Raw genomic sequence first — 48,651 nt, 5'->3', positions numbered from 1 at the left:
GGGGCGCACCGTCTGGGCGTCGGGGACGGCCTTGGGCGGCTGCTGTGCGGCGGCCTCGTCGACGAGGTTCTCGTCCTTCTTCTGGTTCTTGTCGTCCTGACGCGTCGGCGGCGTCAACGCGTCCCAGTTGTCGATCTTCGTCGGCTTGTCCTCGAGGTCCCAGACCCCGCCGTCGTCGAGCTCGTTGAGCACGACGAGGCCGCGGTTGACCCGGAAGGTGACGCCCTCGCGGATGGGGTCCTCGGAGCCGGTCGGGAGCGTCGCGGTCGGCTCGTCGCCGGTGCGCCCGCAGTTGGCGCCGTAGAAGACCTGCGTCTGCTCGGCCCACGCCGCGTGGACGCAGCCGCCGAGGACGACCGGCCGCGTGACGAGGGTCGCGCCCGGCACGCGGTTGACCCGCTCGCCGATGACGACGCCGCCCGGCGAGAGGCCACCGTCGAGCGGCACCTGGACGGCGCGCTGGGCGGACTCGACGACGACCGTGTCGGCGTCCGGCCCGGGCACCTGGAGCGCCGCGAGCCGGGAGCCGTCGGCGGTGACCTGCGCGTCGACGCCGTCGGGCTCGTCGGCGGTGAAGACGCGGTCGGTCTCGGGGTCGTAGGCGACCCAGTCCGCCCCGACGGCGGTGATGTCGGGGTGCGGGCTGCGCAGCGCCGAGCGCGTGGTCGTCGGCTTCGCGAAGCCGGTGGGGGTCGGGGCGATGGTCGTCACCGTGCCGTCGGCGCCGGAGACCGCGTGGACGACGCCGTCGAGGCCGACCGCGACCGCGGCGCTCCTGCCGACCGTGGCGACGGGCTTGGCGCCCACCGCGACCCCGGGCAGGTCGGTCGTGCCGGTGCGGGTGTCGATGCGCTGCGCATAGAGCTTGCCGCTCGCGGGGTCGAGGAGCGCGAGGGTGCCGCCGCGCAGGTCGACCGGCTGCGGCGTGAAGCGACCGGACCGCTCGTCGACGGCGGGTACGGTGGCGGCCGGGTCGCCGGCGGTCGAGGTGCGCGGGTCGAGGGGGAAGAGCTCGCCGCCGGCGGTCGAGATGCCGAAGACCGCGGCCCCATCTTGGAGCATGTCGAGGCCGCCCCCGGTGCCGCTGTCGGTCGCGACCCCGGTCTCCAGCTGGCCGATCGGGATGTTGGCCTTGGCGAACTTGGCCTGCTGCGCGGAGCTGACCCAGACGCCGGCGTCGTTGAGGTCGGCCTCGTGGACGGTGGTGCCGTCGCTGGCGACCGCGGCGTACCCGAGGCCGGCGGCGACGAGCGCGACGACGACGGTGCCGGCCGTGCGCCGGCGCGCGTGGCTGCGCGCACCGCGGACCCGCGCGGCACCCACCCGTGTCACGTGCGGCTCCTCGTCCTGTGCTGGTCTGCTCCCCCGAGCGGCCCCGTCCACCACCCCGGCTCGTCCAGAGTAACCAGAGAACGCGGGGCGTCAGGCCCGGTCCGGAGGGGAGCACTCCCCGAGTGCTGCCGGGGCATCCGGGCCCGTCGGGCGTCGTCGATACCCCCACGGGTGCCGGGGGGTGACGAGTCCGCAGGTCAGCCGCCCGCGCCGGCCCTGTCGCGCGCTACACCGCAATACGTGTTGCGATCACGGCAGTTACTGCGGTGTAGCCCGGTCCGAGGCGCGGCGACGCGGTCGGATGCCCCTCCGCCCTGTGCCCGCACGTGCGGGGTTGTCGCTGTCCACACCCGACCCGGACCACGAAAAGCCCGCACGTGCGGGGTTGTCGCTGTCCGCACTCGACCCGGAGCACGAAAAGCCCGCACGTGCGGGGTTGTCGCTGTCCGCACCCGACGCGGACCACCAAAAGCCCGCACGTGCGGGCTTCTCGGTGACACAGGGGTTCGTCCGCGAAACCCCGGCTCGGAAGTCTTGTCTCGTCGACATTTCGGGGTGACCCCGAAATGTCGAGGCGCGTGGGTCAGGGGGTGGGGGCGGCGCCGGGCTCGGGGAGGAGGCGCAGGTCGACCTCGGTGACCATCCGGGTCGAGAGGGCGTGCTCGACGAGGCGCGACTTGCGGTTGCTCGCGAGCTTGCCGGGGCCACCGTGGAGGCCACGCGTCCCGGCGTCGGCGAGCTTCTGGCAGACGTTGTCGAGCTTGCGGTTGAACTTCGTCGTCGTCCACCCCAGACGCGCAGCGGCGTCGGCGGACGAGGGGATCTGTCCCCCACCGGCGTACGTCGTGCGCAGGAAGCTCTCGCAGAGCGCGACGACGAGCAGCTTCTGGTCCGGGGTCATGGAGATCCGGCCGACGGTCGTCTGCGCACCGGAGCCCTCCGGCTCGGGCTCCGCCGCGGTCTCGACCGACACGAACGGGGTGTCGTCGACGAGCACGTCGAAGTCGTACGTCGTCGGCCCGGCGGTGAACCACACGGTGAACGCCTCGAGCGCGAGCGGGATGCGCGCGCCGGGGCTCAGCCAGGCCTGGAACAGACCCTTCTTGTCGGCGACCGTCGCGGTGAGCGTGGACCCGACGTTGGTCAGCCACCAGAGCCCGTGCTCGTGGTGCACCTGGAGGAAGACGCGGTGCAGGTACGGGTTGTCGTCGACCTCGACGTCGGCCACCCGGCCGATCGTCATCGGGCGGTCCTCCGGCGCCACGTACAGCTCGCCGCAGTAGTCGACGGTCACCCCCATCGGGTCGTCCTCTCTCGCAGGGAAGTCGGCATCGACAGGCTAGGCGTCACGGCGCGGTCTCGCAGCGCACGGGCGAGAGCGGGGACGTCACGCCGGAGCTCCGCGACACCTGCACCTGGGCGCACACCGTCTGGCCGGAGCCCGCCTTCGCGGTGTAGCGGGGACCGTCCTTGACCGTGATGATCTCGGCATCTGCCACCCCACCCTCGGTGTCCGCCAACCGGATCCGGAAGAAGTCACCACTCTCGGCGCCGACGTAGTTCCACGTGAAGGTGACGCCGGCGCCGGAGCCCCGGGCGTCGATGGCGGGCTGCTCGGGGTAGTCGACCGCCCGGCTCGGGGCGGCGGTGCGCGTCAGGGTCCCGGCGGCGCTCGGGGTCGGCGCGGCCTCCTCGTCACCGCGGCCGAGGGCCCACACGACGACACCGACGGTGACGGCGACGAGCGCCGCCAGCACGCCGAGCACGACGCCGCCGCTGACGGTCGTCGGGGCGTCGTCGTCCTCGTCGTCCTCGGGATGCGCGGCCGTGGGAGCAGGGGCCGCCGGCGCCGGGACGGACACGGCGCGGATGCTCGTGCGGTCGTGGTCGTCGGCGCCGCGCGCGACGGGCGACTCGGCGACCGTCGTGTTGCCCTGCTCGTCGAGGACGACGACCGCGGTCGGCGCCAGCCGCTGCTCGCGCTCGACGGCCTGGAGGCCGCGCGCCAGCTCGATCGCGCTCTGCGGGCGGCCGTCCGGGCTCTTGGCCATCGCGTGCGCGAGCAGCCGCTCGAGCGAGACGGGCACGTCGGCCCGGCCGGTGGCGGGCACCGGCGTCGCACGGATGCGGGGCATCAGCGCGTAGGCGGAGTTGTCGCCGCCCGGCTGCTCGAACGGCGAGCGCCCCACGAGCAGGTGCCACAGGGTGGCGGCGAGCGAGTAGACGTCGCTGCGGGCGTCGCCGTTGGACATCCCGTAGAGCACCTCGGGCGCGGACCACGGGACGGAGACGCCCACGTCCTCGTCGACGTCCTCGGCGTGGACCCCGCGCCCCGCGATGCCGAAGTCGGTGAGCCCGGGCTGCCCGTACTGGCTGACGAGGACGTTGGCCGGCTTGATGTCGCGGTGGACGATGCCCGCCCGGTGCGCGGTCTCGACGGCGCTGGCCAGCTGGATGCCGGTGCGCAGCACCTCCTCGACCGTGAGCCGCTCCGCCTTGGCCCGCTGCGCGAGGTTCGGCGGCGGGTAGTACTTCATGACGAGGTAGGCGCCGCCGTCGGCCGTCTGCTCGGACCGGAAGACCTGGACGATGTACGGGTGGTCGGCGAGCTGGGCCATCGTGTTCGCCTCGTCGACGAACTGCCGCCGGATGCTCGCCGTGAGGCCCTGTCGCTTGAGCACCTTGACCGCGACGTTCATCCGCGGTGACTGCTGCTCGTAGAGGTAGACGTCGGCGTAGCCGCCCGAGCCGAGCGGGCGCACGAAGGTCAGGCCCGGGATGACCGGGGCGTCGGCTGGGGTCATCCCTCGACCTCGTAGGTCAGCGAGACCTCGTCGGCGAGGGTGATGACGGCGCCGGGCTCGATGCCCTGGTCCTCGGTCGGGCGCAGGCGCACCGGCTCCTCGCCGGGCAGCGCGACCGTGGTGCCGTTGGTCGACCCGAGGTCACGGACGAGGACGTGCCAGCCCTCGAGGACGACCTCGGCGTGGTTGCGGCTGATGTCGCGGTCGACGCCGCCGACGCGCACGAGGTGGGGACGCTGCGCCGCCGGGAGCTCCTCGTTGACCCGCGGCGAGCGCCCGAGGAGGACGCCGCGGTCCAGCGGCACCGAGCCGCCGGTCGAGATGCGCAGGACGCCGAGGGTCGGGCGCGGGATGGGGGTCGGCTGCTGCGGCGGGATCTCGCGCCGGCAGGTGCGGCACCGGCCGGCGTGCGGCGGCGAGTGGTGCCCGGCGGGGCAGAGGACGGCGAGGACGACCGGGCGGTCGAGGTCCTCGTCGTGCCGGGGCAGCGCGGCGCGCGCGGTCGTCACCTCCGGGGCGGCGTCCGGGACGGGGGTCGCGGCGACCGGGGCCGGGACCGGCTCGGGGTCGGGGGTCGGTTCGGGCTCGGCGTGGTGCTCGGGCTCCGGCTCGGGCACGACCGTGCGCTCGACCGGCGGGGGCGGCGGCCCGGCGGGCGGCGGCGGGGGGACGGGCGCGGCGGCTGCGGCGGCCTCGGACGGCGCTCCGCCGGGGCGGCGCCACGGCACGGAGTCGATGATCGTCCGGTCCGGCGGCGGGGAGGCGGGCACCCGCTCGGCCGGGGTCTGCCCGGCGGAGTCCTCCGGCGGGGGGAGCGTGAGGTCGGCAGGAGGCACGACGGGCTCGGGCTCGGGCTCGGGCTCGGGCTCGGGCTCGGGACCGGAGGCAGCCTGCGCATCGATCGACACATCCGACGATTCCTGCACGCTCTCGAGCTCAGGCCCGACCTCCGGCTCCGGCTCGGCGTGGTCAGGAATCGACACATCCGACGATTCCTGCACGCCCTCGCGCTCGGGCCCGACCTCCGGCTCCGGCTCGGCGTGGTCAGGAATCGACACATTCGACGATTCCTGCACGTCCTCGGCCTCGGGCTCGACCTCCGCCTCCGGCTCGGGCACCGGGAGGACGGCGGCCGCCGCCGCCGCGCCGGCGCGCAGCCGGGCCGGCCGGCGCCACCCACGGGCGACCTCGGGCTCGGGCAGCACCGCCGAGAGCACGACGTCGGACGCCGGCGCCTCGAGCACGACCTCGCGCCAGGGCAGCCGGTCCTCGGCACCGACGACCGAGCCGTCCGGCAGCGCCGCCGTGGCCACGCCACGCAGGAGCACCCGGACCCCGTCACCGTGCGCGGTGGCCAGCGCGAACGCCGGCATGACGAGCAGCCCGCGCGAGCAGAGCAGGTCGAGCAGCTGGAGCATCCCCTCGGAGGCCGCGTTCTCCAGGGCCTCGCGGTGCCGGTCGGCGACCTCGACGACGGCCACGACGTCGGCCCCCCGCACCTCGACGAAGCCGTCCGGCGCCGAGGTTCGCACGTCGGTCACGGTCGGCTCCTGTCAGGGTCGGTGCAGGCCGGCGCGCGGTGCGGTGTCCGCGTCGTCGTCGTCGTCCTCTCCGGGGTCGACGGCCACGACCACGACGGACACGTTGTCGCGTCCCCCGGCCCGCACGGCGGCACCGACGAGCTCGTCGGCTGCTGTCTGGGGGTCAGCGTACTGGCGCGCCAGCACCATGATGTCCCGGTCGTCGAGCTCGTTGCTCAGCCCGTCGCTGCAGATGACGAACCGCTCCCCCGGCGTCGGCGCCAGCACCCACACGTCCACGCGGGGCGCGGGGTCGGTGCCGAGCGAGCGCGTGATGACGTTGCGCAGCGGGTGCGTCGCGACCTCCGACGGGTCGAGCAGCCCGGCGTCCACGAGCTCGCGCACCTCGGAGTGGTCGCGCGTCACCTGGTGCATCCGGTGGTCGGCGAGCCGGTAGACCCGGGAGTCGCCGACGTTGAAGACGACCCACTGCTCGCGCCCGCCGGTGTCGACGACCACGACGCCGGTCGCGGTCGTGCCCATGCCGCGCTTCGCGGGGTCGGCATCGACGGTGTCGAGGATGCGCCGGTTCGCCTCGCGCAGCGCGGCGCTCACGTCGTCGGCGCTGGTCGGCGGGTGCTCCTCGAGCTCGCCGAGCGTCTCGACGACGATGCGGGAGGCGACCTCGCCGGCGGCGTGGCCACCCATCCCGTCGGCCACGGCGAACACCCGGCTGGCCGCGACGAGGCTGTCCTCGTTGTGCTCGCGCACCCGGCCGACGTCGGTGGCCCGCCCGGAGCGCACGAGCATCGAGCTGCCGCGCAGCACCCGCCCGGCCCTCACGCGTCCACCCCGTCGACGACGACGGACTCGAGGACCTGCTGGAGGAGGTCGTAGTCGTCGTCCAGGCCCTCGCCCGACACCCGGCCGCGCACGTGCACCGCCGAGACGGCGTCGTCGTCGGCACCCACCACGGCCACGAGGTGCACCTCGACGACGGGGCCGTCGGCCTCGTCCCGGGAGACGTTGTGCGCGGTCCACTCGCGGTCGGCGATCTCGACGAGGAACACCTCCTCGACCTCCCCCGATGCGCCGGCGGCCGCCGCGGCGACGGAGGACGCGACCGTCCCGGCGACGGCGTCCGGCGCCTCGACCCGGTGCCGGACCTCGACGACGACCTCGTCACCGGCGCTGCCCCGGCCGACGACGCGGACGAGCGCGTCCCCGGGCGGCGGGCACGACCAGCCGTCGGGGACCTCGAGCCGCAGCGCGGGCGGCGCCGGGCGGACCCGGGAGGGATACGCGACCACGGGCATCAGACGGTTCCCCCTCGGACGGCGGCAGGTGACCGACCGAGCCTAGACCGCGCCGCCGACCCCGACGATGGGGAGCGCTCCCCGGCGGTCGGTCGACGACGAGCTCGCGGCACGCCCCTGACCCGGGCGGTCGCAGGCCAAACAACCGCCTATCATGGGCGCGCGCCGTCGGGGTGACGGCGCAGGTCACCACCCGGGGGAGAGGAGCAGTCCGGCATGCGCCTGGCCCGAGCCGTCCCCGTGCCCGCCCGCGAGTGGGTCCGCGCCCACGTCCCCGACCCGGTCTGGCGCCAGATCCGCGACGTCGCCAACGGGCGCACCCTCCCCCAGCGGGCCGTGCGGGACCTGCGCGAGACCTCCGCCAAGGCCCGCGTCGCCCAGCACCGCCGCGGCTGGAGCGCGGTGACCGTCGCCGGGCAGGTCTACGTCGCCAAGCAGGTCGAGTCCTTCCGCGCCGGCGACGTGCTCGACGCCAACCTCGCGGTCGTCGCCGACGCCCTCGAGGCGGCCGACGTCCCCTACTTCGTCCTCGACGCCGAGCCGGGCACCCGCCGCGTCGTCGTCGTCCGGCAGCCGAACCGGGCGCAGGCCCTCAGGGCGCTCGCGGCCGCGTGCCGCGGTGACGTGGTCTACGTGGGCCGGGTCGGGGGCCAGCAGGTGCGCGGCGTCCGGGTGGTGCGTCCGCAGACCCTCCCGCGCCGGGCCAAGGTCGTGCGGGTCTTCCGGGCCTACGCGAGCCCGGACGGCCGCTTCATCGGCGGTCCGGCGCTCGGCTGCGACCTCGAGTTCTGGCCGGTGGCCTCCTCGGACCGGCCCGCGGCCGAGAACGGCGAGCCGATCCCGGCCGGCACGCTCGTCGCGCCCCGCGTCAACCGCTGGATCGACCTCATCACCCCCGACGAGCAGGAGACGACGCCGCGGCGCATCGGCGACACCGAGCGGCCGACCCTCGCCTCGGTCCGGTACCCCCACGTCCAGTCCGTCCAGTTCCCGGTCGACGTCGTCTACACGTGGGTCGACGGCAGCGACCCGGCCTGGCTGGAGCGCAAGGCCCGCACCCTCGAGCAGCGCGGCGGCGACGCCGGGGAGCTGCACGCCCTGGCCACCAACCCCAGCCGCTTCGTCTCCCGCGACGAGCTGCGCTTCTCGATGCGCTCGCTCGACATGTACGCCGACTGGGTGCGCCACGTCTACCTCGTGACCGACGACCAGGTCCCGGAGTGGCTCGACACCGACAACCCGCGCGTCACCGTCGTGTCGCACCGCGAGCTGTTCGGTGACCGCGGCCGGCTGCCGACGTTCAACTCGCACGCCATCGAGACCCAGCTGCACCACATCGAGGGCCTGAGCGAGCAGTACCTCTACCTCAACGACGACGTGTTCTTCGCGCGCCCGGTCAGCCCCACGCACTTCTTCGTGGCCAACGGGCTGAGCACGTTCCACATGTCGAAGGCGAAGATCGGCCTGGGCCACCCCTCGGCCGAGGACGCGCCGGTGATGAGCGCGGCCAAGCGCAACCGCGACCTGCTCGCCGAGGCGTACGGCGTGACCATCGCGAACAAGTTCTGGCACGTCCCGCACGCGCTGCGCCGCTCGACGATGACCGACCTCGAGCAGCGCTTCTCCGACGAGTTCCGCGCCACCTCCCGCGCGCAGTTCCGCAGCCCGATGGACGTCTCGGTCGCCGCCTCGCTCGGGCACTACTACGGCTACCTCACCGGGCGGGCCGTCCCCGGCCGGCTGCGCTACTTCTACGCCGACATCGCCAAGGACGACACGCCCGCGCGCCTCACCGGGCTGCTCGACGAGCGCAACTTCGACGTCTTCTGCCTCAACGACCACGACTCGAGCCGCCTCGACCCCGCCGCGCAGGCGAAGATCGTCCGCGACTTCCTCCAGGCCTACTTCCCCCTCAAGAGCTCCTTCGAGCGCGACTGAGCCGGGCCCTGCCGCCGCCCCCGCAAGGAGCCCCCATGCCGCCCACCTCCCACCCGGCCTCGACGGTCGTCCACCACGAGATGCAGGACTGGACGGCGCTCGTCGCTCCGGGTCTCTCGCCGCTCGGCGCGCGCCGGCGCAACCTCGTGATGGTGTCCGAGGCGCTCACCGCCGCGGGGGTGCGCCACTTCGCCGTGCGTGGGCTGCACGACCTCGCCAGCGCGGTGGGTGTGGACGACGTCGACCGCGAGCGCGCGCTCGACGCGCTGGCCGGCCTCGCCGCGAGCCCGGTCGCCTACGTCCGTCAGGTCGTCCCGCACGACGTGGGCCAGCACCGCCTGATGGACGGGTCGGACCCCGCCACGTGGCGGCGGCTCGCGGACGCCCGGGTCCTGCGCCTGGCGTGGTTCCAGACCGATGCTGCCGGCGCCACGGTCCTCGGCCCGGACCACGGGTGCGACGTCGAGTTCTGGACCCGGGGCGACCACGGCGACCTCGTCGGGCCGCGCCCGAACCGGGTGAGCCTGCGGCTGGCGGACGCCCCCCTGGTCCCGGTCGACGCCGACGCCTACTCGCGCCTGGCACCGGTGCCCGCGACGTCGGGGTCGCAGGTGCCCACGCACCCGGACATGGCGGTCCGGCTCCCGGAGGACGTCACCTTCCCGATCGACCTCGTCTACACCTGGGTCGACGGCACGGACCCCGCATGGGGCCGACGCCGGGCCGAGACGCTCGGCGAGGCCTACCACGCGGAGTCGTCCTCGTCGGCGCGCTACCTGAGCCGGGACGAGCTGCGGTACTCGCTGCGCTCGGTCGACCAGTACGCACCGTGGGTGCGCAAGATCTTCGTCGTCACCGACGACCAGCGGCCGGCGTGGCTCGTCGACCACCCGCGGGTCGAGGTCGTCGACCACCGCGAGGTCTTCGAGCGGGCGTCGTGGCTGCCGACCTACAACTCGCACGCCATCGAGAGCCAGCTGCACCACATCGAGGGCCTGAGCGAGCACTTCCTCTACCTCAACGACGACATGTTCTTCGGGCGGCCGGTGGTGCCCAACGCGTTCTTCCACGCCAACGGCCTGAGCATGCACTTCCCGTCGATGTCGCGGATCCCCCAGGGCCCGATCACCGGGCTCGACACCCCGGTCGACGCCGCGTGCAAGAACAACCGCGCCCTGCTGGAGCGGGACTTCGGCCCGGTCATCGTCCAGTCGATGCAGCACGTCCCCTACGCCCTGCGCCGCAGCGTGCTGGAGGAGATGCAGGAGCGCTACCCGCAGGCCTACGAGGTGACGGCCGCCAGCCGCTTCCGCAGCCCCTCGGACCACTCGTTCACGTCCTCGTTCCACCAGTACTACTCGTTCCTCACCGGCCGGGGCACCCGCGGCTCGGTCCGCTACGGGTACATCCAGCTGGCGGTGCCCGACCTGTCCGCGCGCCTCCAGCGGCTGCTCGCCCGGCGTGACTGGGACACGTTCTGCCTCAACGACGCCTTCTCGGCCGACGAGGAGCTCGAGGCCCAGACCCGACGCCTGCGGGAGTTCTTCGAGGCCTACTACCCGGCGCCCGCACCGTGGGAGGCAGGGGCGGACGCGTCGTGAGGATCGAGTTCCTCATCCAGAACTACTACGGCGTCGGCGGCACGAACACCGCGGTCCACAACCTCGCCCTGGGGCTCGCGGAGCGGCACGAGGTCGAGGTCGTCTCGGTCGTGCGGCGGCAGGACCACTGCCACCAGGACCCGGCCGGGACGTACACGGTCCGCCCGCTGCTCGACCTGCGCCGGGGCCGACCGGACGCCGCTGACCCGCGACGCACCGAGCGCTCACGGCTCGTGCCCCCGGACGAGGAGTACTACGGCCAGTACAACGCGCTCACCGACGAGCGGATCGTCGAGCACCTCGCGGCCGGCCGCAGCGACGTCGTCATCGGGACTCGGCCCTCGCTCAACCTCCTCATCGCTCGCCATGGCCACCCGCGCGCGCTGCGCATCGCGCAGGAGCACATGACGCACGACCTCATGGCGCCGGGCGTCGTCGACGCCCTGCGCGCCGCCTACCCGGGGCTCAGCGCGTCGGTGACGCTCACCGCGAGCGAGGCGACGTGGCTGCGCGGCCTCGTCCCCGGGCACCGCGTCGAGGCCATCGCGAACGCCGTCCCGGGGGCCGTCGTCGCCCCGTCCACGTGCGAGCAGCCCCTCGTGGTCGCCGCGGGGCGCCTCGACGTCGTCAAGCGATACGACGTCCTCGTGCGCGCCTTCGCGCTCGTCGCAGACGAGCTGCCCGAGTGGACCCTGCGCATCTACGGCGACGGCGAGCGCCGCGACGCGCTGCGGGCGCTCGTCGCCCGGCTCGACCTGCACGACCGGGTCCTGCTCATGGGGCGGGTGGCCCCGCTCGAGGTCGAGTGGGTCAAGGGGTCCATCGCGGCGTCGAGCTCGACGCACGAGTCGTTCGGGATGACCATCGTCGAGGCGATGCGGGCGGGCCTGCCCGTCGTCTCCACCGACGCCCCCTGGGGTCCGCGCGAGCTCGTCGCCGACGGCGAGAACGGCTACCTCGTGCCGGTCGGCGACGTCGAGGCCCTCGCGGACCGGCTACGTGTCCTCATGCGCGACACCGCACTCCGGCAGCGGATGGGCGCGGCCGCCGAGGCCTCCTCGCACCGGTTCCTCACCCCCGCCGTCGTCGACCGGTACGAGGCCCTGTTCGACGAGCTGGCGGCCGACCTCCCGCGTCGCCCCTCGATGCGGTCGGTCCGCTCGGTCCTCGGGCGCCTCGCCCGACGACGCGAAGAGCCGGTCGCCGGCCCCGTCGACGCCTCGCCCCCCAAGGCGAGCGTCGTCGCCGAGCACGGCCGCCTGCGTGTGCACCCCCCGGCCGGCTGGACGCCCGGGTCCACGCTCCTGCTGAGGAGCCGCGTCGACCGGTCGAGGCGGACCTACCCGTTCACCGGCCCGCCGGAGGCCCCCGTCTGCGAGGTGGCCGAGGCACTGCCGGACGGGCGGTGGAACGCGTACCTCGTCGAGGGCAGGGAGGCCGTCCGCCTCGACGCGTTCATCGACGCCCGGGCCCTGCTCGCCCCGCCGCAGGAGCGGGGGCCCCTGAGCGTGCTGCTGCCGTACCGCACGGCCGACGGCTTCCTCGCCGTGCGGTCGTGGACCCGCGAGTCGCACGTCGAGTGCACCGGGACGCGGTTCGAGGGCTCCGTCCTCGTCCTCGACCTCGAGCCGCACGGTCGGGCGTGGGACGAGGACCCCGGGGTCACGCTCCGCGCCGTGCGCCGGGGTGCCGTCGAGGTCGCCGTGGAGGTCCCGCTCGAGGCGAGCGGACCCGCCGGCTTCACGGGCCGGCTGCCGCTGCGCGACCTGGTCGACGCCCGCCTCACCCGGCACGACGACTGGGACCTGTGGGTGGTCCGGCGCTCCGGCGCCCAGGTGCGGGTCGCCCGCTTCCTCGACGACGTCGCCGAGCGCAAGGCCGTCTACCGCCACCCCCGGCTCACCTTCCACCCCGACGAGGGCTCGGCCCTGGTCGAGACGCACCCCGCGTCGAGGGTGGCGGTGCAGGTGTACTGGACGGTCGACAGCGAGGTGTCGGTCTTCGTCGCCGAGTAGGCCCCGAGGAACCTGCCGGGCGCCCGGCTCAGACCGCCGCGGACGCGGGCGTCGGCCCCGGGAGCCAGGCGTCGGCCTCCCCGGTGCCCGGGTCCGTGGTCGTCGGCTCCGGCGTGCTCGGCGGCGGGGTGGTCGGGGTCGGGTCCGCGCTCGGCGTCGCCCCGCCGGTGGGGGTCGTGTCGACGTTCGACGGCTCCGGCTGCGGAGCGACCGGCCCGGTCCCACCGCCGGTGCCCGTGCCGCCCGTGGTGCCGCTGCCCGCGGGGGTACCGGCCTGCGTGGTCTGCGAGGGCTGCGGGGCGTCCGGCGTGGCGGCCTTCTTGCCGTGTGGTCGGAGGGTTCGAGCCCAGGCACGACGCCCCGGTGGTCCTGACCGAGCAGGGCGGCCATCACGGCGACCCCTCTCGGCGTCACCGTTGGCCGTCTGGTCCCCCAGCACCGCGACGGGCCCCATCGCACTGAGTGCGGCGGCTCCCGGCCTCCCGGGCGATGTACCCCGAACCTCAGCCGTCACTCGCGGCCCGCGACTCCGGCTGCTCCGCCCACCACGCGAGCAGCCGCTCGCGGGCGACCTCCGGGCCGACCGGCCCCTCGTCGAGCCGCAGCGCGAGGAGGAACTGGTAGGCCCGCCCGAGCACCGGCCCGGGTCGGATGCCGAGGGCCTGCGCGATCTCGTGGCCGTCGAGCTCGGGCCGGACGGCCTTGAGCTCCTCCTCCTCCAGCAGGCGGGCGATGCGCTCCTCGAGCTCGTCGTAGGCCCGCGACAGGCGCCGCGCCTTCTTGACGTTGCGCGTCGTGCAGTCCGCGCGGGTCAGGCGGTGCAGCCGGGGCAGGAGGTCACCGGAGTCGGTGACGTAGCGGCGCACCGCCGAGTCGGTCCAGGCGCCGTCGCCGTAGCCGTGGAAGCGCAGGTGCAGCTCGACCAGCCGGGCCACGGCCTTGGTCGTCTCCTTGTCGAAGCGCAGCGCCCGCATCCGCTTCGCGCTGAGCTTGGCACCGACGACCTCGTGGTGGTGGAAGGACACCCCGCCGCCATCCTCGAAGCGCCGGGTCGCGGGCTTGCCGATGTCGTGCAGGAGCGCGGCCAGGCGCAGGACGAGGTCCGGCCCCGGCACCGACTCCGGCGGCCCGTCGGCCGGCCCCTCGAGGTCGATGGCCTGCTCGAGGACGGTCATCGAGTGCTCGTAGACGTCCTTGTGCCGGTGGTGCTCGTCGACCTCGAGCTGCAGGGCGGGGAGCTCGGGCAGGACGATCGCCGCGATGCCGCTCCGGACGAGGAGCTCGAGGCCCGCGCGGGGGTGGGCCCCCATGAGCAGCTTGACGAGCTCGTCGCGCACCCGCTCCGCCGACACGATGTCGATGGAGGAGGCCATGTCGCGCATGGCCGTCAGCACCTCCGGCGCCGGGACGAAGCCCAGCTGCGACACGAACCGGGCGGCGCGCATCATCCGCAGCGGGTCGTCGCCGAACGAGACCTCCGGGGTGGTCGGGGTGCGCAGCACGCGGGCCTGGAGGTCCTCGAGGCCACCGTGGGGGTCGACGAAGGCGAGGTCCGGGAGCCGCAGCGCCATCGCGTTGCACGCGAAGTCACGGCGCACGAGGTCGTCCTCGAGGGTGTCACCGAAGGCCACGACCGGCTTGCGGGTGACGCCGTCGTAGGCGTCGGCCCGGTAGGTCGTCACCTCGACGACGACGTCGCCGCGGCGGGCGCCGATCGTCCCGAAGGCGCGGCCCATGTCCCACGTCGCGCTGCCCCAGGCCGCGAGGATCGCCTCGGTGTCGTCCGGGCGGGCCGAGGTCGTCAGGTCGAGGTCGTTCGAGGTCCGGCCGAGGAAGGCGTCGCGGACCGGGCCGCCGACGAGCGCGAGGTCGTGCCCGGCCGCGGCGAAGCGCTGCCCGAGGTCGGTGAGCACGGGCAGCGCGGGGGCGAGGTGGGCGACGGCCTCGCGGAGCAGCGCGGCCGGGGGCTGACGGTCGGACACGAGGGTCAAGCCTAGGGGCGCGCCGCCGCCGCCCCGTCCGGAGGACCCTCGGCGGGCACCGCACCGGGGGCCCCGACGACCCGGCCGGGAGGTGCCCCAGTGGTTACAGTGACCAGATGAGCCACGCAGCAGCCGACCCCGCCGGGTCACCGCCGCGCCGGCTCCCGGCGGTCGAGGAGCGCAGCGCGGGCGGCGTCGTCGTCGACGTCCACGAGGGCCGCGCCCGGATCGCCGTCATCGCCCGCCGCAACCGGGCCGGCCGGGTCGAGTGGTGCCTCCCCAAGGGCCACATCGAGGGCCAGGAGACGCTGCCCGAGACCGCCGTGCGCGAGGTCGAGGAGGAGACCGGCATCGAGGGCCGCGTCCTCATCGAGCTCGGCATCATCGACTACTGGTTCGCGGCCGGCGACCGGCGCATCCACAAGTACGTGCACCACTACCTCCTCGAGGCGACCGGCGGCTACCTCACCATCGAGAAGGACCCCGACCACGAGGCCATCGACGTCGCGTGGCTGCCCCTCGAGGACGCCCACCGGCACCTGACCTTCCCCAACGAGCGACGGATCGCCCGGCTCGCGTGGCAGCGCCTCGCCGGGGACGCCGGGTGAGCACGACGAACGCGACGGCCCCCAGCGTGGGCCGCTCCGGAGCCGTCATGGCCGCAGGCACCTTGGCCAGCCGCCTGGCGGGGATGCTCCGCGCTCTCCTGCTCACCTCGGTCATCGGCAGCACCGGGCTCGCGGCCGAGGCCTTCACCGTCGCCAACACGCTGCCCAACAGCCTCTACCTGCTGCTCGCCGGCGGGACGCTCAACGCCGTCCTCGTGCCGCAGATCATCCGGGCGCGCACCCGGCCCGACGCCGGCGAGGACTTCGTCAACCGGCTCATCACGGCCGCCATCGCCCTCTTCGTCGTCGCGACGGTCGTCCTCACGCTCGCCTCGCCGCTGCTCGTGCGCCTGTACTTCAACACCAACGACGCGCAGGCCCTCCAGCTCGGCACCGTCTTCGCCTTCGTCTGCGTGCCGCAGATCCTCTTCTACGGGCTCTACACGATCTTCGGCCAGGTGCTCAACGCCAACGGCCGCTTCGCCGCCTTCACCTGGGCGCCGCTCGTCGCCAACGTCGTCGCCATCGCCGGTCTCGGCTGGTTCGTCGTCGCGGGCCTGCCCGTGCGCGCCGAGCCGGGCGCCTGGACCCCCCAGATGGTCGCGATCCTCGCCGGCACCTCGACCCTGTCGATCGTCCTCCAGGCCGCCGCCCTCGTGCCCCCGCTGCGGCGGATGGGCTTCCGCTACCGCCCGCGCTGGGGGTTCAAGGGGCACGGCTTCGAGGGCGTCTCGGACGTCGCCAAGTGGAGCTTCGGCTCGATCGTCGTCGTCCAGCTCGGGTTCTGGGTCACGACGCAGGTCCTCACCGACGCCGCGAGCAAGGGCAAGGCGCTCGGCCTGCCCGCGGCCGGCATCGCGGCCTTCAGCCCGGCCCAGCTGCTCATGATGCTGCCGCACGGCATCGTCACCGTCAGCCTCGTCACGGCGCTCTACACGCAGCTGTCGGAGGCCGCGAGCCGCGGCGACCACGAGACCGTCATGCGCCACCACGAGCAGGGCCTGCGGATGCCCGCGCCGCTGCTGCTGCCGGTCGTCGCCCTCGTGCTCGCGACCGTGCCCGTCGTCACGGCCACCCTGTTCTTCCGCAACCCGCTCTCCGACACGCAGGCGATCGCCGCGGTGCTCGTCGGCCTCTTCGGCGGCATCCTCCCGCTCGGCTGGGTCTACCTCAACGACCGCGTCTTCTACGCGCAGCAGCAGACCTTCTGGTCCTTCCGCACGCAGTGCGTCGTCACGGGCATCTCGATGGCCGTCGCCTGGTTCGCCTCGACCCTGGCCCCGCAGCGCACCGCCACCGTCCTCGCCTTCGGGCAGACCAGCGCCTACGTCGTCGGCGCCGTCGTCGGATGGCTCGTCCTGCGCCGGCAGCACGGGCGCATCGGGCTGCGCGGCGCCGCCCGCGTCTACGTCCGGGTCGGTGTCCCCGCGGTCGTCACCGCCGCGCTGCTCGGCCTCGCGATCCACGCGCTCTTCCCGGACTTCGGCACCGAGCGCGGTCTGCACACCTTCCTCCTCGGCGCGCTCGTGCTCGGTGTCGCGGGCGTCGTCGAGCTCGCCGTCACGTGGGGGGTCGCGCACGCGCTCGGGGTCGAGGAGGTCGGGCGCCTGCTCGCGCCCGTCGCGCGCCGCCTGCCTGGCCTGCGCCGTCGCTGAGGCGACCCCCTACGATGGACGGACCCCGCCGCACGCCGCGGCGGGCCGCCGTGACCGACGACGGAAGGAGCCCGCGGTGAGGGGTGTGGGACCCGGCACCGTGCTCGGGGGCAGGTACACGGCGCAGCAGAGGGTCGCGCAGGACCGCGGCACCGAGCGCTGGCTCGCCGACGACACCACGCTCGGGCGACGGGTGTCCGTGCTCGTCGTCCCGGCCGACGACCACCGCGCCGCCGCCTTCCTCGACGCCGCGCGCCGCGCCGGCTCCGTCACGCACCCGGTCCTCCTGCGCGTCCTCGACGTCGGTCGCGACGACGAGGTCGCGTGGCTCGTCGAGGAGGAGCTCCCCGAGGCCCGCACCCTCGCCGAGCTCGTCTCCGACGGCGGGGTCCCCGGCGACGAGGTCCGCCGCATCACCGGCGAGGTCGCCGCCGCGCTCGAGTCGGCCCGCGGCCGCGGGATGCACCACCTCGACCTCACCCCGGACGACGTCCTGCGCACCAGCGACGGCGAGGTGCGCCTGCGCGGCCTCGAGGTCGCCGGGGTGCGCGCCGGCGAGGACGGCCTGGAGCCGGACGACGCCGCCCGCCGCGACGCCGTCGGGGTCGTCGCCCTGGCCTACGCCGGGCTGACCGGCCTGTGGCCCCTCGGAGCCGGTGCCTCCGGCCTCGCCGCTGCCCCCCGCGTGCCCGGCGGGGTCGCCTCACCGTCCGAGATCGCGGCCGGTGTGCCGCGCGACCTCGACGCCCTCTGCCGCCTCACCCTCTCCGACGACCAGGGCCCGACCTCCCCCGGCGACTACGCGTCGCAGGTCGCGCCGTGGCCCTCGCGCCAGGTCGTCGGCCGTCCTGTCGTGCCCGTGCCCGCACCGGTGCTGCCGGAGCCGGTCGGCGTCGAGGAGCCGGTCGAGGACGAGCCCGCGTCCACCGAGGCCCCGGAGGCCGACGAGTCCGACCCCGAGACCGCCGACCCGGCGCGGGACGTCGACGACACCGAGGTGACCCGGGTCGTCGAGCGGCCGACGCCCCCCGCGTGGGCCGTCGACGAGACCGCGGACCGCGAGCCGGCCGACGGCTCCCCCGAGGACGCCCGCTCCGACGACGACGCACCGGGCCGCGCGGCCGCGTCCGGCGCCGCCGTGACCGCCGCGATGACCTCGGTCGGGACGAGCGTGAGCTCCTTCGCCCGCCGCGCCGTCGACAAGGTCACCGAGCTCTCGCCGGACACCCGGCGCGACCCCGACGCCGACGACGACCTGCTCTCCCCGCTCGTGCCGGCCGAGCCGCTGACCCGTGACCAGTCGAAGCTGGCCATCGGCATCATCATCACCTTCCTCGTCGTGGCCCTCGTCATCGGCATCGCGGGCATCCGCCGGATCGGCGCCAACACCAACCTCGGCCTCGACGGGCCGATCGCGACGAGCCCGACCGGCGGCGCCTCGCGCAGCCCGTCGGCGAGCGCGTCGAGCGACGAGGGGGACGGCGCGGACAGCGGCGAGCCCGAGCCGCTCGCCATCCTCAAGGTCGAGGCCTACGACCCCGAGGGCGACGGCTCCGAGAACGACAACCTCACCCCGAAGACCTACGACGGCGACACCTCGACCGGGTGGTTCTCCGAGAACTACCGGACCGACGCCTTCGGTGGGCTCAAGAAGGGGCTCGGCCTCGTCGTCGACCTCGGGCCGAACAAGAAGCCGCAGAACGTCGAGCTCGTCGTCCCGCAGGACGTCGACCTCGAGGTGTACGTCGGGCCGGACGCCACCCGCGACGGCGCGACGAAGATCGGTGAGAAGACCGACGCCAAGGGCACCCTGGAGTTCCCCGTCCCCGAGAAGGTCAGCGGGCAGTACATCATCGTCTGGTACACCGGCCTCCACGCGGACCCCGACGGCAAGCGTCGGGCGTGGCTCGACGAGGTCGTCGTCACCGGGTGACGGGTCCGCGCGTGAACGTGCCGGAGCCGGCCGACCCCGACGACGCCACCCTGCTGGCGCGGCACGTCGCGGGGGACGCCGAGGCGTTCGGCGAGCTGTTCCGCCGGCACCGGGACCGGATGTACGCCGTCGCGCTGCGCACCACCGGGCAGCGCGAGCTCGCGGCCGACGCGGTGCAGGAGGCCTTCATCTCGGCCTTCCGCCGCGCCGACGCCTACCGGGGCGACGCCGCCGTCACGACGTGGCTGCACCGCATCGTCGTCAACGCCTGCCTCGACCGGCTCCGCCGCGAGAAGGTGTCCGTCCGGCGCGCCGGTGACCTCGGCGAGCTCGACCTGCCCGACCGGCACGACCACCACGCCTCGACGGAGACCGCGCTCGTCGTCCGGGAGGCCCTCGCGCGCCTGCCCGAGGGGCAGCGCAGCGCCCTCGTCCTCGTCGACATGCACGGGATGCCGGTGGCCGAGGCCGCCGTGGTCCTCGGGGTCGCGGAGGGCACCGTCAAGTCACGGTGCTTCCGGGGGCGCGAGGCCCTCGCCGCGATGCTGCGTCCCTCCGCAGGAAGCTCGGACGCGACGGAACCGCAGGGGGCCACGTGACGTCACAGCCCTGGCCCGCATCCTGCGCGCCGTCCCCCCGCCCCACCTGCCGCGTCCCGGACGCCACCGACCGGAGGAGCTCGTGAGCCACCCCCACGACGAGACCGACCCGGTCGAGCACGACCCCACGGGGATGCGCGCCCTCCTCGGCTCGCTCCCCGAGCCCGGTCCGATGCCCGCCGACCTCGTGGCCCGCATCGAGGCCGCCCTCGCGGCGGAGGCGCGGGCCCTCCAGGACCCGGCCGCCGGACCCGAGCGCCGCCCGGCCGCGCCGGACGACGTCGTCGTCCCGTTGCGCCGGCGCTCCCGCTGGCAGCTCGTCGCTGTCGCCGCGTCCGTCCTCGCCGTCCTCGGGCTCGGTGGGGTGGTCCTGCAGACGATGGGAGACGGCGGCGTCACCGCGAGCCTCGGCCTCGCCGGGGGGTCCTCCGACAGCGCCGGCTCCGGCGCCGCGCCGCAGACGTCCCCCGAGGACGGGTCCGCCCTCCTCGCCGACGACGACGACCTGGGTGTCGTCGTCCTCGAGAGCGGGCGCAGCTACGCGAGCGCCGACCTGTCCATTCAGGTCGTGCGCGGCCTGCCGTGGGACCGGACCGGACGCGACGCCACCGACGCGCCGACCGCGTCCCCGACCGCCAAGGCGCAGGTCGAGGCCCAGGACGGCGGCGGCCCGACCGCGTCGCTCGGGGTGCTCGCCACCGCGGCCGGGGCGCGGGCCTGCGCCGAGGGGCTCGACGTCCCCGACGCCGACACCGTCGTCGTCGATCTCGCGACCGTCGACGGGATGCCGGCCGCGGTGCTCGTCGCGACGGCCGAGTCGGGGCGTCGCACGGTCTGGGCGGTCCAGCGGGACTGCACCCGGGCCGCCGCCCACGTCCTCACCGGTCCGCTCGTCGTCGGCTGACGCTCCGCGCGCGGCCGTCCGGCGGGGCGCGGGCGTGTCGGGAACAGCGCGGCCCTAGGATCGGTTCAACGAATCGCACCGCATGTTGCGGTGTCCACCCGCTCGCACCACAAGGGGATGTGTCCCGTGACCTCGGACGTCCGCAACGTCATCATCATCGGCTCCGGCCCGGCCGGCTGGACCGCCGCCGTGTACGCGGCCCGCGCCAACCTCCAGCCGCTCGTCATCGAGGGCTCGGTCACCGCCGGCGGCGCGCTGATGAACACGACCGAGGTCGAGAACTTCCCCGGCTTCCGTGACGGCATCATGGGCCCGGACCTCATGGAGAACATGCGTGCCCAGGCCGAGCGCTTCGGGGCCGAGATCATCACCGACGACGTCGAGCACGTCGAGCTCGAGGGTGACGTCAAGCTCGTCCGCGACGGCATGGGCAACGAGTACCGCGCCAGGGCCGTCATCCTCGCGATGGGCTCGGCCTACCGCGAGCTCGGCCTGCCCGACGAGAAGCGCCTCTCCGGCCACGGCGTCTCGTGGTGCGCCACCTGCGACGGGTTCTTCTTCCGCGACCAGGACATCGTCGTCGTCGGCGGTGGCGACTCGGCGATGGAGGAGGCGACCTTCCTCACGAAGTTCGCCCGGTCCGTCACCGTGGTCGTGCGCCGTGACGAGCTGCGCGCCAGCCGCATCATGGCCGAGCGCGCGACCGCCAACGAGAAGATCCACTTCGCCTGGAACAGCGCCGTCGACGCCATCCACGGCGAGTCCAAGGTCTCCGGTGTCACCCTGCGCGACACCGTGACCGGCGAGACCCGCGAGCTGGCCGCCACCGGGCTCTTCGTCGCGATCGGGCACGACCCGCGCAACGAGCTCGTCAAGGGCCTGGTCGACCTCGACGCCGAGGGCTACGTCCTCACCGAGGGCCGCACCTCCAAGACCAACGTCCCGGGCGTCTTCGCCTGCGGCGACCTCGTCGACCACACCTACCGCCAGGCCATCACCGCCGCCGGCTCCGGCTGCGCCGCAGCCCTCGACGCCGAGCGGTTCCTCGCCCACTGATCCGTCGGGTGTCGGACCCCACCGGCATCCTCGAGTCACCACCTCGTCCCGCAGACCCCACCCGCACCACCCGGAAGGAACTCCCATGGGAGCCGTGAGCAGCACCACCGACGCCACCTTCGAGGCCGACGTCCTCAAGAACGACAAGCCCGTCCTCGTCGACTTCTGGGCCGAGTGGTGCGGTCCGTGCCGCGCCGTCGCCCCGGTCCTCGAGGAGATCGCGCGCGACCACGGCGACAAGGTCGCCGTCGTCAAGCTCAACACCGACGAGAACCCCGGCATCACGGGCCAGCTCGGCATCACGAGCATCCCGACGATGCACGTCTACCAGGGTGGCGAGATCGTCAAGACGATCATCGGCGCCCGCCCGAAGCCCGTCCTGCTCCGCGAGCTGGAGCAGTTCCTCGGCTGACGCGCCCAGACGCACGGAGCGGCCCCGGACCATCAGGTCCGGGGCCGCTTCGTCGTTCTCAGCAGCGTTCTGGCAGAACCAGATTCGCCGGGGTCAGGCCGGGATCTCGCCGCGCAGGCGCATCAGCTCGAGGATGCGGTTGAGGTCGTCGACCGACGCGAACTCGACCGTGAGCCGGCCCTTCTTCTGCCCGAGGGCGATGCGCACCCGGGTGTCGAGGCGGTCGGAGAGGTCGGCGGCCAGGTCGTCGAGCTGCGGACGCCGGGAGCCGGCCCGCGGCGCGCTGCGCCGGGTCGGGGCCTCACCCTCGCCGAGCGCGACGAGCTCCTCGACCGTGCGGACCGACAGGCCCTCGGCGACGATGCGCTGGGCGAGCCGCTCCATGGCGGCGGCGTCGGGGAGGCCGAGCAGGGCCCGAGCGTGGCCGGCGCTCAGCACCCCGGCCGCCACCCGGCGGGCGACGAGCGGGGGCAGGCGCAGGAGGCGCAGCGTGTTGCTGATCTGCGGCCGCGAGCGGCCGATCCGGGTGGCGAGCTCCTCCTGCGTGCAGCCGAAGTCGTCGAGCAGCTGCTGGTAGGCGGCGGCCTCCTCGAGCGCGTTGAGCTGGCTGCGGTGGAGGTTCTCCAGGAGCGCGTCGCGCAGGAGGTCGTCCTCGTCGGTGCTTCGCACGATCGCCGGGACGACGTCCTTGCCGGCCTCGCGCGAGGCGCGCCAGCGCCGCTCGCCCATGATGAGCTCGAAGCGGACCTCGTCGTCGGGCCCGGCGTCCGGCACGGGGCGGACGACGACGGGCTGGAGGACACCGATCTCGGTGATCGAGTGGACCAGCTCGGCGAGCTCGTCCTCGTCGAACACGGTGCGCGGCTGCCGCGGGTTGGGCCGGATGGCGTCGAGCGGGATCTCCGCGAAGCGGGCGCCGGGCACGGGGGCCAGGCCGTCGGCCTCGGCGGCGGGGGCCACCGCGTCGTCCGGGGTGGAGGGCGTCGGCGTCGGGCCCGTCGCCTCCGGCCGCTCGTCGGTGGTCACGCCACCGTCGCGGTCCTTGAATAACACGTCGACCGGGCGGTCCGTGGCCGGCTGCGCGGGGATGAGGGCGCCCAGGCCTCGCCCGAGGGCGCGACGCTTCTCGCTCATGCGGATTCCTCCGTCGTCGGGGCGGCGGCGCCACGCTCGGCAAGCTCGACGGCCGCCTCGAGGTAGGACAGCGCACCACTGCTGTTGGGGTCGTAGGTGATGACGGTCTGGCCGTGGCTCGGCGCCTCGCTGATCCGGACCGACCGGGGCACGGTGGCCCGCAGGGTCTGCTCACCGAAGTGGGCCCGGACCTCGTCCGCGACCTGCGCCGACAGCCGGGTCCGCCCGTCGTACATCGTGAGGAGGATCGTCGACACGTGCAGCGCCGGGTTGAGGTGGTTGCGGATCAGCTCGATGTTCTTCAGCAGCTGGCTCAGCCCTTCGAGCGCGTAGTACTCGCACTGGATCGGGATGAACACCTCGTTGGCGGCGACGAACGCGTTGACCGTCAGCAGGCCGAGGCTCGGCGGGCAGTCGATGAGCACGTAGTCGAGGCGGTCCCCCGCGGCCTCACGCTCCTCGACGTGGGCGGCGACCGCCTTCTGCAGGCGAGTCTCGCGCGCGACGAGCGAGACGAGCTCGATCTCGGCCCCCGCGAGGTCGATCGTCGCCGGCGCACAGGTCAGCCCCTCGATGTCCGGGCACCGCTGCACCACCCCGCTGATGGGTGCGCCGTCGACCAGGACGTCGTAGATGCTCGGCACCTCGGAGTGGTGGTCGATCCCCAGCGCCGTGCTGGCGTTGCCCTGGGGGTCGAGGTCGATGACGAGGACCGTGCTGCCCGCCTGTGCGAGGGCTGCGGCGATGTTGACGGTCGTCGTCGTCTTGCCCACCCCGCCCTTCTGGTTGGCCACGGTCAGGACACGCGTCTGCGCCGGGCGCGGCACCGGGCGGCCACTGAGGGTCACCCGCTTGCGCTCGTCCGCGGCGACGGCCTGGGCGAGCGGCGTGTTGCCGTCGGCTTCCGGGATGGATGCGGCGATGGCGGCTCGCTCCTCGTGGTCGGGTCTGGCGGGTTCCGCGTCGACGACCTGTCCGGTCGGTTCGACGGGGTCCGTGGAACTGGACGCCTGCTCCTCCGGCGGCTGCGGCGTTTCACGTGAAACGGCGGGCCACCCGACGCCGACGGGCGACGTGACATCCCCGAGGGGGAAGCCAAGTCCGTCGACGACGCGGGATGCGTCCGTGGGGTTGAGCACAGAGCTCACCGGTACCTCCTGCGACATGTTCAGCCCCCATCCAACCCCACGGGGGGTCGACACGCCAAAGCGAGCAGAGGCTGTGGACGACCCGGTGGACAACCACTCATGCGAGGGGTCGTTCGCGTGGCTCACGCCCCCGAAAACCCTGTCGTGGCGCGGGCTTGCGGTCGTTCTCGTCCGCAGGAGCGGTGGCCGGCCGCGGTGGAAAACCTGTGGACAGCGTGCCTGCTCCAGAGGTGTCGCGCCGGTGGGCTCCTCCGTCCGATGGCTCATGGGGCCGGCGGGCGTCGACCACGTCGCTGGCGACGCCGCGTGATGTGCGCTTGCGTCGACTGCGCCCCCACCGGGTCGTCGTCGAGGCCCGGCTCACTCGACCTCCTCAGCCCGGACGTCGTTCCGTGTTTCACGTGAAACAGCGGAGCACACATAGACGTCTCCGTGCCCCGACTCGGGGCAGGCTCTCCTGTCATGCACGGGGAGTCGACGAACGCCTTCGCGTCGTGAGCCCGCGTGCCGTCTGCGATCGGCCTGATGGGCTGTTACACGTGAAACGTGAGCAGTGACCCGCCCGGGGTCCCTTCGGTCTCCTGCCGATCTGGTGGCCATCGTCGTCGACGACGATCAGCCGCGGCACGGTGTTGTGCCAGCACCGCCAAGCACGGCGTGTTGCTGAGGGCATCCTTGTTTCACGTGAAACGGCGTCAATGGTGATGGTGCAGTACTGATCTCCCTCTCGGAAAGGTGCTGCCACTGGGCCCCGTGATCGCGCCGCCGCCCGATCGCCTCGGCGGCCGGGTGGCGCGCGACCAGTCACTGCGGACCGCCCGATGGTCCGTCCACATCCGCTCTAGATACCTGATTCGGGCACGGTTGCCCGTGGGCGCGGTGCCTTCACGGACGGCCAGTCGACAGGCAGGCGCGTTTCACGTGAAACGCGTTCCGCAGGATCGTGCGACCTGGTGTGCGCCGAACCGGGCTGCCGCCTCCACTCGACAGCTCACCCAGGTCACCGTGGCCGCTCACGTGGGCTGACCACCGGCGGTGGACGTCGCCCGGTCGTCGACCGCGGGGAGATTGTCGTCGACGAGGACGCCGGGTGCCCGCTCGCAGTCATGACGGTGGCTCCCCGCGTCCACCCCCGTGCTGCACGAACCTCGAGGCAGAACAGGCCGGGCCGGGCCCACCCGTGGCTCCGGTCGAGTCATGACGCCACCGTGCTGTCGCCGGCACCTACGGGGTGGCGTCGAGTCACGGGGCCGTGCCGCTGGACCCTGGTCGCGCTGTGCGCCCGGACCCACGACAAGCGCTCGACGCTCGGTACCGTGGCACCGCCGCTCCCCTGCGGGCGGACCGAGCACCCGGTCGGTCGACCAGCCGAGGCGGGTGCGAGCACGGCACCGCTGACAGAGGCTCCGAGCGGCCGACGACACCCCGGCGTCGGTGGTGGCGGCTGTCCCATGGTCCCGGTCCCCACCGGCCATCGCCCGCGCTCCGCACGACCTGCGGTGTCGGCGCCGACGTTTCACGTGAGCCACGCCGCCCCCCGGCCGATTTCACGTGGAACAGGCCGCCCCCCGGCCGCGCCGCTCGTTCACCGCGCGGCGCGGCGGGTCAGGTGCGGGGCCGCTTGGCGCTGCGACGGCGGGCTGCCGTCGTCGCGCGCGCCGGCTTGGCCGGCTGTGACCGGAACCGCAGGTCGACGGTGAGGACCGGCTCGTCGAGCACCGCACCCCCGTGCTCGCTGACGCGCGCCGCCTCCAGGCCCAGGCGCTGCAGGGCGCGGCGGTCCTCGTCCAGCTCCTCGCTGGCGCTGCGGCCCTTCATCGCGACGAGCATCCCGCCGTCCGCGAGGAGCGGCACGCACCAGCGCGCGAGCTTGTCGAGGCGGGCCACCGCCCGCGCCGTCACCCACGGCGCGGAGACGGAGCCGGCCAGCTCCTCCGCGCGGCCCCGGTGAACGGTGACGTTCTCCAGCCCGAGGTCCTCGACGACACCGGCGAGCCACGTCGTGCGCCGCAGCATCGGCTCGACGAGGTGGACGTCGAGGTCCGGACGCGCCACCGCGAGGGCGACGCCCGGGAGGCCGGCGCCGGACCCGACGTCAACGAGGGACGCCCCGTGGGGGAACGCGTCCTCGATGACGGCGCAGTTGAGCACGTGTCGCTCCCACAGCCGCGGCACCTCACGCGGCCCGATCAGCCCGTGGGTGACCCCCGTGTCGGCGAGGATCGCGGTGAACCGCTCGGCGAGGGCGAGTCGGTCACCGAACACCGCGGCCGCACCCGTGGGTGCGGCCGGTGGCGTGAGAGGACGCTCGTCCTGCTCCACCGGGGGGTCCTCGTCGGTCAGGACGCCGTGATGACGACGTAGCGGCGGGGCTCGCTGCCCTCGGACTCGCTGTGCAGCCCGGCGCTGAGCACCTCGTCGTGGACGACCTTGCGCTCGAAGGCCGACATCGGCTCGAGCGAGGCGGACTCCCCGGAGCTCTGGACCGTCGCGATGGCCTCCTTGGCGATACGCACGAGCTCCGCGCGACGGCCGGCGCGGTGGCCGGCGACGTCGAGCATGAGGCGGCTGCGCTCACCGGTCTCGCTCTGCACGGCGAGGCGGGTCAGCTCCTGGAGGGCCTCGAGCACCTGCCCGTCCTGACCGACGAGGCGCCGCGGCACGCGACCCTCCTCGCTGTCGACGATCGCCACCGCGGCGCGGTCGCCGTCGATGTCGACGTCCAGGTCCCCGTCGAGGTCGCAGATGTCGAGGAGGGTCTCGAGGAAGTCGGCTGCGACCTCACCCTCGCGCTCGAGCTGCTGGCGTCGCGCCGGGCGGCGCTGGCCGGCCGCCGGGGCCGCCGTCTCGTCGCCCGCTGGGTCGGCGCCGCCGTCGGCGTCGTCCGAGGTGGCGTTCGCGGCGTCCGCGGACGTCTCGTGCTGGACACCCCCGGGGGTGTCCGTCGTGGCCTCGCCCGGCGTCACCGCGCCGGCGGTCTCGGCCGCGCCGAGCTCCGCCGCGAGGGGCGTGGTCTCGTCGGCGGTGGGGGCGGTGCCCTCGGTCGTGTTCTCGCTCATGTGTGTGCCCTCCGTGTGGGACGTCGTACCGGTGTCGTGGGGCGTCGACGGCACCGAGGTGCCCGACGCAGTGCTCACTTCTTGCCCTTGGACCGCTTCTTGGACTTCGGCTGGACCCGCTGACCGACGATCGTCTGGTCCTCGACCTCGGCCTCGGCGGCCACCGCCGCGGCGCCGGGGACCGGCTTGCCCTTGCGCGCGAGCCGCGCGTGGTAGGCCCGCTCGGCGGCCGAGCCGGGCGCCGGCATCCGGCGGATCACATAAAACTGCTGCGTCATCGACCAGACGTTGGTCGTGAACCAGTAGACGAGGACACCGATCGGGAAGTTGACGCCGGAGACGGCGAAGATGATCGGGAAGATGTAGAGCAGCATCTTCTGCTGCTTGGCGAACGGGCTGTCGAGCGCCGACTGCGGCATGTTCTTCGTCATCAGCTGGCGCTGGGTGAGGAACGTCGTCGCCGACATGAGGATGATGAGGACGACGGTGACGATCTGGGTCGACAGGTTGTTCGCCCCGAGGAAGGTGTCGGACAGCTGGGCGCCGAAGATGGACGCCTTCTCGGCCTGAGCGGCCACCTCCTTGGTGATCGGGCCGATGCTGGCGGCGCTGCCGGTGCCGGCCGCGAGCTCGTCGAGACCGTTGAGGACCCGGAAGAGACCGAAGAAGAACGGCGACTGGACGAGGATCGGGAGGCACGAGCTGAAGGGGTTGGTCCCCTCCTTCTTGTACAGCTCCATCGTCTCCTGGGTCATCGCCTGGCGGGACTCGGGGTCGGACTTGCCCTTGTACTTCTTCTGGATCTTCTGCAGCTCGGGCTGGATGAGCTGCATCTTGCGCGATGCCTTGATCTGCTTGACGAACAGCGGGATCATCGCGGCGCGCATGACGAGCACGAGCCCGACGATCGACAGGGCCCACGTCCAGCCGGACGCCGCGGGCAGCCCGATCGTCGTCAGGGCCTCGTGGAAGCCGTACATGATCCAGGCCACGAGCCACTCGATCGGGGCCAGGATGCTGTTGAACAGGTCGCCCATGATGTCCTTCGCTGGGCCGGCCTCAGCCGGCGTGTGGGGTCACGGTCGTGACGGGGGTCAGGGGTGCGACGGGCTCGCCGGGCCCGTGCTCGGTCGGTACGGCTTGGGCCCGGTCGTGCCGGCCACCGGAGCACCGGTCACCGGGTCGCGGTCCGGCACGTGGTCGACCCCGCCCGGGGTCCACGGGTGGCAGCGACCGATCCGACGCACGGCCATCCACGACCCGCGCAGCGGGCCGAACCGCTGGAGCGCGGTCACGGCGTACTGCGAGCACGAGGGGTAGTACCGGCAGGTCGGCGGACGCAGGGGGCTGATGAACCGCTGGTAGCCGCGGATCATCCAGACCAGGGGCGCGGCGAGGAGGCGTCCGACGCTCACGAGGCACCTCCGACCCGACCGACCACCTTGTGCACCAACGTGTCGAGCGCACCCCCCAGTTCCGCGGAGGAGGCCTCGGCGGCGGCGGGGTTGGCCCGGACGACGAGGTCGACACCGGCCGGCACACCCGCGAGGCGAGCGGCGACGAGGTGACGCAGCCGGCGCTTCGTCCGGTTGCGCACCACCGCGTTGCCGACGGCCCGTGACACGACGAAACCGACCCGCGGCGGGCATCCCGCGCGCGCGTCGGTCCGGGTGGCATGCACCACGATCAGCCTCGAGCCGGCCCGGGTCGTCCCCCGGCCGCGGACCGCCGACGCGAAGTCCGCCCGCTCACGCAGACGGTTCGGCGCCGGCAGCACCGGTCGACCTCAGGCCGAGAGCTCGGAGCGACCCTTGCGACGCCGGGCGGCGAGGATGGCGCGACCCGCACGGGTGCGCATCCGCAGACGGAAGCCGTGCGTCTTGGCGCGACGGCGGTTGTTCGGCTGGAAGGTCCGCTTGCTCACGATGTATCTCTTTCGCGGTGTCGGGCCGGACGGCCCGGGGGCTGGGAAGACGGCCTGGTCGGCCGCAGTCGGAGACCCACGACGTGCTCGGGAGCAGCGTTCGCGGGCATGCGAAAACGGCCGGAACAGGCCCCCCCAAGGTACCCGAGGCGCCGCTCACCGACCAAACCCACGGCCGGGTACCGCCGGACCCGCACCACGCTCTACCATCGCACGGAGCATCGGGCGGGCGCGGCACGACACACGCGGAGCACGACTCCGGCGGCGTCGACCGCACCATGATGTCCCCACAGGCTGTGGACAATCGTGTGGACGACCATCCCTCCCACGCAGTGCCGACCGGCGCCGCGACCACCACCAGGGCATCGGAAGGACGGGAACCACGTGCCGGACGCGACGATGACCCAGGTGTGGCAGGCCACGCTGGAGGCGCTCGACGAGGACGGGATCCCGGTCCAGCAGCGGGCCTTCCTCTCACTCGCCCGCCTCGTCGGCCTCCTCGACGACACCGCCCTCATCGCCGTGCCGAACGACTTCACGAAGGACATCGTCGAGACCCGGCTGCGCGAACGTGTCACGCAGAGCCTCGGCGAGCGCCTGGGGCGCGACGTCCGCCTCGCGGTGACCGTCGACCCGACCCTCGGCGAGGTCGGGGAGCCGACGTCCAACGGCGTCGGCGACGACGGGCACGAGGCGCGGGCCGCGGACCGCCGTCAGCAGATCGACGACCTCGAGCTCGACGACGACGGCGACGGCACCGACCACTCCGCCGGCCTGGCCACGGCCCACGCCGACCAGGACGGCGGCGGCCGCGACCTCGTCGCGGTCCCCGGGATGCGCCGGCCGCGCCCGGGTGCGCAGGTGCCGGAGCAGATCGAGCTGACGCGGCTGAACCCCAAGTACACCTTCGACACCTTCGTCATCGGCGCGAGCAACCGGTTCGCGCACGCCGCGGCGGTCGCGGTCGCCGAAGCGCCGGCCAAGGCGTACAACCCGCTCTTCGTCTACGGCGACTCGGGGCTGGGCAAGACCCACCTGCTGCACGCCATCGGGCACTACGCGCGCAACCTCTTCCCGCACGTCAAGGTGCGGTACGTGAACTCCGAGGAGTTCACCAACGACTTCATCAACAGCATCCGCGACGACAAGGCGGCCAACTTCCAGCGCCGCTATCGCGACGTCGACGTGCTGCTCATCGACGACATCCAGTTCCTCCAGGGCAAGGTGCAGACGCAGGAGGAGTTCTTCCACACGTTCAACACCCTGCACAACGCCGGCAAGCAGGTCGTCATCACCAGCGACGTGCCGCCGAAGCTGCTCACCGGCTTCGAGGCGCGGATGCGCAGCCGCTTCGAGATGGGCCTGCTCACCGACGTGCAGCCGCCCGACCTCGAGACGCGCATCGCCATCCTGCGCAAGAAGGCCATCCAGGAGCGCCTGTCGGTGCCCGAGGACGTGCACGAGTTCATCGCCTCGCGGATCTCGACGAACATCCGCGAGCTCGAGGGCGCCCTCATCCGCGTCACGGCCTTCGCGAGCCTCAACCGCCAGCCGGTCGACATGAGCCTCGCCGAGATCGTCCTGCGCGACCTCATCCCCGACGACTCGACGAGCCAGGTCACGCCGGCGACGATCATCGCCCAGACCGCGGCCTACTTCGGGCTGACGATCGAGGACCTCCAGGGCCAGTCCCGCTCGCGCGTGCTCGTGACGGCGCGGCAGATCGCGATGTACCTGTGCCGCGAGCTGACCGAGATGTCGCTGCCGAAGATCGGGCAGCAGTTCGGCGGCCGCGACCACACGACCGTCATGCACGCCGAGAAGAAGATCCGCCAGCTGATGGCCGAGCGCCGCGCCATCTACAACCAGGTCACCGAGCTGACCAACCGGATCAAGCAGCAGTCCCGCTGACGCCCGGCGTCGGCCTCCCCGACGCCGTTGGGGTCCCATCGCCCCGTCGTGCCTTGCTGACCCCGCACGTGCGGGCTTATCGCTGTCCGCGCCCGTTCCGGACCTCCCCAACCCCGCACGTGCGGGCTTATCGCTGTCCGCGCCCGTTCCGGACCTCCCCAACCCCGCACGTGCGGGGTTATCGCTGTCGGCACGCGCTCCCGACCACGGAAAGCCCGCACGTGCGGGGTTATCGCTGTCGGCACGCGCTCCCGATCACGGAAAGCCCGCACGTGCGCGGTCATCGGGAGTCGGTCGGCCGTCCCCACCCGGTCCACACCTCGTCCCCCGGTCGTCCGCAGGGTTCTCCACAGGTTGTGCACAACCGGTGTATAACCTTCGTCCAAGGCTGGGAGGACGCTGGCCCGCGTCGCGCCGCGGAACCCGTCGTTCACCCCCCGTTCGCCCGACCCGGCCCTGCGTCATCCACCGCTGGGTACAAGCCTGTGGACAACTCGCCCCCACCCCCGCCACGACGCCCCGCACGCCACGGTTTGTCCACAAGGCCTGTGGACGACTGTGGACGACGGCCCCGACGCCGTGGACGACGGATGACGCCCCCGTGGACGCCCTGTGGACGCGGTCTCGTCGTCAACACGACGGTTGATCTTCTCCACGACCGGTCCACGGTCCGTCCACACCGCGCGCCGCGCCGATGACCTGCGCCGACGCCCCGCCGTCCACAGGATCCACACCTCCGACCACGACGACGAGATCCCTCAATCACCCTGTCCGCCCCGACCAGATGCTGGGGACGGCGACCCCCGGCCCGACCTCTCGAGGATGGACTCGAGCACCCGCTCAGAGCGGATGGTGCGCTCCGAGGACGTGCACTAGTGTCAGGGACCCCGCCCGCGTGAGGGAGGCGCCGTCGCGCGTCCCGAGCCGGTGCGGTGTGGTCTCCGATGCACGACAGGGGCGGCTGGTCCGCGCCGGACAAGGGTGGTAGCCGTGAAGTTCCGCGTCGAGCGCGACGTCCTCGCCGAGGCGGTCACCTGGGTGGCCCGTGGCCTGCCCGCGCGCCCGCCGGTCCCGGTGCTCGCCGGCATCCTCCTCGAGGCCTCCGACGACGGCACCCTGACCCTCTCGGCGTTCGACTACGAGGTCTCCGCCCGGGTCACTGTCGCGGCTGAGGTCTCCGAGGCCGGCACCGTCCTCGTGCTCGGGCGCCTCCTCGCCGACATCTCGCGCAACCTGCCGGACCGCCCGATCGACGTCGTCGCCGAGGGCAGCAAGGTCCAGGTCACGTGCGGGGCCTCCCGCTTCAGCCTGCTGATGATGCCCGCCGACGACTACCCGACCCTCCCCAGCTCGCCCGAGCCCACCGGGTCGGTCGACGGTCACCTCTTCACCCAGGCGGTCGCCCAGGTGTCGGTCGCAGCCGACCGCGGCGACACCCTCCCGATCCTCACCGGCGTCCGGGTCGAGGTCGAGGGCGACAAGATGACGCTGCTCGCCACCGACCGCTACCGCCTCGCGATGCGCGAGCTGACCTGGAACCCGACGGCGACCGACGCGAGCCACGTCGTCCTCGTCCCGGCCCGCACCCTCAGCGAGACCGCCCGCAGCCTCGGCGCCGCCGGCTCCATCGACGTCGCCCTCGGCGCCACCGCGGGCGGCGACGGCCTCGCCGGCTTCGAGGCCGGCCGGCGCCGCACGACCACCCGCCTCCTCGACGGCGAGTACCCCAAGGTGTCCTCGATCTTCCCGACGAGCTCCGAGACCGACGCGGTCGTCCGCACCGCCGAGCTCGTCGAGGCCGTCAAGCGCGTCGCGCTCGTCGCCGAGCGCAACACCCCTGTGCGCCTGCGCTTCTCGGGCGACCAGGTGGCCATCGAGGCCGGCACCGGTGACGACGCCCAGGCGTCCGAGGCGGTCGAGTGCGCCCTGACCGGCCCCGATATCGAGATCGCCTTCAACCCCCAGTACCTCCTCGACGGCCTCGGCGTCGTCGGCACCGACTGGTCGCGCATCTCGTTCACGCAGGCCTCGCGCCCGGCCGTACTCAGCGGCCAGGAGAGCGCCGACGGCGAGGCCGACACCTCGTACCGGTACGTCCTCATGCCGGTCCGCTTCGCGTCCTGACCCGCAGCCGCCCCCACCGGGCCGGTGGCGGGCGGCGTAGCCTTCGGGACGGACACCTGCGACACCTCGACGAAGGAGCCTTCGGATGCAGCTCGGACTGGTCGGCCTCGGCAAGATGGGCGGCAACATGCGCGAGCGTCTGCGCCGCGCGGGCCACGAGGTCGTCGGGTACGACCGCAACCGCCAGGTGTCGGACGCCCGCTCGCTCGCCGACATGGTCAAGCAGCTCGAGGGCCCGCGCGTGGTCTGGGTGATGGTCCCCCACGGCGCCCCGACGACCGAGACGATCGAGAAGCTCGCCGACCTCCTCGACAAGGGCGACCTCGTCATCGACGGCGGCAACAGCAAGTTCACCGACGACGCCGTCCACGAGAAGCTGCTCAAGGCCAAGGGCATCGGCTACCTCGACTGCGGCGTCTCCGGCGGCATCTGGGGCCTCGAGAACGGCTACGGCCTCATGGTCGGCGGTACGGCGGCCAACGTGAAGAAGGCGATGCCGATCTTCGACGCGCTGCGCCCCGAGGGTCCGCGCGACGAGGGCTTCGTCCACGCCGGCAAGGTCGGCGCCGGGCACTACACGAAGATGGTCCACAACGGCATCGAGTACGGCCTCATGCAGGCCTACGCCGAGGGCTACGAGCTGCTCGAGAAGAAGGACATCGTCGAGAACGTCCCCGGGGCCTTCAAGGCCTGGAGCCGCGGCACGGTCGTGCGCTCCTGGCTGCTCGACCTCATGGTCGCCGCGCTCGAGGACAACCCGAGCCTCGAGGACGTCTCGGACTACACGGTCGACTCCGGCGAGGGTCGCTGGACGGTCGAGGAGGCCATCGAGCTCGGCGTGCCGATGCCCGTCATCTCGGCCTCGCTCTTCGCCCGGTTCGCCTCGCGCCAGCACACCTCCCCCTCGATGCAGGCCGTCGCCGCGCTGCGCGGCCAGTTCGGCGGCCACCAGGTGATGACCGTCGCCGAGGGCGAGGCCCTGCGCGGCGGCGAGGACGCCACGAGCACGCCGGCCAAGCGTGCCGCGGACGTCAAGAAGGCCGCGACGAAGGGCACCGCCCGCAAGGCCGCCGCGAAGAAGTCGGCCGCCAAGCGCACCGACCTCTGACACCTGCCGCCGCGGGGCGGGGGCTCAGGCCACTCGGCCGGAGCGCAGGTCCCAGGTCACGGACACCGGCGTACCGGTCGAGCCGTCGGGGTTCCGGGGCGTCCAGGTCTCGGTGACCCCGCCCATCGCGAACGACACGACGTCGACCGGCAGGCCGGCGCTCGACATCACCTCGTAGCCGGTGAGCACGACGTCGGTGAAGGCCAGTGTCATGGTCTCGACGGGGTTCTCGCCGGTCCGCACGACGTGGACGACGGCGCTGCGCATCGTCCGACCGGTCACGAGCCGCCGGAGCAGCTGGGGCGAGGCCGACGACGAGAACGCGGCGAGCCGAACATCGCCGGCGACCGGCCGGCCGGCGGAGGAGCCGGCGCCGGTGGTGGTGCGCGTGGCCTTGACACCCCAGTCGAGCGCGAGCAGCTCGACGGCTCCGGGGAAGCGCTCGGCCTGCGAGTCGCCCGTGATGCCGTCCGCGACGAGGTACAGGTCGCAGCCGCCGGAGGCCAGCGCGTCCGGCGGGACGACGAGCCCGGCCGGGGTGGCGGCCTGCGCCGTGGCCGGGGTCGCGAGGCCGAGCGTGCCGAGGGTTCCGAGCCCGAGGGCCCCGACGAGGGTGCGGCGGCTGGTGCCGAGCGAGGGATGGGTCATCCGTGCCTCCTGGGTGCGGGCACCGGGGCGTCCGGTGCGCTCGGCGGGAGGAGGCACGGCACCGGCCCGGTGATACCGCGGCGGGCCGCGCACTAGTCTCGGGGAGTGTTCGTCCGGCACCTCTCCCTCGGGGACTTCCGCAGCTACGAGCGGGCCGAGCTCCCGCTCGGGCCGGGCGTGACGACCCTCGTCGGGCTGAACGGGCAGGGCAAGACCAACCTCGTCGAGGCCGTCGGGTACCTCGCCTCGCTCTCCAGCCACCGGGTGGCGACGGATGCCCCGCTCGTCCGGTTCGGCGCCGAGCGGGCGGTCGTGCGCGGCGCGGTGGTCCGTGACGGACGCGAGACGATGGTCGAGCTCGAGATCACGCCCGGCCGCGCCAACCGGGCACGGCTGAACCGCTCGCCGGTCCGTCCGCGCGAGGTCCTCGGCACGCTGCGCACGGTGCTCTTCGCGCCGGAGGACCTCGCCCTGGTCAAGGGCGACCCAGGCGAGCGCCGGCGCTTCCTCGACGACCTCCTCGTCGCGCGCCAGCCGCGGTGGGCCGGGGTGCGCCAGGAGTACGACCGCATCGTCAAGCAGCGCTCGGCCCTCCTCAAGTCCGCGCAGCCCTACCTCTCGCGCCGGGCGCGCGGGCGGCGGCCGCGCCCGGGCGCCGAGGCGCTCGACCCGGCGTCGGAGGCGGCGAGCGCGCTGCACACCCTGTCGGTGTGGGACCAGCAGCTCGCCGGGGTCGGCTCGCAGCTGCTCTACGCACGGCTTCGCCTCCTGCGCGACCTCGGGCCGTACCTGACCAAGGCCTACGACGAGGTGAGCAACGGGCAGTCGGACGCCCGGGTCGCCTACCGCTCCTCCCTGCGCGAGGCGACGGCGGGGCGCATCGCGGCCGGTGAGGTGCCCGAGGTCGCCGAGCTGCACGAGGAGGTGGTCGCGAGCCTCGCCGAGGTGCGGGACCAGGAGGTCGAGCGGGGCGTCTGCCTCGTCGGGCCCCACCGCGACGACGTGCTCCTCACCCTCGGGGAGCTGCCGGCCAAGGGGTACGCCAGCCACGGGGAGTCCTGGTCGTTCGCGCTCGGGCTGCGGCTCGCGGCCTTCCAGCTGCTGCGCACCGACCTCGGCGACGACCCGGTGCTCGTCCTCGACGACGTCTTCGCCGAGCTCGACGCAGGCCGCCGCGAGCGGCTGGCCGCGATGGTCGCCGACGCCGAGCAGGTGCTCGTGACGGCCGCGGTCCCCGCCGACGTCCCGGCCTCGCTCGCCGGTGCGACGCGCAGGGTCACGCTCGGCACCGTCGAGACCGACGAGGAGCCCGCGGCAGGCGTGCCCGCCGGCGCTGCCGAGGACGACGGCGCGAGCGAGGACGACACTGCGAGCGAGGTCGACACCGTGAGCGAGGACGACGGCGACGGCGTGGACGAAGGCGAGCAGGTCGCGGAGGCCGACGGTGCCGACCCCTCCTGACCCACGCGTATCGGGTGACCCGATACGGCCGCGCTCTCCCCGGGAACCGTTCCCCGGGGAAGCGACAGGTTCTCGGGGGAAGCAGCCCGACCAGGGCCCGGATGCCCCACCGTCCGGAGCGCCGACGCCGCAGCTCCCGGTCGAGGACGGCGACGACACCACCTCCGGGTTCGCCGCCGACGGGGCGCCCGAGGTCGAGGAGGGGCTCGCGGCGGCCGAGGCGCTGGCCCGCGCCCGCGCCGCGGCCCGGGCGAAGGGTTTGCGACCGGGCCTCAAGCCGCGCCGCCGCGCGAAGGACATCCCCGGCGGCGGCAAGCGCTCGGGCCGAGACCCGCAGCTGCTGTCGGACCAGATCGACCGGTTCGTCAACGACCGGGGCTGGGGCGCCGACGTCGCCGTCGGCTCGGTCATCGGCCGGTGGCCCGGCATCGTCGGGCCCGACATCTCGGCGCACTGCCAGCCGACGGACTTCGTCGACGGCGTCCTCACCATCCGGGCCGACTCGACCGCCTGGGCGACGCAGCTGCGGCTGCTCGAGAACACGCTGATGACCCGGCTCACCGACGAGGTCGGCGAGGGCACGGTCACCGAGCTGCGCGTCGTCGGCCCGAGCGCGCCGACCTGGTCGCGCGGTCGGCACCGGGTGCAGGACGGCCGCGGCCCCCGCGACACCTACGGCTGACCGGACCCCTTCGTCCCCCAACCCTCACCCATCGACTTCTTGCGAGTTCCGCCGCTCGACACGCCGTCCGGCGGCGTGTCGAGCGGCTCAACTCGCAATCAGTGGGGAAGAGCCGGGGGTGGGAGGGGCGTCAGGCGGGGGTGCGCAGGAGAGCGAGGGTGAGGCGCAGCTGGTGCTCGAAGAGGGCGCCGGGGTCGGTCAGGGTGTCGCGCCCGTACTGGCCGAAGACCTCGAGGCTCGTGCCGCCGACGAGCACCGCCCAGAGCAGCAGCGCGCGCCCCATGACGTCCGGGCCACCCGGCAGCCCGGTCTCGTCGCAGAGCCGGTGCAGGTCCGCAACCAGCCCACTCGCTCGATCCGGCCCGGCCGTTCCGACGGATGCCTCCAGCAGCGGCGCGTCGACCGGCACCGCGCCGACGGGCGACACATCACCCGCCTCGACGCCCTCCGCGAGCAGTTTGAGCAGGGCGAACGTCACGCGCGTGCCGGGCTCGACGGTCCGCTCGGCCGGCGCCTCGTACCCGGACACCGGGCTGCCGTAGAGCAGCGCGTACCGCGAGGGGTCGCCGACCGCCCACGCGCGGAACGCCGCGCCGGCGACGACGACCCGCTCGTCCCACGGCCGGTCGTCGGCTGCAGCGACTGCCGCATCGACGGCGTCGGCCAGCTCGGTGTACGCGTCGACGACGAGGAGCGTCAGCAGCTCGTCCCGGTTGGCGACGTGCCGGTACACGGCCGACGAGACCATCCCGAGCTCGCGCGTCACCGCCCGCAGCGACAGCCCTGCGGCCCCCTCCATCGCCAGGTGCCGCCGGCCGACCTCGACGATGCGCGTCTCGACGTCGCGGCGCCGCTCGGCGCGGGAGGTGGGGGACACAGGACCATCCAACCACAGGAACGAGAGCAGTGCTCTTGACAGCGCACAGGACCCGGGCGCACACTCCACACATAAAGAGAGCACCGCTCTCACTTCCCGAGGAGCCGATGACCGTGCCCGCCCAGCACCCCTCCGCCGACCGCTACGTCCGCCCCGACACCCGGATGGACGCGGCCTTCAACGCGCTCGTCCGCTGGCTCACCGCCCGCGGCATCAGCCTGCTCGGCTCCCGCGTCCTCACGGTCACCGGCCGGCGCTCCGGCCTGCCGCGCAGCACGCCGGTCAACCTCATGCCGCTCGACGACGAGCGCTACCTCGTCGCCCCGCGCGGCGTCACCGAATGGGTGCGCAACGTGCGCGCGAACCCCGAGGCCGAGCTGCGGCTCGGGCGTCGGACCGAGCGGGTGCGCCTCGTCGAGGTCCCGGTCGAGGAGCGCCCCGCGGTCCTGCGCGTCTACCTGCGGCGCTGGGGCTGGGAGGTCGGCCGGTTCGTCGAGGGCCTCTCGAAGGACTCGACCGACGCCGAGCTCGCCGCGGCCGCCCCCGGCTTCCCGGTCTTCCGGGTGACGACCGCCCCCTGAGCCACGGCGTCCGGCGGCTAGGGTCGGCCCGTGGATGCCGACGTCGCCCCCCTGGTCCGCCGTGACGACGAGGACCGGGTCGCGGTCCTCACCCTCGACTCGCCGGCCAACCGCAACGCGCTCTCGCGCCGCCTGCTCGCCGACCTGCGCGACCGGCTGGCCGAGGTCGCGCAGGACGAGTCGGTCCACGCCGTCCTCCTGCGCTCGAGCCATCGCGTCTTCTGCGCCGGCGCCGACCTCAAGGAGGCGGCGACCGTCGACATGACCGAGCAGGCCCGCGCCATCGTCGACGTCCAGCGCCGCATCGCCGCGCTGCCGGTGCCGGTCGTCGCCCGGCTCGACGGCCCGGTGCGCGCCGGCGGCATCGGGCTCGTCGCCTCCGCCGACGTCGTCGTCTGTCGCGACGACGTGGGCTTCGCCCTCACCGAGGTCCGCCTCGGGCTCGCGGCCGCGACCATCTCCATCCCGCTGCGGCACCGCCTCACCCCGCGCTCGGCCGCCGACTGGTTCCTCACCGGCCGCGTCTTCACCGCCGCCGAGGCCCGCGCCCAGGGGCTCGTCACCCACGTCGCCGACGAGGCCGGGATGGACGCCACGGTCGGCGCCGTCCTCGACGACCTGCGGGCCGGCGCCCGGCAGGGGCTGACCGCCGCCAAGCAGATCCTCAACGCCGACCTCCTCGCCTCCTTCGAGCGCGACGGGGAGGCGATGGCGCGGACGTCGGGCGACCTGTTTAACTCCGACCTCGCGCAGGAGCGGATGGCCGCGGCGCTGCGCCGCTGACCACCCGCCGCGGCCAACCCGTCGGGTCGCGGCTGTCGGTGGGCGGGTCCATCGTGGAGGGATGACGCACTCGCCCGCCCGCTGCTCGATCGTCCCGCCGTACCTGCTCGCCGCGCTCGCGGCCTCCGGCGACGACCACGTCGCGCAGCGCGCCGACGCCACGCTGCGCAGCGACGCCGAGCTCCGGCGCGGGCGGGTCACGGCCGAGGCGCGTCCCGGCGGGACGACGCTGCCCGGCGGGGCGGCCGGGAGCGCCGACGGGCCGCAGCGCACCGTCCACGACGCCCAGCAGGGCACGACCCTGCCGGGGGTGAAGGTGCGCGGCGAGGGTGACCCGGCCACCGCCGACACCGCCGTCACCGAGGCCTACGACGGCCTCGGCGCCACGTGGCAGCTGTGGCAGGAGGCGTACGGGCGCAACTCCCTCGACGGCAAGGGCCTGCCTCTCGTCGCCACCGTCCACTACGGGCGCGACTACGACAACGCGTTCTGGGACGGCGCCCAGATGGTCTTCGGCGACGGTGACGGCGAGGTGTTCCTCGGGTTCACCCGCAGCCTCGACGTCATCGGCCACGAGCTCGCGCACGGCGTCACCCAGTACACGGCGGGCCTCAACTACCAGGGCCAGTCGGGCGCGCTCAACGAGTCGGTGTCCGACGTCTTCGGCGTCCTCGTCAAGCAGCACTCGCTCGGCCAGGACGCCGCCGCGGCCGACTGGCTCATCGGGGCCGACCTGCTCGCGCCGGGAGTCAAGGGTGTGGCGCTGCGCTCGATGGCGGCGCCCGGCACCGCCTACGACGACCCGCGCCTGGGCAAGGACCCCCAGCCCGCGCACCTGCGCGACTACGTCGAGACCTCCGAGGACAACGGCGGCGTCCACATCAACTCCGGCATCCCCAACAAGGCCTTCCACGACCTCGCCGTCGCGCTCGGCGGCAACGCCTGGGAGGTTGCGGGCCAGGTCTGGTTTGACACGATCGTCGGCGAGATCCACGCCGACTGCGACTTCGCGACGTTCGCCGGGCTGACGCTCGCGGCCGCCACCGCAAGGTACGGCGAGGGCTCGCGCGAGGCCCAGGCCGTCCGCGCCGCGTGGAGCGGTGTCGGGGTCGAGGTCGGTGCGGATGCCCCCGCGCCCGGCTCCCCGACCCCGCAGGCACCAGGCACGCCGGCCCCGGATGCCCCCGCCCCCACCCCGGACGCGCCGGAGGCGCCGGCGCCCGGCACCGAGCTCGAGGTCCGGCGCACCGGCGGGTTCGCCGGTCGCACCCGCACCCGCACGGTCATCCTCGGCGAGCTGCCCGAGCCCGACGGCCGCGCCTGGCACGACCTCATCGCCACCGACCGCCTGCGGATGCTCGCCGCCGGCGTCGAGCGCGACTACCCGGACGCGTACTGCTACGGCGTGCGCTGCGCGGTGCCGGAGGTCGACGTCGTCGTGCCCGAGCCGGCCCTGACCGACGACGTCCGCGACCTGTTCGAGCGCACCCTGCGCCCCCACACGGACGGCTGACCTGCGGGGGGACCGCCGCAGGAGCGGCGGGTCGTTCGTTCGGCCGGACTCCCGGGACGTCGGGGGGAGCCGGGCCGCGAGCGGCAGCGGTTGGCGGCGGCGCGCGGGCACCGTGGGAGAAACCTTCGCCCACGGTGACCACCATCCGCCGGTCGCCGCCCATCGGAACGGACTCCGACGTGAACGACCACGCCTCCGGCCGCGACCCCGGCCACCCCGCGCGCGACCCCCGAGACCCCGGGGGCGCGCGCTCCGGTGACGGTGGACCCGGCGGCCGCGGCCCGATGCGCGACCTGCTCGCCAGCGCGCTCGTCGGCATCGAGGCGCGGCGCCGGGTCGACCCCTCGCACGTGGGCCGGGTGCGCGTCACCTCGGCCACCGGCGGCGGCCCGCTCGTCGTCCACGACGACGGGGTGGGCTTCACGCCCCAGGAGGTGCGCTGGCTGAGCGCCGCGCCCGCCACGGCCGAGCACGGCCAGGTCCGCGAGGGCCTGCGCCGGTACGAGACCTCGCTCCTCACGGCCTTCGGCGTCGCCGACGTCGTCGAGCTCGTGACCCGCTCGGCGCTGGTCCCGATGGCCCCGACGATGCGCTGGGTCGGCCTGCCCGACGGCACCGTCCTCGTCACCCTCGCCGACGAGCCGCTCGAGCGGCCCGGCACCCAGATCCGCCTGCACCCGCGTCGCGCCACCCGCACCTGGTGCACCCCCGAGACCGTCCTCGAGCAGGTGCTCGACATCATCGACCAGCTGCCGGTCGCGGTCGAGGTCGACGGCGTCCTCGTCTCCGGTGGCACGACCCTCTGGGAGCGCCCCGCCGCTCAGCAGGCCGAGTGGTGCCGCCAGCGCCTGGGTGTCGACCCGCTCGCGGTGCTGCCGCTGCGCACGACGGTCTCGGGCGTGCGCGCCGTCGCCGCCGTCCTGCCGGTCGAGACCGGGCCCGACCACCACGAGGGCCACCGCCGCTACGTCGGCGGGATGCTCGCCGAGGAGGGCCCGTCCGCCCTCGTCCCGGACTGGCTGACCTTCTGCACGGTGCTCGTCGACGACCGGCGCGACGCCCTGACCGACCCCGCGCACGACGACGCCGCCGTCGCAGAGCGCGTCGGGCGCGCGGTCCTCGCGCAGCTCATCCTCCTGGGAGCGGCCGACTCCGCGCTGTACCGGCAGGTCATCGACCTCCACGGCAGCGCCCTGGCCCGGCACGCCCTCGAGCACCGCGACCTGCTCGACCTCGTCCGTTCGACGGTGCCGCTGCCGACGACGCTCGGCCCCCGCACCCTCGACGAGCTCGCCGGCCTCGGCGAGGTGCTCTACACCGACGACCCCGCCGTGCTCACCGCCGTCACCGCCGCGGCGACCCGGGACGGCCTCGCCGTCGTCGACGCGACCCGGCCCCACCTGGCCACGCTCCTCGACGGGCTGGCCGCGGCGCGGGTCACCGGACCGGCCGTCGTGCGGGTCCGGCCGACCGTCGCGGACGTGCACGGCGCCGCGTCCTGACTCCCGGCGCGGGCGAGCCCGAGGAAGGCCGCTCAGCGCCGCTGGGAGCCCCGGTTGCGTGTGGGGAGTCGTGGACACCCTCGAAAATCGGTGAGAACCGGCGCCACGGGCCTCCCAGCGGGTCATCTGTCGGCCCCGAGCGGTAGGATGGGCGGCAACAGCGCGCCCGTGGGTGACCAGCCCGTGGGCGCGCGCCATGAGCACCGGTCGGGCGTGCACGCCCCCCGGAGCCAGCCGACGAAGGAGCCCCGTGGCCGACCAGCCCGACACCCCCGACGTGCCCGCCGAGGACCCCGTGGTCCCGCCGCAGGAGGACCAGGCCACCCCGGTCGCCGGCCCCGCCTACGACGCCTCCGCGATCACCGTGCTCGAGGGGCTCGAGGCCGTCCGCAAGCGCCCGGGCATGTACATCGGCTCCACCGGCGAGCGCGGCCTGCACCACCTCGTCTGGGAGATCGTCGACAACGCGGTCGACGAGGCCCTCGCCGGCTACGCCGACACCATCGACGTCATCCTCATGGAGGACGGCGCGGTCCGGGTCAAGGACAACGGCCGCGGCATCCCCACCGACATGCACCCGACCGAGGGTGTGAGCGCGGTCGAGCTCGTCCTCACCCAGCTGCACGCCGGCGGCAAGTTCGGCGGCGGCGGGTACAAGGTCTCCGGCGGCCTGCACGGCGTCGGCTCCTCAGTCGTCAACGCGCTCTCCACGCGCCTCGACGTCTGCGTGCGCCAGAAGGGCCACGCGCACCGGATGTCCTTCGACCACGGCGTGCCCACCGGCCCCCTCACGCAGATGGAGGAGACCGACCGCACCGGCACGACCATCACGTTCTGGGCGAGCCCCGAGATCTTCGAGACGACCGAGTACGACTGGGAGACGATCCGCTCGCGCTTCCAGCAGTACGCGTTCCTCAACAAGGGCCTGACGATCAACCTCGTCGACGAGCGCGTCACCGAGGCCGCGGGCGAGGGCGAGCCCGACCTCGACGGCGTCGACTCCGACATCACGGTCGTCGAGGACAGCGAGGACGCCGGCGCCGACGGCACCGCCCGCACGACGACCGCCCGCTCGGTCTCCTACCGCTACGACAACGGCCTCGTCGACTACGTCGACCACCTCGTCGCCTCCAAGCGCAGCGAGCCGGTGCACCCCGACGTCATCGCGATCGAGGTCGAGGACGAGGCGCGCAGCCTCTCCCTCGAGCTCGCGATGCAGTGGACGACCGCGTACTCCGAGTCGGTCCACACCTACGCGAACACCATCAACACCCACGAGGGCGGCACCCACGAGGAGGGCTTCCGTGCGGCGCTGACCAAGCTCGTCAACGACTTCGCGCGCAAGCAGAACCAGCTCAAGGAGAAGGACGACAACCTCACCGGTGACGACGTCCGCGAGGGCCTGACCGCCGTCATCAGCGTCAAGCTCGGCGAGCCGCAGTTCGAGGGCCAGACCAAGACCAAGCTCGGCAACTCCGAGGTCAAGGGCTTCGTCCAGCGCGCGATGACCGAGGAGTTCGGCGACTGGCTCGAGCGCCACCCGAACGAGGGCAAGGAGATCGTCCGCAAGGCGATCCAGGCGGCGACGGCCCGGATGGCCGCGCGCAAGGCCCGCGAGGCCACCCGCAAGCGGGTGCTGGAGTCCGGCGGCCTGCCCGGCAAGCTGCGCGACTGCCAGGCCAAGGACCCGGCCGTCTCCGAGGTCTTCATCGTCGAGGGCGACTCCGCCGGCGGTTCGGCGGTGCGCGGGCGCAACCCGCACACCCAGGCGATCCTCCCGATCCGCGGCAAGATCCTCAACGTCGAGCGCGCGCGCCTCGACAAGGCCCTCGCCAACCAGGAGGTGCAGGCGCTCATCTCGGCGTTCGGCACCGGCATCGGCGAGGACTTCGACATCGAGAAGGCGCGGTACCACAAGATCGTCCTGATGGCCGACGCCGACGTCGACGGCATGCACATCCGGACCCTGCTGCTCACGCTGCTCTTCCGGTTCATGAAGCCGCTCATCGAGGCCGGGTACGTCTACCTCGCGCAGCCCCCGCTGTACCGCCTCAAGTGGAGCAACGCGGCGCACGAGTTCGCCTTCACCGACCGCGAGCGCGACGCGCTCATCGCCGAGGGCCAGTCGAAGGGCCGGCGCCTGCCGAAGGACAACCCGGTGCAGCGTTACAAGGGTCTCGGCGAGATGGACTACCAGGAGCTGTGGGAGACCACGATGGACCCCGACCAGCGGGTGCTCCTCCAGGTGACGCTCGACGACGCCGCCGCGGCCGACGAGATCTTCTCGATCCTCATGGGCGAGGACGTCGAGAGCCGGCGCTCGTTCATCCAGCGCAACGCGCGCGACGTGCGTTTCCTCGACATCTGACGCCGCGCGTCACCCACGACCTCCCCTGACGACCCGCTAGGCAAGGACCTCCATGACCGACCAGCCCGTCGAGACCGACCGCACGGAGCCGATCGACCTCAACACCGAGATGCAGCGCTCGTACATCGAGTACGCGATGTCGGTGATCGTCTCGCGCGCGCTGCCCGACGTGCGCGACGGCCTCAAGCCGGTGCACCGCCGCGTGCTCTACGCGATGTACGACGGCGGCTACCGCCCCGACCGCGGCTTCAACAAGTGCAGCCGCGTCGTCGGCGACGTCATGGGCCAGTACCACCCGCACGGTGACAGCGCGATCTACGACGCCCTCGTCCGGCTCGTCCAGGACTGGTCGCTGCGCTACCCGCTCGTCCAGGGCCAGGGCAACTTCGGCTCCCCCGGTGACGACCCGGCCGCCGCGCCGCGGTACACCGAGTGCCGGATGGCGCCGCTGTCGATGGAGATGGTCCGCGACATCGAGCAGGAGACCGTCGACTTCAAGCCGAACTACGACGGCAAGACGCTCGAGCCGGAGGTCCTGCCCTCCCGCTTCCCGAACCTGCTGGTCAACGGCAGCGCCGGCATCGCGGTCGGGATGGCGACGCAGATCCCGCCGCACAACCTGCGCGAGGTCGCCGCGGCCGCCGAGTGGATGCTGCGCCACCCCGACGCCGGCCGCGAGGAGGCGCTCGAGGCGGTCATGAAGACCATCCCGGGGCCGGACTTCCCGACCGGGGCGCTCATCATGGGCCACCGCGGCATCGACGACGCCTACCGCACCGGCCGCGGCTCGATCATCATGCGGGCGGTCGTCGAGGTCGAGGAGATCCACAACCGGCAGTGCCTCGTCGTCACCGAGCTGCCCTACCAGGTCAACCCGGACAGCCTCGCGCAGAAGATCGCCGAGCACGTCAAGGACGGCCGGCTCGCAGGCATCGCCGACATCCGCGACGAGACCTCGGGCCGCACCGGCCAGCGCCTCGTCATCGTGCTCAAGCGCGACGCGGTGGCCAAGGTCGTGCTCAACAACCTCTACAAGCACACCCAGCTGCAGACGACGTTCGGCGCGAACATGCTCGCCCTCGTCGACGGCGTGCCGCGCACGCTGCCGATCGACGCGTTCATCCGCTACTGGTGCGAGCACCAGATCGACGTCATCCAGCGGCGCACGGCCTACCGGCTGCGCAAGGCCGAGGAGGAGATCCACATCCTCCGCGGCTACCTCAAGGCGCTCGACATGCTCGACGAGGTCATCGCGCTCATCCGCCGCAGCCCGACGGTCGAGGAGGCGCGCAACGGCCTCATCGAGCTCCTCGAGATCGACGAGATCCAGGCGCGGGCCATCCTCGACCTGCAGCTGCGGCGCCTCGCGGCCCTCGAGCGGCAGAAGATCATCGACGACCACGACAAGCTGCAGGCGCAGATCGAGGACTTCAAGGACATCCTCGCGACGCCCGGCCGCCAGCGCGACATCGTCTCCGACGAGCTGCGCGCGATCGTCGACAAGTTCGGCGACGACCGCCGCACGACGATCATGCCGACCGACGGCGACATGTCGATGGAGGACCTCATCCCCGAGGAGGACGTGGTCGTCACCATCACCCGCGGCGGCTACGCCAAGCGCACCCGGGTCGACGCGTACCGCTCGCAGCGGCGCGGCGGCAAGGGCGTGCGCGGGGCGGCCCTGCGCGGCGAGGACATGGTCGACCACTTCTTCACGACGACCTCGCACCACTGGCTGCTGTTCTTCACCAACCTCGGCCGGGTCTACCGCGCCAAGGCGTACGAGCTGCCGGACGCCGGCCGTGACGGCAAGGGCCAGCACGTCGCGAACCTCATGGCCTTCCAGCCGGGCGAGGAGATCGCCCAGGTGCTGGCCATCCGCTCCTACGAGGACGCGCCGTACCTGCTCCTCGCGACGCGGGCCGGCCTGGTCAAGAAGACGCGCCTCTCGGAGTACGACAGCCCGCGGGCGGGCGGCCTCATCGCCGTCAACCTGCGCGACGGCGACGAGCTCGTCGGCGTCGGGCTGGTCGAGGCCGAGGACGACCTCATGCTCGTCTCGCGCAAGGGGCAGTCGGTGCGCTTCCACGCCGACGACGCCACGCTGCGCCCGATGGGCCGCGCGACCTCCGGCGTCACGGGCATGAAGTTCCGCGACGGCGACGAGCTGCTCTCGATGTCGGTCGTCGCCGACGGCGAGGACCCGGACGTCTTCGTCGTCTTCGAGTCGGGCCTGGCCAAGCGGTCCAAGGCGTCGGAGTGGAACGTCAAGGGGCGCGCCATCCTCGGTGTCGCGGTCGCGAAGCTGTCCGAGAAGGGCGGCGACCTCGTCGGGGCGCTGACCGTCGACGAGGGCGACGAGGTCCTCGTCGTCTTTGAGAAGGGCAACATCGTCCGCTCGCGGGTCGACGAGGTGCGCCTGACCGGCCGCAACACGATGGGCGTGCAGTTCGCCAAGCCGGGCCGCAACGACGCGATCGTCGCCGTCACGCGCAACCCCGAGAAGGAGGTCGAGGAGGCCGTCGAAGCGGCCGAGGAGGCCGCCGGTGAGGGCGCGGGTGACGAGGTGGTCACGACTGTCGAGACCCCGGGTGGCGAGGTCGCAGCCCCGGCGGAGGATGCCGTACCGTCGGACCCGACGTCGACCGACGACTCGTCGGGCGACGACGCAGACCGAGGAGGCCGTGAGTGAGCACCGCAGACAGCGCCGGGCGTCCCGCCCGTCCGTCGGGTGCCGCGCGCCCGGCCCGCCAGGAGGCTGCCACGATGCAGCGTGACGCCACCCGTCCGGTCCCGACCGGCCGCGAGGCCGTGCCCGCCGCCGGTCGCGAGGCCGCGGGCTCCGGGTCCACGGCCGCTACGGCGACGAAGCCGGCTCCCCGGCCCGCGTCGTCGCGCCGGGTCAAGCTGACCGTCTCGCGCATCGACCCGTGGTCGGCGATGAAGATGTCGTTCCTGCTCTCGGTGGCGCTCGGCATCGCCCTCGTGGTCGCCACGGTGGTCCTGTGGACCGTCCTCGACGCGATGGGCGTCTTCGACAAGGTCAACGGCGTCATCGGCTCGGTGATCCAGGACGGCGGCACGCGCTTCGACATCCTCGACTTCGTCGGCTTCACCCGCGTGGTGTCGCTGTCGATCGTCATCGCGGTCGTCGACGTCATCCTCATCACCGCGATCGCCACCCTCGGGGCGTTCCTGTACAACCTCTCCTCCGCCCTCGTCGGCGGCGTGCACCTCACCCTCACCGACGACTGAGGTGCAGGTCGGAGCCGCCCCGACCCCCGTTTTGGGGAGCGGGGCGGGCATCGGGTAATCTCGTGCACCGCGCCTCCTGAGAGGTGCGACGCCGGTCGGTGACGGGCCTATAGCTCAGACGGTTAGAGCGCTTCCCTGATAAGGAAGAGGCCACAGGTTCAAGTCCTGTTAGGCCCACCACCCGACCTCCCCGGCTCCCAGGTGGTGTTCCGTGAAGAAGCTCCTCGTCCTCCTCGCCTCTGCGGCAGGTGCGTTCGCCCTGAGCAAGCAGATCAAGGACAAGCAGGCCGAGAACCGGCTTTGGGCCGAGGCCACGGACACCCCGCAGAGCTGACGCTCACCCCGCCGCCCACGCGCGGCACCCGGGGGCCATGGCGCAATTGGTAGCGCACCTGCTTTGCAAGCAGGGGGTTAGGGGTTCGAGTCCCCTTGGCTCCACCGCAGGTCAGAGGCCCTTTCCGCTCGTCGGTGAGGGCCTCTGACGCGTCCGTACCCCAGAGAAGTACTGCAGTAGGCAGCTGCTACTTGCTGCTCTGCCGGCCCGAGGTGTCCCCAACCCCCGCAGCATCCATCACCCGACCGGTGTCCCCTTCGTCCCGGCGAGCGAACCGTGAACTCGGGCTCCATGAGCGACGGTGAGAATTGCGGGCACGGCTTGCAGGTCGACGAGCTCCTCCGCACCGTCCGAACTGCGCTTCCCTGCGTTCCTCCGGTGAGGCGGCGCAACGCCCTGGCGATGGCGCCCTTTGGCAGACCGGCACCTCTTCGCGTTCATGTTCTGAGGTGGACGAGCCGGTTCCTAGCACCTCGACCCTTGGCGACCGGTCGATCGACGCGAACGGTGGTGGAATCCAAAGCGAGGTCCAACGACAGCGCTCTCAGTTTCCTTGAGGGCGGG

At 73.4% G+C, this 48,651-nt stretch carries 39 protein-coding genes, 2 tRNA genes and 1 pseudogene; 25 read left to right on the top strand and 17 right to left on the bottom strand.

Annotated features, from left to right (window positions below):
• From IG69_RS0106280 to IG69_RS0106255, 6 genes and pseudogenes are all read right to left on the bottom strand, one after another.
• Positions 1–1,332: pseudogene (locus IG69_RS0106280) on the bottom strand (Ig-like domain-containing protein); the annotation flags it as partial.
• 583 nt (positions 1,333–1,915) lie between these two features.
• Positions 1,916–2,632 (bottom strand): FHA domain-containing protein, encoded by a 717-nt coding sequence (locus IG69_RS0106275; RefSeq protein WP_030527313.1) that lies wholly within the window; start codon positions 2,630–2,632, stop codon positions 1,916–1,918.
• A gap of 46 nt (positions 2,633–2,678) precedes the next feature.
• Entirely contained in the window at positions 2,679–4,136 is a 1,458-nt protein-coding gene (locus IG69_RS0106270) for a serine/threonine-protein kinase (protein ID WP_030527312.1), read from the bottom strand.
• On the bottom strand, positions 4,133–5,677 hold the full coding sequence (locus IG69_RS0106265; protein WP_030527311.1) for an FHA domain-containing protein: 1,545 nt from the start codon (positions 5,675–5,677) through the stop codon (positions 4,133–4,135). Before IG69_RS0106265 ends, IG69_RS0106270 begins: the two co-directional genes overlap by 4 nt.
• Before the next feature lie 12 nt (positions 5,678–5,689).
• On the bottom strand, positions 5,690–6,499 hold the full coding sequence (locus tag IG69_RS0106260) for a PP2C family protein-serine/threonine phosphatase (protein WP_030527310.1): 810 nt from the start codon (positions 6,497–6,499) through the stop codon (positions 5,690–5,692).
• The gene (locus tag IG69_RS0106255) at positions 6,496–6,972 is read right to left on the bottom strand and encodes a hypothetical protein (RefSeq protein WP_030527309.1); all 477 of its coding nucleotides are present in this window, start codon (positions 6,970–6,972) and stop codon (positions 6,496–6,498) included. Before IG69_RS0106255 ends, IG69_RS0106260 begins: the two co-directional genes overlap by 4 nt.
• A gap of 216 nt (positions 6,973–7,188) precedes the next feature.
• Here IG69_RS0106255 and IG69_RS0106250 point away from each other — a divergent pair, with 216 nt between their 5' ends.
• The 3 genes from IG69_RS0106250 to IG69_RS0106240 are packed head-to-tail and all read left to right on the top strand — an operon-like array spanning position 7,189 to position 12,526.
• A complete protein-coding gene (locus IG69_RS0106250; protein WP_030527308.1) occupies positions 7,189–8,910 on the top strand; it encodes a stealth family protein in 1,722 nt (573 codons plus the stop codon).
• 35 nt (positions 8,911–8,945) lie between these two features.
• Positions 8,946–10,511, top strand: coding sequence for a stealth family protein (locus IG69_RS0106245; protein WP_211250971.1), 1,566 nt, complete (start codon positions 8,946–8,948; stop codon positions 10,509–10,511).
• The gene (locus IG69_RS0106240; protein ID WP_030527306.1) at positions 10,508–12,526 is read left to right on the top strand and encodes a glycosyltransferase; all 2,019 of its coding nucleotides are present in this window, start codon (positions 10,508–10,510) and stop codon (positions 12,524–12,526) included. The genes IG69_RS0106245 and IG69_RS0106240 overlap by 4 nt, the downstream gene beginning before the upstream one ends.
• Before the next feature lie 503 nt (positions 12,527–13,029).
• Here IG69_RS0106240 and IG69_RS0106235 read toward each other — a convergent pair.
• Positions 13,030–14,508, bottom strand: coding sequence for a CCA tRNA nucleotidyltransferase (locus IG69_RS0106235; protein ID WP_030527305.1), 1,479 nt, complete (start codon positions 14,506–14,508; stop codon positions 13,030–13,032).
• Between the two features lie 116 nt (positions 14,509–14,624).
• On the opposite strand from IG69_RS0106235, the gene IG69_RS0106230 reads away from it, so the two are divergent.
• The 7 genes from IG69_RS0106230 to trxA all read left to right on the top strand — a co-directional run bounded on the left by IG69_RS0106230 (position 14,625) and on the right by trxA (position 21,675).
• The gene (locus tag IG69_RS0106230; RefSeq protein ID WP_030527304.1) at positions 14,625–15,116 is read left to right on the top strand and encodes an NUDIX hydrolase; all 492 of its coding nucleotides are present in this window, start codon (positions 14,625–14,627) and stop codon (positions 15,114–15,116) included.
• A complete protein-coding gene (murJ, locus tag IG69_RS0106225; RefSeq protein WP_030527303.1) occupies positions 15,113–16,771 on the top strand; it encodes a murein biosynthesis integral membrane protein MurJ in 1,659 nt (552 codons plus the stop codon). The genes IG69_RS0106230 and murJ overlap by 4 nt, the downstream gene beginning before the upstream one ends.
• Before the next feature lie 76 nt (positions 16,772–16,847).
• Positions 16,848–18,704, top strand: coding sequence for a protein kinase family protein (locus IG69_RS0106220; protein ID WP_157577381.1), 1,857 nt, complete (start codon positions 16,848–16,850; stop codon positions 18,702–18,704).
• Positions 18,705–18,721: 17 nt separating this feature from the next.
• On the top strand, positions 18,722–19,303 hold the full coding sequence (gene sigM, locus IG69_RS0106215; RefSeq protein WP_030527301.1) for an RNA polymerase sigma factor SigM: 582 nt from the start codon (positions 18,722–18,724) through the stop codon (positions 19,301–19,303).
• 82 nt (positions 19,304–19,385) lie between these two features.
• Positions 19,386–20,207 carry a hypothetical protein gene (locus IG69_RS20040; RefSeq protein WP_036829141.1) on the top strand — a complete coding sequence of 274 codons (822 nt, stop codon included), beginning with the start codon at positions 19,386–19,388 and terminating at the stop codon, positions 20,205–20,207.
• A 117-nt stretch (positions 20,208–20,324) separates the two neighbouring features.
• Positions 20,325–21,263, top strand: coding sequence for a thioredoxin-disulfide reductase (gene trxB, locus IG69_RS0106205; RefSeq protein WP_030527300.1), 939 nt, complete (start codon positions 20,325–20,327; stop codon positions 21,261–21,263).
• A gap of 85 nt (positions 21,264–21,348) precedes the next feature.
• Positions 21,349–21,675, top strand: coding sequence for a thioredoxin (gene trxA / locus IG69_RS0106200; RefSeq protein WP_030527299.1), 327 nt, complete (start codon positions 21,349–21,351; stop codon positions 21,673–21,675).
• 93 nt (positions 21,676–21,768) lie between these two features.
• Here the strand turns inward: trxA and IG69_RS0106195 are convergent, their stop codons facing one another.
• From IG69_RS0106195 to rpmH, 8 genes are all read right to left on the bottom strand, one after another.
• Positions 21,769–22,809 (bottom strand): ParB/RepB/Spo0J family partition protein, encoded by a 1,041-nt coding sequence (locus IG69_RS0106195; protein ID WP_030527298.1) that lies wholly within the window; start codon positions 22,807–22,809, stop codon positions 21,769–21,771.
• On the bottom strand, positions 22,806–23,957 hold the full coding sequence (locus IG69_RS0106190; RefSeq protein WP_281174720.1) for a ParA family protein: 1,152 nt from the start codon (positions 23,955–23,957) through the stop codon (positions 22,806–22,808). Before IG69_RS0106190 ends, IG69_RS0106195 begins: the two co-directional genes overlap by 4 nt.
• A gap of 1,605 nt (positions 23,958–25,562) precedes the next feature.
• A complete protein-coding gene (gene rsmG / locus IG69_RS0106185) occupies positions 25,563–26,279 on the bottom strand; it encodes a 16S rRNA (guanine(527)-N(7))-methyltransferase RsmG (protein WP_084696609.1) in 717 nt (238 codons plus the stop codon).
• A gap of 17 nt (positions 26,280–26,296) precedes the next feature.
• Positions 26,297–27,016, bottom strand: coding sequence for a Jag family protein (locus IG69_RS0106180; RefSeq protein WP_030527295.1), 720 nt, complete (start codon positions 27,014–27,016; stop codon positions 26,297–26,299).
• 74 nt (positions 27,017–27,090) lie between these two features.
• Positions 27,091–28,053: a membrane protein insertase YidC gene (gene yidC / locus IG69_RS0106175; protein ID WP_030527294.1), complete on the bottom strand. Its 963-nt coding sequence runs from the start codon at positions 28,051–28,053 to the stop codon at positions 27,091–27,093.
• 57 nt (positions 28,054–28,110) lie between these two features.
• Positions 28,111–28,431 carry a membrane protein insertion efficiency factor YidD gene (yidD, locus tag IG69_RS22685; RefSeq protein WP_051750269.1) on the bottom strand — a complete coding sequence of 107 codons (321 nt, stop codon included), beginning with the start codon at positions 28,429–28,431 and terminating at the stop codon, positions 28,111–28,113.
• A complete protein-coding gene (gene rnpA / locus IG69_RS22680; protein WP_030527292.1) occupies positions 28,428–28,793 on the bottom strand; it encodes a ribonuclease P protein component in 366 nt (121 codons plus the stop codon). The genes yidD and rnpA overlap by 4 nt, the downstream gene beginning before the upstream one ends.
• Positions 28,794–28,802: 9 nt before the next feature.
• Positions 28,803–28,940 (bottom strand): 50S ribosomal protein L34, encoded by a 138-nt coding sequence (rpmH, locus tag IG69_RS0106160; protein WP_013885212.1) that lies wholly within the window; start codon positions 28,938–28,940, stop codon positions 28,803–28,805.
• 399 nt (positions 28,941–29,339) lie between these two features.
• Here rpmH and dnaA point away from each other — a divergent pair, with 399 nt between their 5' ends.
• The 3 genes from dnaA to gnd all read left to right on the top strand — a co-directional run bounded on the left by dnaA (position 29,340) and on the right by gnd (position 34,083).
• Positions 29,340–30,851 (top strand): chromosomal replication initiator protein DnaA, encoded by a 1,512-nt coding sequence (gene dnaA, locus IG69_RS0106155; protein WP_030527291.1) that lies wholly within the window; start codon positions 29,340–29,342, stop codon positions 30,849–30,851.
• Positions 30,852–31,841: 990 nt separating this feature from the next.
• Positions 31,842–32,975 carry a DNA polymerase III subunit beta gene (gene dnaN, locus IG69_RS0106150; protein WP_030527290.1) on the top strand — a complete coding sequence of 378 codons (1,134 nt, stop codon included), beginning with the start codon at positions 31,842–31,844 and terminating at the stop codon, positions 32,973–32,975.
• An 85-nt stretch (positions 32,976–33,060) separates the two neighbouring features.
• Entirely contained in the window at positions 33,061–34,083 is a 1,023-nt protein-coding gene (gene gnd / locus IG69_RS0106145) for a phosphogluconate dehydrogenase (NAD(+)-dependent, decarboxylating) (protein ID WP_030527289.1), read from the top strand.
• 24 nt (positions 34,084–34,107) lie between these two features.
• Here the strand turns inward: gnd and IG69_RS0106140 are convergent, their stop codons facing one another.
• Positions 34,108–34,731 (bottom strand): Hcp family type VI secretion system effector, encoded by a 624-nt coding sequence (locus IG69_RS0106140; protein WP_030527288.1) that lies wholly within the window; start codon positions 34,729–34,731, stop codon positions 34,108–34,110.
• A gap of 105 nt (positions 34,732–34,836) precedes the next feature.
• Between IG69_RS0106140 and recF the strand changes: the two genes are divergently transcribed.
• A complete protein-coding gene (gene recF, locus IG69_RS0106135) occupies positions 34,837–36,192 on the top strand; it encodes a DNA replication/repair protein RecF (protein ID WP_084696608.1) in 1,356 nt (451 codons plus the stop codon).
• Between the two features lie 259 nt (positions 36,193–36,451).
• Positions 36,452–36,874, top strand: coding sequence for a DciA family protein (locus IG69_RS0106130; protein WP_342666152.1), 423 nt, complete (start codon positions 36,452–36,454; stop codon positions 36,872–36,874).
• A 130-nt stretch (positions 36,875–37,004) separates the two neighbouring features.
• Here the strand turns inward: IG69_RS0106130 and IG69_RS0106125 are convergent, their stop codons facing one another.
• Positions 37,005–37,751 (bottom strand): TetR/AcrR family transcriptional regulator, encoded by a 747-nt coding sequence (locus IG69_RS0106125; RefSeq protein WP_030527285.1) that lies wholly within the window; start codon positions 37,749–37,751, stop codon positions 37,005–37,007.
• A gap of 107 nt (positions 37,752–37,858) precedes the next feature.
• Between IG69_RS0106125 and IG69_RS0106120 the strand changes: the two genes are divergently transcribed.
• From IG69_RS0106120 to IG69_RS0106075, 10 genes are all read left to right on the top strand, one after another.
• The gene (locus IG69_RS0106120; protein ID WP_030527284.1) at positions 37,859–38,332 is read left to right on the top strand and encodes a nitroreductase family deazaflavin-dependent oxidoreductase; all 474 of its coding nucleotides are present in this window, start codon (positions 37,859–37,861) and stop codon (positions 38,330–38,332) included.
• Between the two features lie 30 nt (positions 38,333–38,362).
• Complete coding sequence (locus IG69_RS0106115; RefSeq protein ID WP_036829137.1) at positions 38,363–39,115, top strand: enoyl-CoA hydratase-related protein; 753 nt, start codon at positions 38,363–38,365, stop codon at positions 39,113–39,115.
• A 61-nt stretch (positions 39,116–39,176) separates the two neighbouring features.
• The gene (locus IG69_RS0106110) at positions 39,177–40,628 is read left to right on the top strand and encodes a protealysin inhibitor emfourin (protein WP_030527282.1); all 1,452 of its coding nucleotides are present in this window, start codon (positions 39,177–39,179) and stop codon (positions 40,626–40,628) included.
• A 179-nt stretch (positions 40,629–40,807) separates the two neighbouring features.
• Entirely contained in the window at positions 40,808–42,130 is a 1,323-nt protein-coding gene (locus IG69_RS0106105; protein WP_157577377.1) for an HSP90 family protein, read from the top strand.
• Between the two features lie 196 nt (positions 42,131–42,326).
• A complete protein-coding gene (gyrB, locus tag IG69_RS0106100) occupies positions 42,327–44,498 on the top strand; it encodes a DNA topoisomerase (ATP-hydrolyzing) subunit B (protein WP_084696627.1) in 2,172 nt (723 codons plus the stop codon).
• 52 nt (positions 44,499–44,550) lie between these two features.
• Positions 44,551–47,190 (top strand): DNA gyrase subunit A, encoded by a 2,640-nt coding sequence (gene gyrA, locus IG69_RS0106095; protein ID WP_036829134.1) that lies wholly within the window; start codon positions 44,551–44,553, stop codon positions 47,188–47,190.
• On the top strand, positions 47,187–47,753 hold the full coding sequence (locus tag IG69_RS21525) for a DUF3566 domain-containing protein (protein ID WP_030527278.1): 567 nt from the start codon (positions 47,187–47,189) through the stop codon (positions 47,751–47,753). The genes gyrA and IG69_RS21525 overlap by 4 nt, the downstream gene beginning before the upstream one ends.
• A gap of 103 nt (positions 47,754–47,856) precedes the next feature.
• Positions 47,857–47,933: transfer RNA gene (locus IG69_RS0106085), tRNA-Ile, on the top strand.
• 31 nt (positions 47,934–47,964) lie between these two features.
• A complete protein-coding gene (locus tag IG69_RS22675; protein ID WP_211250970.1) occupies positions 47,965–48,087 on the top strand; it encodes a DLW-39 family protein in 123 nt (40 codons plus the stop codon).
• 31 nt (positions 48,088–48,118) lie between these two features.
• Positions 48,119–48,191 (top strand) — tRNA-Ala (locus tag IG69_RS0106075).
• Positions 48,192–48,651: the final 460 nt, after the last annotated feature.

The organism is Phycicoccus jejuensis (genome assembly GCF_000720925.1).
In the GTDB taxonomy this organism is placed as follows: domain Bacteria; phylum Actinomycetota; class Actinomycetes; order Actinomycetales; family Dermatophilaceae; genus Phycicoccus; species Phycicoccus jejuensis.
This window is presented reverse-complemented; position numbering and strand designations above follow the sequence as displayed.

What these genes read in the sequence shown, in the direction of transcription:
- IG69_RS0106275 (WP_030527313.1), bottom strand. Translation starts at nt 2,632, where the DNA reads ATGGGGGTGACCGTCGACTACTGCGGCGAGCTGTACGTGGCGCCGGAG.
- IG69_RS0106270 (WP_030527312.1), bottom strand. Translation starts at nt 4,136, where the DNA reads ATGACCCCAGCCGACGCCCCGGTCATCCCGGGCCTGACCTTCGTGCGC.
- IG69_RS0106255 (WP_030527309.1), bottom strand. Translation starts at nt 6,972, where the DNA reads ATGCCCGTGGTCGCGTATCCCTCCCGGGTCCGCCCGGCGCCGCCCGCG.
- IG69_RS0106250 (WP_030527308.1), top strand. Translation starts at nt 7,189, where the DNA reads ATGCGCCTGGCCCGAGCCGTCCCCGTGCCCGCCCGCGAGTGGGTCCGC.
- IG69_RS0106245 (WP_211250971.1), top strand. Translation starts at nt 8,946, where the DNA reads ATGCCGCCCACCTCCCACCCGGCCTCGACGGTCGTCCACCACGAGATG.
- IG69_RS0106230 (WP_030527304.1), top strand. Translation starts at nt 14,625, where the DNA reads ATGAGCCACGCAGCAGCCGACCCCGCCGGGTCACCGCCGCGCCGGCTC.
- trxB (WP_030527300.1), top strand. Translation starts at nt 20,325, where the DNA reads ATGTGTCCCGTGACCTCGGACGTCCGCAACGTCATCATCATCGGCTCC.
- trxA (WP_030527299.1), top strand. Translation starts at nt 21,349, where the DNA reads ATGGGAGCCGTGAGCAGCACCACCGACGCCACCTTCGAGGCCGACGTC.
- IG69_RS0106195 (WP_030527298.1), bottom strand. Translation starts at nt 22,809, where the DNA reads ATGAGCGAGAAGCGTCGCGCCCTCGGGCGAGGCCTGGGCGCCCTCATC.
- IG69_RS0106180 (WP_030527295.1), bottom strand. Translation starts at nt 27,016, where the DNA reads ATGAGCGAGAACACGACCGAGGGCACCGCCCCCACCGCCGACGAGACC.
- yidC (WP_030527294.1), bottom strand. Translation starts at nt 28,053, where the DNA reads ATGGGCGACCTGTTCAACAGCATCCTGGCCCCGATCGAGTGGCTCGTG.
- dnaA (WP_030527291.1), top strand. Translation starts at nt 29,340, where the DNA reads ATGACCCAGGTGTGGCAGGCCACGCTGGAGGCGCTCGACGAGGACGGG.
- gnd (WP_030527289.1), top strand. Translation starts at nt 33,061, where the DNA reads ATGCAGCTCGGACTGGTCGGCCTCGGCAAGATGGGCGGCAACATGCGC.
- IG69_RS0106140 (WP_030527288.1), bottom strand. Translation starts at nt 34,731, where the DNA reads ATGACCCATCCCTCGCTCGGCACCAGCCGCCGCACCCTCGTCGGGGCC.
- IG69_RS0106120 (WP_030527284.1), top strand. Translation starts at nt 37,859, where the DNA reads ATGACCGTGCCCGCCCAGCACCCCTCCGCCGACCGCTACGTCCGCCCC.
- IG69_RS0106110 (WP_030527282.1), top strand. Translation starts at nt 39,177, where the DNA reads ATGACGCACTCGCCCGCCCGCTGCTCGATCGTCCCGCCGTACCTGCTC.
- gyrB (WP_084696627.1), top strand. Translation starts at nt 42,327, where the DNA reads ATGAGCACCGGTCGGGCGTGCACGCCCCCCGGAGCCAGCCGACGAAGG.
- gyrA (WP_036829134.1), top strand. Translation starts at nt 44,551, where the DNA reads ATGACCGACCAGCCCGTCGAGACCGACCGCACGGAGCCGATCGACCTC.